The sequence below is a fragment of the Ferrimonas pelagia genome, from assembly GCF_039543565.1.
GTDB classification, from domain to species: domain Bacteria; phylum Pseudomonadota; class Gammaproteobacteria; order Enterobacterales; family Shewanellaceae; genus Ferrimonas; species Ferrimonas pelagia.
On the sequence record NZ_BAABJZ010000089.1, the window covers coordinates 1 to 54,959 of the forward strand.

The 54,959-nt window shown below is 53.7% G+C and carries 60 protein-coding genes and 1 rRNA gene; 45 read left to right on the plus strand and 16 right to left on the minus strand.

All coding sequences use genetic code 11. The annotated features are described in order from the left end of the window. Positions 1-114 (minus strand): 16S ribosomal RNA (locus ABEA08_RS14015); the annotation flags it as partial. 780 nt (positions 115-894) lie between these two features. On the opposite strand from ABEA08_RS14015, the gene metN reads away from it, so the two are divergent. The 7 genes from metN to bamE all read left to right on the plus strand — a co-directional run bounded on the left by metN (position 895) and on the right by bamE (position 6,345). Then, complete coding sequence (metN, locus tag ABEA08_RS14020; protein ID WP_345335960.1) at positions 895-1,929, plus strand: methionine ABC transporter ATP-binding protein MetN; 1,035 nt, start codon at positions 895-897, stop codon at positions 1,927-1,929. Beyond that, a complete protein-coding gene (locus ABEA08_RS14025) occupies positions 1,919-2,572 on the plus strand; it encodes a methionine ABC transporter permease (protein ID WP_345335961.1) in 654 nt (217 codons plus the stop codon). The genes metN and ABEA08_RS14025 overlap by 11 nt, the downstream gene beginning before the upstream one ends. 76 nt (positions 2,573-2,648) lie before the next feature. Next, the gene (gene metQ, locus ABEA08_RS14030; RefSeq protein ID WP_345335962.1) at positions 2,649-3,443 is read left to right on the plus strand and encodes a methionine ABC transporter substrate-binding lipoprotein MetQ; all 795 of its coding nucleotides are present in this window, start codon (positions 2,649-2,651) and stop codon (positions 3,441-3,443) included. A 526-nt stretch (positions 3,444-3,969) separates the two neighbouring features. After that, positions 3,970-4,623, plus strand: coding sequence for an HNH endonuclease (locus ABEA08_RS14035; protein ID WP_345335963.1), 654 nt, complete (start codon positions 3,970-3,972; stop codon positions 4,621-4,623). A 130-nt stretch (positions 4,624-4,753) separates the two neighbouring features. Beyond that, entirely contained in the window at positions 4,754-5,197 is a 444-nt protein-coding gene (locus ABEA08_RS14040; RefSeq protein WP_345335964.1) for a DUF1198 family protein, read from the plus strand. Between the two features lie 86 nt (positions 5,198-5,283). After that, on the plus strand, positions 5,284-5,820 hold the full coding sequence (locus tag ABEA08_RS14045; protein WP_345335965.1) for a hypothetical protein: 537 nt from the start codon (positions 5,284-5,286) through the stop codon (positions 5,818-5,820). Positions 5,821-5,904: 84 nt separating this feature from the next. Continuing rightward, entirely contained in the window at positions 5,905-6,345 is a 441-nt protein-coding gene (bamE, locus tag ABEA08_RS14050; protein ID WP_345335966.1) for an outer membrane protein assembly factor BamE domain-containing protein, read from the plus strand. 312 nt (positions 6,346-6,657) lie between these two features. On the opposite strand, the gene ABEA08_RS14055 is transcribed toward bamE, so the two are convergent. After that, positions 6,658-7,653, minus strand: a complete 996-nt coding sequence (locus ABEA08_RS14055) for a phage integrase (protein WP_345335967.1) — start codon at positions 7,651-7,653, stop codon at positions 6,658-6,660. Between the two features lie 213 nt (positions 7,654-7,866). Here ABEA08_RS14055 and ABEA08_RS14060 point away from each other — a divergent pair, with 213 nt between their 5' ends. Continuing rightward, entirely contained in the window at positions 7,867-8,028 is a 162-nt protein-coding gene (locus tag ABEA08_RS14060; protein ID WP_345335968.1) for a hypothetical protein, read from the plus strand. A gap of 162 nt (positions 8,029-8,190) precedes the next feature. On the opposite strand, the gene ABEA08_RS14065 is transcribed toward ABEA08_RS14060, so the two are convergent. Then, entirely contained in the window at positions 8,191-8,490 is a 300-nt protein-coding gene (locus ABEA08_RS14065) for a helix-turn-helix domain-containing protein (RefSeq protein ID WP_345335969.1), read from the minus strand. 90 nt (positions 8,491-8,580) lie between these two features. Here ABEA08_RS14065 and ABEA08_RS14070 point away from each other — a divergent pair, with 90 nt between their 5' ends. The 10 genes from ABEA08_RS14070 to ABEA08_RS14115 all read left to right on the plus strand — a co-directional run bounded on the left by ABEA08_RS14070 (position 8,581) and on the right by ABEA08_RS14115 (position 14,609). After that, positions 8,581-8,802 (plus strand): DNA-binding protein, encoded by a 222-nt coding sequence (locus tag ABEA08_RS14070; protein WP_345335970.1) that lies wholly within the window; start codon positions 8,581-8,583, stop codon positions 8,800-8,802. 13 nt (positions 8,803-8,815) lie between these two features. Next, complete coding sequence (locus tag ABEA08_RS14075) at positions 8,816-9,019, plus strand: hypothetical protein (protein WP_345335971.1); 204 nt, start codon at positions 8,816-8,818, stop codon at positions 9,017-9,019. Continuing rightward, on the plus strand, positions 9,019-10,281 hold the full coding sequence (locus ABEA08_RS14080) for a replication initiation factor domain-containing protein (protein ID WP_345335972.1): 1,263 nt from the start codon (positions 9,019-9,021) through the stop codon (positions 10,279-10,281). The genes ABEA08_RS14075 and ABEA08_RS14080 overlap by 1 nt, the downstream gene beginning before the upstream one ends. Before the next feature lie 12 nt (positions 10,282-10,293). Then, positions 10,294-10,605 carry a hypothetical protein gene (locus ABEA08_RS14085; protein ID WP_345335973.1) on the plus strand — a complete coding sequence of 104 codons (312 nt, stop codon included), beginning with the start codon at positions 10,294-10,296 and terminating at the stop codon, positions 10,603-10,605. Positions 10,606-10,613: 8 nt separating this feature from the next. After that, entirely contained in the window at positions 10,614-10,829 is a 216-nt protein-coding gene (locus ABEA08_RS14090; RefSeq protein WP_345335974.1) for a hypothetical protein, read from the plus strand. 31 nt (positions 10,830-10,860) lie between these two features. Next, positions 10,861-11,064: a hypothetical protein gene (locus ABEA08_RS14095; RefSeq protein ID WP_345335975.1), complete on the plus strand. Its 204-nt coding sequence runs from the start codon at positions 10,861-10,863 to the stop codon at positions 11,062-11,064. Between the two features lie 147 nt (positions 11,065-11,211). Next, the gene (locus ABEA08_RS14100; protein WP_345335976.1) at positions 11,212-12,402 is read left to right on the plus strand and encodes a hypothetical protein; all 1,191 of its coding nucleotides are present in this window, start codon (positions 11,212-11,214) and stop codon (positions 12,400-12,402) included. A 5-nt stretch (positions 12,403-12,407) separates the two neighbouring features. Beyond that, a complete protein-coding gene (locus tag ABEA08_RS14105) occupies positions 12,408-12,752 on the plus strand; it encodes a DUF2523 family protein (RefSeq protein ID WP_345335977.1) in 345 nt (114 codons plus the stop codon). Between the two features lies 1 nt (position 12,753). Beyond that, entirely contained in the window at positions 12,754-14,133 is a 1,380-nt protein-coding gene (locus tag ABEA08_RS14110; RefSeq protein ID WP_345335978.1) for a zonular occludens toxin domain-containing protein, read from the plus strand. A gap of 242 nt (positions 14,134-14,375) precedes the next feature. Next, a complete protein-coding gene (locus ABEA08_RS14115) occupies positions 14,376-14,609 on the plus strand; it encodes a hypothetical protein (RefSeq protein ID WP_345335979.1) in 234 nt (77 codons plus the stop codon). Between the two features lie 331 nt (positions 14,610-14,940). Here ABEA08_RS14115 and ABEA08_RS14120 read toward each other — a convergent pair whose 3' ends face one another. Next, entirely contained in the window at positions 14,941-15,660 is a 720-nt protein-coding gene (locus ABEA08_RS14120) for a hypothetical protein (protein WP_345335980.1), read from the minus strand. 768 nt (positions 15,661-16,428) lie between these two features. On the opposite strand from ABEA08_RS14120, the gene ABEA08_RS14125 reads away from it, so the two are divergent. The 3 genes from ABEA08_RS14125 to ABEA08_RS14135 all read left to right on the plus strand — a co-directional run bounded on the left by ABEA08_RS14125 (position 16,429) and on the right by ABEA08_RS14135 (position 19,626). Next, a complete protein-coding gene (locus ABEA08_RS14125; RefSeq protein WP_345335981.1) occupies positions 16,429-16,944 on the plus strand; it encodes a GNAT family N-acetyltransferase in 516 nt (171 codons plus the stop codon). Between the two features lie 285 nt (positions 16,945-17,229). After that, positions 17,230-17,820, plus strand: coding sequence for a LemA family protein (locus ABEA08_RS14130; RefSeq protein ID WP_345335982.1), 591 nt, complete (start codon positions 17,230-17,232; stop codon positions 17,818-17,820). Between the two features lie 12 nt (positions 17,821-17,832). Continuing rightward, positions 17,833-19,626 (plus strand): M48 family metallopeptidase, encoded by a 1,794-nt coding sequence (locus ABEA08_RS14135; protein ID WP_345335983.1) that lies wholly within the window; start codon positions 17,833-17,835, stop codon positions 19,624-19,626. Positions 19,627-19,674: 48 nt separating this feature from the next. Here the strand turns inward: ABEA08_RS14135 and ABEA08_RS14140 are convergent, their stop codons facing one another. Beyond that, complete coding sequence (locus tag ABEA08_RS14140) at positions 19,675-19,986, minus strand: hypothetical protein (protein WP_345335984.1); 312 nt, start codon at positions 19,984-19,986, stop codon at positions 19,675-19,677. 273 nt (positions 19,987-20,259) lie between these two features. On the opposite strand from ABEA08_RS14140, the gene ABEA08_RS14145 reads away from it, so the two are divergent. From ABEA08_RS14145 to ABEA08_RS14155, 3 genes are all read left to right on the plus strand, one after another. Then, complete coding sequence (locus tag ABEA08_RS14145; protein WP_345335985.1) at positions 20,260-21,042, plus strand: D-hexose-6-phosphate mutarotase; 783 nt, start codon at positions 20,260-20,262, stop codon at positions 21,040-21,042. 141 nt (positions 21,043-21,183) lie between these two features. After that, positions 21,184-21,864, plus strand: coding sequence for a GntR family transcriptional regulator (locus ABEA08_RS14150; RefSeq protein ID WP_345335986.1), 681 nt, complete (start codon positions 21,184-21,186; stop codon positions 21,862-21,864). A gap of 61 nt (positions 21,865-21,925) precedes the next feature. Continuing rightward, positions 21,926-23,011: a ketoacyl-ACP synthase III gene (locus ABEA08_RS14155; RefSeq protein ID WP_345335988.1), complete on the plus strand. Its 1,086-nt coding sequence runs from the start codon at positions 21,926-21,928 to the stop codon at positions 23,009-23,011. A gap of 65 nt (positions 23,012-23,076) precedes the next feature. Here ABEA08_RS14155 and ABEA08_RS14160 read toward each other — a convergent pair whose 3' ends face one another. Continuing rightward, on the minus strand, positions 23,077-23,658 hold the full coding sequence (locus tag ABEA08_RS14160) for a hypothetical protein (RefSeq protein ID WP_345335989.1): 582 nt from the start codon (positions 23,656-23,658) through the stop codon (positions 23,077-23,079). A gap of 128 nt (positions 23,659-23,786) precedes the next feature. Then, entirely contained in the window at positions 23,787-24,194 is a 408-nt protein-coding gene (gene phaR, locus ABEA08_RS14165; RefSeq protein ID WP_345335990.1) for a polyhydroxyalkanoate synthesis repressor PhaR, read from the minus strand. Between the two features lie 205 nt (positions 24,195-24,399). Between phaR and ABEA08_RS14170 the strand changes: the two genes are divergently transcribed. Continuing rightward, positions 24,400-24,774, plus strand: coding sequence for a phasin family protein (locus ABEA08_RS14170; RefSeq protein ID WP_345335991.1), 375 nt, complete (start codon positions 24,400-24,402; stop codon positions 24,772-24,774). Between the two features lie 56 nt (positions 24,775-24,830). Here ABEA08_RS14170 and ABEA08_RS14175 read toward each other — a convergent pair whose 3' ends face one another. After that, entirely contained in the window at positions 24,831-25,103 is a 273-nt protein-coding gene (locus ABEA08_RS14175) for a YebG family protein (RefSeq protein WP_345335992.1), read from the minus strand. A gap of 200 nt (positions 25,104-25,303) precedes the next feature. Here ABEA08_RS14175 and ABEA08_RS14180 point away from each other — a divergent pair, with 200 nt between their 5' ends. From ABEA08_RS14180 to ABEA08_RS14205, 6 genes are all read left to right on the plus strand, one after another. Beyond that, a complete protein-coding gene (locus ABEA08_RS14180; protein WP_345335993.1) occupies positions 25,304-25,978 on the plus strand; it encodes a response regulator in 675 nt (224 codons plus the stop codon). Between the two features lie 62 nt (positions 25,979-26,040). Next, complete coding sequence (locus ABEA08_RS14185) at positions 26,041-27,360, plus strand: ATP-binding protein (RefSeq protein ID WP_345335994.1); 1,320 nt, start codon at positions 26,041-26,043, stop codon at positions 27,358-27,360. 59 nt (positions 27,361-27,419) lie between these two features. After that, positions 27,420-27,833: a DUF2057 family protein gene (locus ABEA08_RS14190; RefSeq protein ID WP_345335995.1), complete on the plus strand. Its 414-nt coding sequence runs from the start codon at positions 27,420-27,422 to the stop codon at positions 27,831-27,833. A 233-nt stretch (positions 27,834-28,066) separates the two neighbouring features. Continuing rightward, complete coding sequence (locus tag ABEA08_RS14195; protein WP_345335996.1) at positions 28,067-28,399, plus strand: DUF3135 domain-containing protein; 333 nt, start codon at positions 28,067-28,069, stop codon at positions 28,397-28,399. A 205-nt stretch (positions 28,400-28,604) separates the two neighbouring features. Then, positions 28,605-31,376, plus strand: coding sequence for a hypothetical protein (locus tag ABEA08_RS14200; protein WP_345335997.1), 2,772 nt, complete (start codon positions 28,605-28,607; stop codon positions 31,374-31,376). Between the two features lie 99 nt (positions 31,377-31,475). Next, positions 31,476-34,022, plus strand: coding sequence for a TonB-dependent receptor domain-containing protein (locus tag ABEA08_RS14205; RefSeq protein ID WP_345335998.1), 2,547 nt, complete (start codon positions 31,476-31,478; stop codon positions 34,020-34,022). Between the two features lie 128 nt (positions 34,023-34,150). Here ABEA08_RS14205 and ABEA08_RS14210 read toward each other — a convergent pair whose 3' ends face one another. Beyond that, positions 34,151-36,112: an EAL domain-containing protein gene (locus ABEA08_RS14210; RefSeq protein WP_345335999.1), complete on the minus strand. Its 1,962-nt coding sequence runs from the start codon at positions 36,110-36,112 to the stop codon at positions 34,151-34,153. A 400-nt stretch (positions 36,113-36,512) separates the two neighbouring features. Between ABEA08_RS14210 and ypfJ the strand changes: the two genes are divergently transcribed. After that, the gene (gene ypfJ, locus ABEA08_RS14215) at positions 36,513-37,364 is read left to right on the plus strand and encodes a KPN_02809 family neutral zinc metallopeptidase (RefSeq protein WP_345336000.1); all 852 of its coding nucleotides are present in this window, start codon (positions 36,513-36,515) and stop codon (positions 37,362-37,364) included. 54 nt (positions 37,365-37,418) lie between these two features. Here ypfJ and ABEA08_RS14220 read toward each other — a convergent pair whose 3' ends face one another. Further along, the gene (locus ABEA08_RS14220; protein ID WP_345336001.1) at positions 37,419-38,774 is read right to left on the minus strand and encodes an ammonia-forming cytochrome c nitrite reductase subunit c552; all 1,356 of its coding nucleotides are present in this window, start codon (positions 38,772-38,774) and stop codon (positions 37,419-37,421) included. Between the two features lie 217 nt (positions 38,775-38,991). Between ABEA08_RS14220 and ABEA08_RS14225 the strand changes: the two genes are divergently transcribed. Beyond that, on the plus strand, positions 38,992-39,306 hold the full coding sequence (locus ABEA08_RS14225; RefSeq protein ID WP_345336002.1) for a GIY-YIG nuclease family protein: 315 nt from the start codon (positions 38,992-38,994) through the stop codon (positions 39,304-39,306). Here ABEA08_RS14225 and ABEA08_RS14230 read toward each other — a convergent pair. From ABEA08_RS14230 to ABEA08_RS14245, 4 genes are all read right to left on the minus strand, one after another. Continuing rightward, positions 39,284-39,793 (minus strand): GNAT family N-acetyltransferase, encoded by a 510-nt coding sequence (locus tag ABEA08_RS14230; RefSeq protein ID WP_345336003.1) that lies wholly within the window; start codon positions 39,791-39,793, stop codon positions 39,284-39,286. The two genes, ABEA08_RS14225 and ABEA08_RS14230, sit on opposite strands and share 23 nt — an antisense overlap. 74 nt (positions 39,794-39,867) lie before the next feature. Continuing rightward, complete coding sequence (locus ABEA08_RS14235; RefSeq protein ID WP_345336004.1) at positions 39,868-40,803, minus strand: LpxL/LpxP family acyltransferase; 936 nt, start codon at positions 40,801-40,803, stop codon at positions 39,868-39,870. A gap of 145 nt (positions 40,804-40,948) precedes the next feature. Continuing rightward, entirely contained in the window at positions 40,949-41,905 is a 957-nt protein-coding gene (gene lpxM / locus ABEA08_RS14240) for a lauroyl-Kdo(2)-lipid IV(A) myristoyltransferase (protein WP_345336020.1), read from the minus strand. 182 nt (positions 41,906-42,087) lie between these two features. Next, complete coding sequence (locus tag ABEA08_RS14245) at positions 42,088-42,474, minus strand: hypothetical protein (protein ID WP_345336005.1); 387 nt, start codon at positions 42,472-42,474, stop codon at positions 42,088-42,090. 128 nt (positions 42,475-42,602) lie between these two features. Between ABEA08_RS14245 and ABEA08_RS14250 the strand changes: the two genes are divergently transcribed. Continuing rightward, entirely contained in the window at positions 42,603-43,040 is a 438-nt protein-coding gene (locus ABEA08_RS14250) for a nucleotide triphosphate diphosphatase NUDT15 (protein WP_345336006.1), read from the plus strand. Positions 43,041-43,176: 136 nt separating this feature from the next. Here ABEA08_RS14250 and ABEA08_RS14255 read toward each other — a convergent pair whose 3' ends face one another. Next, the gene (locus tag ABEA08_RS14255) at positions 43,177-43,659 is read right to left on the minus strand and encodes a GNAT family N-acetyltransferase (protein WP_345336007.1); all 483 of its coding nucleotides are present in this window, start codon (positions 43,657-43,659) and stop codon (positions 43,177-43,179) included. A gap of 421 nt (positions 43,660-44,080) precedes the next feature. Between ABEA08_RS14255 and ABEA08_RS14260 the strand changes: the two genes are divergently transcribed. From ABEA08_RS14260 to ABEA08_RS14310, 11 genes are all read left to right on the plus strand, one after another. After that, positions 44,081-44,335: a hypothetical protein gene (locus ABEA08_RS14260; protein WP_345336008.1), complete on the plus strand. Its 255-nt coding sequence runs from the start codon at positions 44,081-44,083 to the stop codon at positions 44,333-44,335. A 297-nt stretch (positions 44,336-44,632) separates the two neighbouring features. Then, positions 44,633-45,109: a hypothetical protein gene (locus ABEA08_RS14265; protein WP_345336009.1), complete on the plus strand. Its 477-nt coding sequence runs from the start codon at positions 44,633-44,635 to the stop codon at positions 45,107-45,109. An 18-nt stretch (positions 45,110-45,127) separates the two neighbouring features. Further along, entirely contained in the window at positions 45,128-45,793 is a 666-nt protein-coding gene (locus ABEA08_RS14270) for a PspA/IM30 family protein (RefSeq protein WP_345336010.1), read from the plus strand. After that, positions 45,794-46,456 carry a YqiJ family protein gene (locus ABEA08_RS14275; protein WP_345336011.1) on the plus strand — a complete coding sequence of 221 codons (663 nt, stop codon included), beginning with the start codon at positions 45,794-45,796 and terminating at the stop codon, positions 46,454-46,456. Between the two features lie 8 nt (positions 46,457-46,464). Further along, complete coding sequence (locus ABEA08_RS14280) at positions 46,465-48,147, plus strand: flotillin family protein (RefSeq protein ID WP_345336012.1); 1,683 nt, start codon at positions 46,465-46,467, stop codon at positions 48,145-48,147. A gap of 60 nt (positions 48,148-48,207) precedes the next feature. Beyond that, positions 48,208-48,639: a hypothetical protein gene (locus ABEA08_RS14285; protein ID WP_345336013.1), complete on the plus strand. Its 432-nt coding sequence runs from the start codon at positions 48,208-48,210 to the stop codon at positions 48,637-48,639. A gap of 114 nt (positions 48,640-48,753) precedes the next feature. Next, entirely contained in the window at positions 48,754-50,154 is a 1,401-nt protein-coding gene (locus tag ABEA08_RS14290; RefSeq protein ID WP_345336014.1) for a DEAD/DEAH box helicase family protein, read from the plus strand. Continuing rightward, on the plus strand, positions 50,148-51,359 hold the full coding sequence (locus tag ABEA08_RS14295; RefSeq protein WP_345336015.1) for a DUF790 family protein: 1,212 nt from the start codon (positions 50,148-50,150) through the stop codon (positions 51,357-51,359). The genes ABEA08_RS14290 and ABEA08_RS14295 overlap by 7 nt, the downstream gene beginning before the upstream one ends. A gap of 685 nt (positions 51,360-52,044) precedes the next feature. Then, the gene (locus ABEA08_RS14300) at positions 52,045-52,755 is read left to right on the plus strand and encodes a hypothetical protein (RefSeq protein WP_345336016.1); all 711 of its coding nucleotides are present in this window, start codon (positions 52,045-52,047) and stop codon (positions 52,753-52,755) included. A 32-nt stretch (positions 52,756-52,787) separates the two neighbouring features. Further along, positions 52,788-53,762 carry a hypothetical protein gene (locus ABEA08_RS14305; protein ID WP_345336018.1) on the plus strand — a complete coding sequence of 325 codons (975 nt, stop codon included), beginning with the start codon at positions 52,788-52,790 and terminating at the stop codon, positions 53,760-53,762. Positions 53,763-54,036: 274 nt separating this feature from the next. After that, complete coding sequence (locus ABEA08_RS14310; RefSeq protein ID WP_345336019.1) at positions 54,037-54,522, plus strand: VOC family protein; 486 nt, start codon at positions 54,037-54,039, stop codon at positions 54,520-54,522. 150 nt (positions 54,523-54,672) lie between these two features. On the opposite strand, the gene ABEA08_RS14315 is transcribed toward ABEA08_RS14310, so the two are convergent. Further along, on the minus strand, positions 54,673-54,846 hold the full coding sequence (locus ABEA08_RS14315) for a hypothetical protein (RefSeq protein WP_345336022.1): 174 nt from the start codon (positions 54,844-54,846) through the stop codon (positions 54,673-54,675). Between the last annotated feature and the right edge of the window lie 113 nt (positions 54,847-54,959).

The window sequence follows — 54,959 nt, forward strand, 5'->3', positions numbered from 1 at the left end:
ACCCGTCCGCCGCTCGACGCCAGAGTAGCAAGCTACTCTTCGTTTCCGCTCGACTTGCATGTGTTAGGCCTGCCGCCAGCGTTCAATCTGAGCCATGATCAAACTCTTCAATTAAAGATTTGATTTTGTTCAGCAAGCTGAACTACTCAATGAATACTGATTTTTCGTCTCCACTTTAAAAAGTGGAATCAAATTGACGTGTATAGTCACTCAGTAGGCATTAAGAAATGATGATTTCTCAATCCTGCGTGAGTGCCCACACAGATTGTCTGACAAATTGTTAAAGAGCACACTTCGTTCCCGAAGCGAGATGCGTATTCTACACATCATTTTGTGTCCGTCAACCCTTGATTTCATTAAGGATTAACAGTGTCGTCGGTAAGCGGTGTACCGCTAGCAACGCGAATCTTGTTTCGCATTGCCCCGTCGACAGGGAGCGCATTATAGGGCGTGTATTTTTCCTTGCAACATCAATTTACCGACGCACGAACCGTTTGCGCAGCATTTAACCAATCGCTATCTCTCTTCCTATTACTGTCGTCCGGCATTATGGCACTTCACCGCTCGTTCCTATTGCCTCAACACCCTTTCTTTTACACTCTTCATCAATATCTTACACATGGGCTTTATCCAACTAAGCGCACGCAGTGACACGATGAAACCGCTAAAAACCATCTGCTCTCAAATTCTCATGTCACAGATGAGAAGACTGGAATGGTTACGCGCTAAGGCTCGATCTTCTTTATACCGAGCAAATATGCTCAGCAATTGCGCAAACGCCACATTTGGACGGCTAAATGTCTAAATGTCCATTGACAGACTTCTGGACGTCTAGTTACTCTGCGGTCATCGGGCCACGGCCCACAAGAACAATAATCAAAGGCAACGACCTGTATGATCACTCTACAAGCCATCCACAAGACATTCCGCCAAGGGGATCGAGTGATCCCAGCGCTGAAGCCGACGGATCTGCACGTACCGGCTGGCACCATCTTCGGCATCATCGGCAGTTCGGGCGCAGGTAAAAGTACCCTGATCCGCTGCGTCAACCTGCTGGAGCGTCCGGACGGCGGTGCAGTGATCATCGACGGTACCGATCTGACTCAACTTAAGCCGGCCGAATTGCGCCTGCAGCGACAGCAAACCGCGATGATCTTCCAGCACTTTAATCTGCTGGCCTCCCGCACTGTAGCGCAAAACATTGCCTTACCATTAGAGTTGGCAGGCGCGAGCAAAGCCGACATCGCACAGCGAGTTAATGAGCTGCTCACATTGGTCGGCATTCCGGATAAATCCGACAGCTACCCGGCCAACCTAAGTGGCGGCCAGAAACAGCGGGTCGCCATCGCTCGAGCACTGGCCAATAACCCGAAGGTGCTGTTGTGTGACGAAGCCACCTCCGCGCTGGACCCCGAGACCACCAAGTCCATCCTTAAGCTGCTCAAAGAGATCAATCAAAAGCTGGGCCTGACCATCTTGCTGATCACCCACGAAATGGAAGTGGTTAAGCAGATCTGCGATCGCGTCGCCATTATCGATCAAGGCCATCTGATCGAGCAAGATGAGGTCGGTCCGTTCTTTGCCAACGCAAAAACCGAGCTGGCTCGTCGCTTTATCCGCTCGACGCTGCACCTAGATGTGCCAGACAGCTACCGCGAGGCGCTGCATGATGCGCAATTTGACAACAGCAGACCGGTTGTTCGTCTTAGCTTCAGCGGCGACAGCGTCGATGCACCGGTGATCACCCAAGCGGCAAAGCGCTTCGGCATCGATGTGAACATCCTCAGTGCTCAGATGGAATACGTCGGCGGGACCAAGTTTGGTTTGATGTTGGCTGAATTAGTCGGCCAACCCAACGCCATCAAAGAAACCCAAAGCTACTTAATTGAACACAATATTGACGTTGAGGTACTTGGCCATGTCCAGTGATCTGATCCCCCTGCTGTGGGGCGCCACGCTACAAACACTGCAAATGGTCTTTCTATCTGGCCTCATTGCCGCATTGGCTGGCATTCCGCTGGGCGTGATCCTGCATTTGACCAAGACCGGTCAGTTGATGGAAAACGCCGTGGTGAATCGAACTCTGGGGATCGTTGTGAACGCCGGACGCTCGGTGCCTTTCATTATATTGTTGGTTGCCATCATCCCGTTCACCCGGATTCTGGTTGGTACCAGTATCGGCACCATGGCGGCCGTCGTTCCCTTGACCGTCGGTGCGATCCCATTCATCGCCCGCTTGATTGAAGGGGCTTTGATGGAAGTGCCCGCCGGACTGGTGGAAGCCGCACAAGCCATGGGCGCTAAACCGAGCCAGATCATCGGCAAAGTTCTGTTGCCTGAAGCTCTGCCCGGGATCATCAACAGCATTACCATCACGCTGGTCACGTTAGTGAGCTACTCCGCCATGGCTGGCGCCGTCGGTGGCGGTGGTTTGGGCGACGTGGGAATTCGCTACGGCTACTACCGGTTCGAGCTGGACGTCATGCTCGCCACCATCGTCATCCTGCTGGTGCTGGTGCAAGCCATCCAGTCCGCCGGGGATGCCTTAGTCCGTCGCATAGACCACAGATAGCGCCAGCTCAAGATCCAAACAACACCGAATTCACAATAAAAAGTTCAAGCTCAAAATAACGATAAGGAATACCCTCATGACGAAGACCATTCGCGCACTGTTCGCCGCCGCCACTGCCCTAGCCTTGTCTGCCTGTGGCACCGCCGATACCGACACCCTGAAGCTGGGCGCCATGGCCGGTCCTGAGGCGCAGGTCGCCGAAGTGGCCGCGCAGATCGCCAAAGACAAGTTCGGTCTGAACGTGCAGATCGTGCCTTTCACCGACTACGTTACCCCGAATGCCGCGCTGGACGATGGCAGCATCGATATCAATGCCTTCCAACACACGCCGTACCTCGAAGGTCAGGTGGAAGCCCGCGGTTATGATCTGGTTGCGGTTGCCAACACCTTCGTCTACCCGATCGCCGCCTACTCCAACAGCATCAAGTCGCTGGACGAGCTGGCCGATGGCGCGAAAGTGGCGCTGCCGAACGATCCAACCAACCTGGGCCGCTCTCTGGTACTGCTGGAGCAGCAAGGTCTGCTGACGCTGAAAGAAGGCGCAGGGATCAACGCCACACCACGTGATGTCGTGTCCAACCCGAAAGATCTACAGTTGCTGGAGCTGGAAGCGGCGCAACTGCCACGCGCCCTGCAGGACGTCAGCTTCGCCGTGATCAACAACACCTTTGCCGGGCAAGCTGGCCTGACTCTGGAGGAGAACGGCCTGTTTGTTGAAAGCAAAGAGAGCCCATACGTCAATCTGATCGTGGCCCGCAACAGCAACAAAGACGACGAGCGCATCGCCCAGTTCATTACCGCCTACCAATCCGACGCGGTTTACACCAAAGCGCTGGAGCTGTTTGACGGCAACATCGTCAAAGGCTGGTAATCAAAGGCGGCAAACGCCCTCAGCACCAAAAAAGGAAGCTTCGGCTTCCTTTTTGTTTGCCTGTCTATCGGCAAAGCACTGATTTACTGCACTTCCTGACCTCACCCCTACCCACCGAATCGCACCATTTCACGGCAACGCAGACAGCTTGTAGTCAGAACTCGTGAGGTGTGAAGTAAACCTAAGTAGTGAATCGCCTCTACTTTCGGAGACAAAAGGGTGTTTCGGATGATTGGTTCGGGGCGCTTGCAGCCTGTCAAACTGGTGCGTAGTCGCACTCAAAATTCGTTACGGTGAACGCTCGGTAAGGCGCTAAACCAGCCATTCGTTTTCTCAGGCTCACTTTCACCGGATGGATTCTCTGTTTCGCACAAAAGACAGTCTCAATCGACACCTAAGGGATTGATTGAATAGAGATCTCTTGTTAGCTTGGTCTCACTTTCGCCGGTGTTAAAGCAACGGTAAAGGCGCCAACAGGCGCGATAACACCACTGTTATATTTTTATTCATAGTGTAGGAGATCCCAATGGCTCATATCCCAGAAGAAGCACATGTCGTTGCCTACTATTTGGCAAAATTTCCAGATTCTTATAAAAATCTTGAGCCTAATAAAAATATGACGAATTTACTTATTAGTTACTCTAGATTCTTTTCAATGCCAGACAGTTCATTGAAGAGACTGCGAGATGAATATGATGCCTTTTTCCCACATAGAGCCGGTTATAAAGGCGCAGAGAAGAGATCCTCTCGTGTAAAAGTTAATGATTCTCTTAAAAAATTAAGTGAACCTGAATTGCATGAAAAAGTATTAAATATTGTAAATGAAGAGTCAGCTCTATTACCTGAAATTGAAACCGGCACTCCTTTGTGGGAAGGAAAAAAGGTTCAAATTCAAGTCAATAAATTTGAAAGAAATCGATATGCTCGTGCTGCTTGTATCGAGCACCACGGATTAACATGTCAATGCTGTTTAAATAATATGGGTGAACTTTATGGAGAAATTGCTGAAGGTATTATTGAGGTTCACCATATCAAACCTATTTCTGAAATTGGTGTTGATTATCAAATTGACCCAATCATTGATTTAGTTCCACTGTGCCCTAATTGCCATAGGGTTGTGCATAAAAGAAACCCGCCGTATACAGTAGAAGAAGTGCAGTCAGCCTTTAAAAAAATATAACAAGGCATTTAAACGGACAAAAAACAGTTGGTTTTGTTCGTGCCTCACAAATTATAACCAACTATTTTTTGCCGCTTAATGCGGCGTTATATGAGCTCCGAGCTGTCGGGCAATAGAGAAGGAAAATAGGATGGAATGGATTCTGGTTGCAGTGGCTATTGGGGTTTACTTTATATACCGTGCTCTCTCAGGTGAGATCAGGAAAGCTTCGAAAATCATCGGTTACAGCCTCAATATCAAAGACTCTATGGTTACGGAGTGTATAGGCGCAATGCGAACTGATCCATGTGCGGGGCCAGGGAATACAACGAGGCAGCGCTTTTTTTGCGAATCTGTGGTTCGTTCACATGGCAACTTCGAGAAGATGAGCCCATTAGTTAAGACGTTTTATATTTATCAAATACTGAAGAATCCTCACGATAACAATTTGGGCTGGTGGGCTAATCGGCTTACAGATTGTGGATTCTCAGCCGAAATAACAGCGCAGGAACGTCAGATGTTTGAAACTTTTTTTGAAGTCGACCCTGGTGTTTTTAAAGATTTTGTGTCAGCGCACAACCAAACGCTTATATAACATGTCGCATCAGAAATGCGCACTCCGTACGCGAGATCTCGCTACGCTCGGCCCCTGTTGGGAGTGTTAAGTGACAAAGAGGACAGATGACGAATCATCGCTATTATCATGACCGAATTACAATGGCTTTAGATGACCTTTTACGTTGTCAAAGCTACTGCCGCATGATGTTAAAAAATCCGATGGGGGAATCATTCTCCGATGAACGAGTAGTATATGAGTCTCTCTTTGTAGCTTTCATTATCTCTTATGGAAGGGTGTTCAACTCCTCGAATACGGTTGATGATTCATTTAGGGGGGAAGTTAGTAATAAATTTGGTGAGTTTCGAGCAAGCATCATTCGAAAGCAGGACAGTAGACTTCAGAAACTCCATGAAAGAATAAAAACTAAAAGGAATACTGCTATTGCCCACTCGGATGCTGTATCTCGAAATTACCAACACTACACTAATAGTCCCTTGGCAATAGGAAGAAACCCTTACTACCCCTACGATCATGAAGAAGTGCAATGGGCTCTAGAGCTTACAAGTAACTTAATTGTCTTGGTTGGAGAGGAGCAATCCCGGATTGGTAAAATCGCATTTGAAAGAGACTTGTTTGGAATGCCAAATGAAGGCACTTAACAAGGAAATGAAGTTTGCTTGCAAGCAGGCGGGTTCGGCTACCGCCGGCCCCTTATTTTAGCGTTAGGTTAATCGAGGATAATAATGAAAAAAATTAAATCACTATATGTTTCAGCAGCGCTAAACGTTGCACTCTTGATAGCAATCATAGCAATGACATTGCCTGGAGAAAAACTGCCAGAACCAGTCGATTTAGGTATTTATACACAGCAAGATTTAGCTAAATCTCTATTGGTCGAGCGTGGTATGAATAAAGAACAAGTTACCAATGTATTTGGTAATCCTACACTAAAGGAAATTCTTGATTCGTCTGAAGAGTGGCATTACTGCAAAACTGGTGAGCTCGCAGATGAATACGTAGTAGTTTCATTCAAAGACAATGTTGTATCTACAATGTCTAACTACACAGTGTCGTGGCTTGATGTTGTTTTCCAGCATACGCAAACACCTACCGAAGCAACAGTAGCAGCGGGTGGTTATGGAGACTGTAAGCTAACAGCTAAGATGGGTACCTATAAGAATTAACCTAACGAATAAGGATAGACGGATTCCCAACGCTTGGCATTTTCGGTTTGATTCAGCTTTAGTGTTTACGGCACAAACGGTTTAGGTAGGGTGGTAGCATTGCTCACCACTTAACGCGGCGTTACTCTTAGACAGTTTGAACAGCCGCTGTGGGTGTCCGCTGCCCTTTAGTGTCATAGGCCGTCGTTGCTCAACTTGTACTCAGGATAACGTGTCCAAGCTATTTTTTTTGAAACTATCCAGATACAAAAACGGGATGGTGATTGCGTCGGCATACCATGTGGAAGACAGTTTGGTCGCTATGACTGATCCCTAACCAAGACGGACCAAAGGGTTAAACCTCACTACTTCCTGCAGGTGACAGGGGCTGAAGTGTGAGTACTGCATGGTTTGCTTCAGGTCGGAGTGTCCAAGGATGCTTTTAAGGACAACGATGTTGCCGCCGTTCATCATGAAGTGGCTTGCGAAGGTATGACGCAGTGCGTGGGTAGCCTGCCCTTTTGGGAGGACGATATCGGTTTCGGCTAGCGCGCGATGGAATGCCAAGTGGTGGCAACTAAACAAACGCTCACCAAAGCTGCCGTCCTGGCACTTGTAACTCACCAGCTTTTGGAACAAATCGTCCGACAGTGGCACTGTCCGGTGCTTACCATTCTTGGTCTTGATGAATGTCACCCGTCCGTTGTGTACCTGAGTGCGTCCTAAGTTGGCCGCCTCACTCCAACGACACCCGGTACTCAATGCCAACTCAACAATCGTGTACAGATCTGGGTTATCACTTTTGGCACAAGCATCCAATAGTTTGGGGATTTGCTCACTGGTAAGAAACCCCATCTCCCGCTCTTTCGCTTTCAGCGACTTCATCCCGCGCAAGGGATTATCCAACTTCCACTCTCCAAGCCGGATTAGTTCGTTGAACACCATCGCCAGTAGCTCACGCTCAGTATTTACCGTCCTCACCGCGACTTTCTCAAGACGGCCCTTCCGGTACTCAGCAAAGAGATTACGATTGAAGGTTCTGGCCAACGGGTCGCCCATCGCTTTAGTCATGTTCTCCAGCTTGCGATTCATCGCCTTGCCATCAATGCAGGTCTTGCCGTGCATTTTGTACCAAGTGGCGACCAACTCACTCAAACGCCGGTTATCCCCCTTCGCCACTTCCCAAGGTTTACGCTCTGCATTAGCTATTACCCAGTTTTCAAACCGTCGCGCCTCCCCTGCCGTCGCGAACACCTTACGAATGCGCTTGCCATGCCGCCCATTGGGATACATATCTACCTGATACTTGCCACTATCCAGTTTTTTCATGTTTATTGTGTCAGTCGGTTGTCGATAGGTTTTATCTAGTCGAAGAGCTGAGTAGAGTTAAGGGGGGGAAGGATATTAGCTAAAACATAACGTCGGCCTGAGCAAGCTATTTGATCAAGCTTCATTCAATTTCCCACCCTACTACATTGACCATTCCTTATTAGTGTCACACAAATAAAATGACTAAATAATCTATATGACTCAGGAGGCAACATGGCGGTAAAACATACACCAACAGGGGTTGTACACCAAGGAAATAAAGGCGGTAAAACAGGGTGTGGCGTTGACACGAAAAAGCACGATAGCCACTGGGTTTCATCACACCAAAAAATCACGCGTGAGAAAAACGGATGTAGAAATCAAATAAAAATTTAGTCCTCAGCCAACTGTCTATATACGTTTATGTAGACAGTTGGTGCATAAGGACACAATAGAATAATGCGCAAAGATATGCATTGTCCCGCGCATCAAATTCTCATACGCTGATATAGGTGCCTTAATCCCTTAATAGCCACCTCGTTAGCACTTGATACGCTACTACCCCGCCTTGGATGCTTGATCCGAGGCAATACCTCCTACGCTCTCTATATCAGGCGAGATCTGGCCCGCTTCGGGTGCGACCTTACCGGTCATCAACCACAAAGTGTACTTTTCGTATTCAGGGTGCATCGTCAGCTTCACAAGAGTCTCGCTCCCCACTCCGGTATACCCAGCTTCGATCTTTTTTAGCGAACTTATCGAAATGCCTGTTTTTTCAGCAAAAACTGGCTGTGACACGCCATCGGCCTCACGTATCGCCTTAATTTTTTTACTTAAATCGTTGACATGGTTCGTCACGACGAACTAACCTCTCGTTAACGGCATGGTTCGTTGCAGCGAACCAAGGTGCTTTGGACACTTGTTTTCAAACTTACCGAGGCTATCACTATGGCTACGCCCCTTTCAATTCAATTAGATACGCCCTTCCTCACAGTTGAGGAGTATGCCAAACGTGTTGGCCTGAGTATCCGTGCGGTTCAAGGCCAGATCTATCGCGGCCAACTGCCGATCAAATCCAAAACCAAGCCGAATGAGCGCACCTTCATCAACATGTTAGCTCTGTTTGACGAAGCTGCCTCGCAGATCGGCTACTCAGTGAAAGTCGCGTAGGGCTGGGCTAATCATGCTGACTGTCTACTTCCAAAAGGAACCTTGGGGTGAAGTCTCCGCCATGCTGTATGGCGAAACCCAGATGTACTCCAGCGTTCATGAACTCGAAGCCTATTGCACCGAACTCTACGGCGCAGCGTTCGAGCTTTCCGAAGTGACAGACGAAAACTGGACTGAGCTCTATGAGTCCGGCGCTTTCCACCGGGGGGCTTGCTGATGAAATTACGTCCGACAAAGCAGGTTCTGCCGATAGCCAGTATTGATTACCTCACCTTTACTTGGTGTCCCCAAGAGCTGTACCACATCAAAGAGCTGGCCCGCATTGGCGTCATGGTGCAAAGTCCGAAAGACCGCCGCGAATTTGAAAGCCCCATGTGTCAAAAGCACTGGGATAAGCAGTACCACCAGCAAATCGACGAACTGGCCCATGAAGAGCTGGCGCGAAAACTCAAAGTAGAGAACTTTGCCGCAACAGGCTTGCCCTATTACGAAGCGCTCGATGCCCTGTGCGAACACTTCGGCTATGGCCTTATCGACTCCGTGTGTCGTGGCGCAATCGATGAATTTATCGACCATATCAATCTTGGCCTTTCGACCCGTTACGATGCCCAATGGACGGTGCGCAAGAACGACAAAGGCCGCTTTCAGTATCCCTATTCCGCCAACCTCAAAATCGGTGAAGCCCCAGCCGGTTTGATCTGCTGGGGTGGCAGTAACCTCGGTTGCATGGTGTCACTCACCGGCACCGGCTGTCAGTCCATCGATATGCGCGAGCTGTATCATCTGATCCGCAAGATCCCCGCCGTCAAAATCACGCGGGTCGATATTGCCCACGATGACAAAACCGGCAAACGCTCCATCGACTGGGCCAAGCAACAAGCCGAAAACTCCGGGTTGGGTAAAGGCTTTATGTTGTCCAACAAGCCACCCCGCTACACCTACATCGAATCGGGTCACATGCAGGGCAACGGTAAAGCCGAAGTCGCTGCCGGTTTACCCGCTTACAAGTTCACACCGGATCTCGGTCGTAGCTTCTACGTCGGCGCCCGTTCCTCCGGCAAGTTGTATCGCGCCTATGAGAAAGGCAAACAACTCGGTGATACCGGCTCACCTTGGGTGCGTCATGAACTGGAACTGCGTAACCAAGACCGCATTATCCCGCTCGAAGTGCTGCTCAAGCCCTCGCAGTATTTCGCCGGAGCCTACCCGTGCATGGCCTTCCTTAACGAAGTCCAGCATCGCGTGGAGACCATACGTCGCAACACCAGAATCACCTTTGAAAAAGCGGTGGAGCACGGTGCAAAGCAGATGGGCCGACTCGTTAACTGCATGAAGCAGGTCGGCATGAGTTCAGACCAGATCCTTGAACGTCTAACGCGTCACCTCGACGAACACGAGATCCCCAAACGGCTACTGATGCCGATGCCGCCACCAGAGCCCAGATATAAACCCAATGGATTTACCCCAGTACCAGGTTAAGGAGAAACCAACATGTCCACCATTAAAGCGCTCGTTTCGTCCGTTCGTATCGGTAAAGGTGTGTCCACCAAAACCGGCACGGCCAAGCCCTACGAATTCTCAACCGTGACCTATCTGGTTCCGGCTAAGGACTTCATCCAAGGGGATCACAATATCCAAGCCCATGGCGTCGAAGAGAAGTCGGTCAACATGTACAACGACCCCGCTTTGATGGCGCGCTTCCGGGCGGAAACCAAACTCCCGCAATTGCTGGATTTGGAGATGAACCCCGATCCTGAAAACCCCGCACGCAACATCGTGACCGGCTTTCAGGTTTCCAAATGATCGCTTGCGTGTCCTACAACGCCGAAACCGGCCAGATCGCACTTAACGGCCAAGCCCCGGAGGTTTGCAACGAGTACGTGATTATGGGCGCTGGGGACTTTCTCACTCTGTCAGTGGGACGCGCATTTGATACCGAAGTTTTTACCACCGCTGCGGGGCTGTTGTTGCTCAGCTTCGTGACGGGTCACTTTGCCGGTCGGCTGGTTCGCTGGCTTGGCAAATAAAAGCAACATCCAACCTCAAAAGGAAATTGATATGAAACGCACTCTGAAAAAGCTGGCAACTGGCGCAGTTGCACTGGGTTCCACTTCCGTTGTTATGGCTGCGGATTACACCACCGCGATCTCCGATGCGGCCACTGAGGCAAGTGGCAACCAAAGCGCTGTCGTGGCCGGGGTGATTGGTGTCGCTGTGATCAGCTTCGGCGTCGGCGCCCTGATCCGCTTCTTGGGTCGCTAACCGGCATGGTTTTTACGTTTGCGCCCTACGATGCGCTGCTTCTCGGCTGTGCCTTCTCGATGGTGTTCGTTCAAGGCTTCGTGTCTGGGGTGCAATCGCATTAACCGACAACCAAGTGGAGGGGGCGGCATTTGTCGCCCTTTTTCTATGAAATATAAATGTTTATTTATATTGCTTTTGCTTTCTTTTGATACCCTTGCTACTGCTTATCATAAGTTGAACTTTGGTTCTGGTGATTATACATTTCGCAGCACTAGTAATTTTCGTGTGCCTTCAGAGATTGTTGATAGGGATGAAATTTGTAATTATGTCGTTTCAAATTCCAACCTTAAAAATAGAAATAACGGTCGTGAAGTTCAAGATTTAAAGTTTGATGCAGCTTATTACGTAGAAACCACTAATAAATGCCGCTTTACTTTTTATGACCCTACATATTCAAGAGACCTTTATTCAACAGCTAATATCTATCGTGACAATGGTGCTTGTTCAAGTGGTTTAGTTATTAATCCTCACACTGGCCTTTGTTCTGAGGTCTGTCCCGCTGGGGATTATATCTCTGGTTTGAAGTTGAATAATCCTTTGGGCCACCAATGTGTTGCTATGGGTTATTCGCATTGCCAGGCTATCTGCGGTTCTGTTTGTTCTTCTGTTGATAATGGTCTTACGTGGGGGCCGTTGTCTTATAGTGGTTCGTTTTGCTATGACTCAAATGGTGATGATTATGACCCTGTTGATCCTGACAACCCAACGGATGAACAGTGCTCTAATTCCCCTGATATTCCAGCCTGTAATCCAACTGATCCGGTAGATCCAACTGAGCCCCCAATTTGCGATCCTGAAACGGAAGACTGTGGCGGTGATGGTGGCACGGATGGCGGTGATGGCGGTACGGATGGCGGTGGTGGTGGCACAGATGGCGGTGGTGGCGGCACGGATGGCGGTGATGGTGGCACTGATGGCGGTGACGGTGGCACTGATGGCGGTGATGGTGGCTCTGATGGCGGTGATGGTGATACGGATTACGGTCTGTTTGATGCGCCTCAGTCGCGCTGGTCTTATGAAGATCTCTTTGGTGAAAATGCTGATGAAAAACTCGAAGCTCAGATTGAAGGTGCTCGAATAAAGCTTGATGAAGCTATAGAAGAGGTTCGCTCTATCTTTTATGGCTCGGATTTAGATCTACGTGCTGGCTCAGCGGTGGATGATTCTTTTACCGTTCGAGGTATTCGCGTTAATGGCGGGCTGTCTAACTTTCTGAGTATATCGAACCTGATGTATTCCGTTTTTATCTTCATGGCAACGATGCTTGCTCTGTATATCATTTTTAGAAGGGACTGATTTCTATGGATTGGTTAGTTCAATTTTTTGATTGGTTGGGTAACGGCTTTGTTCAAATAAAAGAGTTTTTTCAGTTCTTACCCGAAATTATCGACGCCTTTTTTATCATGTTGGCGAAATGGGCTGTGCTTGCGTGGATCAACATCCAGATCCACACGGTGCAATTTGGCTATGCCGTCGCGCAAGAGGTGTTGGCGGACTTTGACGCCTATGGCCTTGTCTCTACGGCGTTCAACTCGTTGCCTGAAAACATACTCGTTGTCGCCAATGCCTACGGGGTGCCGCAATGCATTCGCATCATCATGGATGCCATTGCTACGCGGTTCGTTTTGACCTTCATGGGGTGGTGATATGGCTATCTCTTTTCGCTACGGCCCGGCCGGTTCTTACAAGAGCGCCGCGGCTATCTGGTTTGATCTACTCCCGGCATTAAAGGCCGGTCGCCTTTGCTATACCAACGTCGAGGGGATGCAGCCGCTTCACATCATAGAGAAACGGCTCAACACCCGGTTCCCTGAGTCCACCAAGCTAGTGCGGATCAGTTCGCGAAACAGTGAAGGCATTGAGCTTTGGCGTAACTGGTATAACTGGCTCCCCATCGGCGCTTTCGTGCTGCTCGATGAGGCACAGGACATCTTCGGCGCGGCCACCGGCTTTAAGATGGTGAGTTACCCGGCCAAGCCGGTCGAGAACTTTCTTCATCACTTACCGCCTGACCACAAAACGCTGTTCTATAGCCGCTGGGTGCCGGTCGAGTCCATCGATGATGGTGAGCTCGATGACACCGGCCGCACGCAGTTTGATGACAATGGCCGCTTGCTGTATCCGTTCGATTTCAACGGCGCGTGTATGCGTCACCGCAAATACAACTGGGATCTGGTGATGTGTACGCCGGACTTTAAGCAGATCCCAAGTGAAGTGAAGGGTGTGGCCGAGATCGCCAAACAACACCGCTCGAAAGACTCCTTTAGCCTGACACGGCGCAAGCCCCGGATCTTTGAGCATCACCCGACCAAAACCGTTTCTGATCCCGCCAAAGGGGATTTCACATACCGTCAAAAGGTGCCTCTCGATGTCCATCTTCTCTATAGCTCCACAGGTACGGGGCAAGTTACGAAAAGCGGTGCGCAAACCTCGATCCTCAGTTCGCCGCGCGTGGTGCTCTCTCTGGTCGGCGGTGTCGCGGCCATTGCGTACTTTGTTTGGTTTCTTATTGGTGTTTTTACTGACGACAAGAAACCGGCTACTGCCGTTGCTCCGCCCGTGGCTTCATCGATGCAAACGGATGTTAGCCCCCCTGGTCAACGTGTTGACCAAGGGTGGCAAGATCCTATTGGCCTTTCTTATCGGGGTGATAGTGCTCCGGGTGATCCTACGGCTCTTAGGTCTCCTGCTTACTTAGCATCGTTTTACCCGGTTAAGCCATACAAAGAGATCTACTTCACCGGCTATTCCGAAGTCCGGTCATCAAACCGGTTTGAGCGGCTCACATTATTTAATGTGGTAACCGAACACGATGTGTTTCCAGTGACATCAAAAGACTTGGCCTTTTTCGGCGTGTCCGTCATCCAGTATTCGGATTGCGTCATCAAGTTGAAGAAAGGAGAGTTAGAGCGTTTTGTGGGTTGTATGCCTTTTGATGACCGGTTCCCAATAATAGAACAACCGCAAATGGCACAGTTACCCGCACAAATGGTGCCGGTTAATGTGGAAAGCCCGATAAAAATGTAGCAATGCGCCCGTGACGGTGTAGCGCAGGCTCCAAGCGAAACGTCACGGCGCTTTGATGTTGGGTGGTGGGTTGGGATTCGATGGGCTTTTAAATGGCGGTGTATATAACGCTTATTACATTTAGTTCGTTATTGACTCTTTATATTCCAAAAGGTGATCAAAACAAGTCTAAATAAAGTACAATAATAAGTCACGCTCGATTATAATGTATATATAGAAAGTTAACTGACAGGGAATTAATTATGAACGGACAACGTATATTAACTCAAGCCCAAACTGTTACTTCTTTGCCATCCGGTATTATTCGAGACCATGATTCATTTCTTCGTATTTCCAGCGTCGCAGCTAATGACGAAGTCTATTTAACAGGAAAGAACGGTCAATGCTGGGTCGTTCGTGGCAATCGCGCCATACCCGTTAAAACCTCCAAAAACTCCATCTTTGTGGTCTGTCGTCGTCACTTAGAGGCCAAGTAGGGCATTAATGCCCTACGCCACACCCGATGGCCGTAGGCCATGTCAGACCGCCTATTGGTCGTAGTGATACAGTAAGCCCCGCCTCACCCGTCTAAATCGGACGTCACCCGTCCACCACACCCCGTCCTGCCAAGCCTGCTCTTCAGTGACAACTTTCAAGCAAAGCCAGTCAATCCAGGGTCGTTAGACAAAAGAACGTCACAGCAGCGAATTCACGGCTTTTCAGCGCCCTACTCCCATTGGCCGTCAAAGCGTACGCCACCGGCTCACACCATATGACAGGCAGGGTATGCGCCCCCCCTGTACTAATAGGGGGGGAAAGACAACCAACCTATTTAACAAATTTGCTAGCTGGTAAAATAGAGATTACCGATTCGGCGCTCGGTCTGATTTTTTCTTTCGGAACTATTCTTAGGAATGTATTTTCAGCCAGGTCTAACAGTGGTTTTTGGTCTTGTACACTTACTCCCATTTTCACTAGCTGCAACTTGTATATTTGCATGAATGTTGGGAAAGATATTTTGGATAGGTCTACGATGCTTTCGAACATTACGCCAACAACGACACTTTGACATACCTGTGTTAATGCCGAAGTGTTAACTCCATATGTATAGAGGTATGTATCATATCTAGTCATTCCATATTCAGTTGGTACTATGAAGTAGTCTCGCATTTCGGAAGACATTCCATGCCCAGCCCCAAGCATTGTATCAAGTGCTCCATCTACTAATCCAGATATGCCATTTACAAATGTATCACCGTCGTCAGCTATGCCCATGAAGTTTGATATAGATTTTCTCACGGCGGTTCCTATATTTGAACTCTCGCTATGAAATACGTGCTCTTCAGACTTCGACCTAATAATCACATCAACAGGCACTCTTTTTCGCTCATCGTCCCCAGATAGCCTTATACTCTCTTCAATTTGTGTTGTCGCATTTTTTGCCTTCTCGACTGCGTACGCGCGAAGCATTGTTAACTGCTTGATAACTTCATCAGCAGTCTCATCCTGATTATCAATACCGTCTATGATTCCAGTTATGTTACCCATTGTTCACTCCATTGAAACTCAACAAGATATGATTAAAAAGATCCACCACCGGATTCAACATAGCTTGAAAGCTTGTATTGTGGAAGTCTAATCAAATGAGATTTGGACATTGTTAATCGGCAGGTGCCAAATCAAGTAACTGTTTATTAAGAGATAATTATTCTGTCATCCGAGTCTATAACTTCTTCAAGTAGCTTTTACGTACGATGTCCTCGACTATGACGCTTTGACGTTGGCCCGATAAAGTGGACGCTTTATTGCTAAGCAGCATTGCCCCGACACCCTTCAGGTAGGCGGTACCAGTACAACAACTAGAGAGACGTGGTCAAAATGTAGTCCACTGACTTTCATTAACTCTACAAGCTATTGATTCTGATATCATATTTCGTCAGTAAACAAGAAGCTTCGGCTTCCTTTTGTTATATGTGGCCAATGGCGCACTGCACAAGCTCTCTTGAGCCATAGGCCACCATACCGTTTATCCTGCCCTACTGGTGACTGACAATCCTTGCCCGAACAGCTCAGCGAAAAGACGCCCCTTACACCCAACGGATCGCATGAGTGGGCCAAGGGGCGTTCTGGAAAGTTATCAGCAAACATGCTGTCCCCTCATTATCTCAGGGCAGAGTAAAGATCACACTGCCCTCACAATCCACGAAGGCGCCGACAAAGTGCACGCGCAAGTGATGGTGTGCAGCAACGATTCGGAATGATGGGGTACCCTACTAAACAGAGAAAACGGATCAAACGTCACTACGAGGTAGAGATTTGCAGTTTCAACTCGCGCAAGCACAAGACCAAGCGGCGATAGCCCAGCTCCACACCCAAAGCTGGCAGGAGAACTATCGCGCTATCCTGGCTCAGGACTATCTACAGCATCGACTGGCCCAAGAACACCAGACACTGTGGTCACAGCGTTTGGCCTGTGATGATCCCTCGCTGCTGATCCTAATAGCAATGGCGGAGGGTAAGCTGGCCGGTTTTATCTGCGTCCAGGCCGGCCAAGATCCCAAGCTGGGTCATTATGTTGAGAACCTCCATATCCACCCGGATTTTCGCCGACAGGGCTTAGGCAAGGCGCTGCTGCAACAGGCCCAATGCTGGCTTAACGACCAGGATCCTGCTCAGGGGCTCTACCTGCATGTCCTAGCGGGGAACCCCAAAGCCATCGCTTTTTATGCCCGGCTGGGTGCCTACCAAGTTGAAAACGCCATCTGGGATGCGCCCTGTGGTACACAAGTACCCGAGTTCATCTATCGCTGGCACGCCGGTACACAGATCTGATCCTCAGCCCGCGCTATAGCCATTTGGAGCATAGGCAAGCTGCTCGCTAACCCAACCCCACGTGCCCGCTATCGGCCATGTTCCGCTCTGCAGCCGCCCGATTGCCCTGCACCAACGTCCGGTGATAAAGCTGACCGCATCGCCCCCAGTGCACGACCATTAAGCGCCTGATAGATTTAATTTATTTGTGCTTTTTCGGCGGAATTGTGGCTGGCGATGCTTTTCAATGTTCCACAGTGGCGCTACTGTTAGACACAATATTCTTCCCTTAAACAGGACGTTGTCATGTCGACCCTTATTACGTTAGTGGTTCTCGCCGTTATCGCGCTGTTCGTTATCAGTATCTACAACAAGCTGGTGACACTAAAAAACCGCCACCAAAATGCGTTTTCACAGATCGAGGTGCAGTTCAAACGCCGTTACGATCTGATCCCCAATCTGGTGGAAACCGCCAAGGCTTACATGAAGCACGAAAGCGAAACGCTGGAAGCGGTGATCGCCGCGCGTAATCAGGCGATGGCCGGCCTGCAAGCCGCCAGCGCCAACCCCACCGATGCAGCCGCCATCGGCCAGCTGGCCGGCGGCGAATCCGCTTTGATGGGCGCGATGGGCCGGCTGAATGTAGTGATGGAGGCCTATCCGGATCTGAAAGCCAACCAAAATATGATGCAGGTGTCGGAAGAGCTGACCTCGACCGAGAATCGCGTCGCTTTCTCCCGTCAGGCGTTTAACGATGCCGTCACCGCCTACAACAGCTATAAACAGCAATTTCCACCGGTGATCTTCGCTGGCATGTTCGGCCATGGCCAAGATGCCTCCCTACTCGAGTTTGAAGACAGTGCAGAGATCCAGGCCGCTCCTAAGGTTCAATTCTAAAGGCGCCGCACAATGGACTTTTTTGCTCAACAGGATCAGGCCCGTAAACGCACGGGTCAGTTGGTCTTCCTGTTTGCCTGCGCGGTGATTAGCATCGTGGTATTGATCAATGCGCTGATCGCAGGGCTTATGATCGGCTCATCGCCGCAAGCACAACGTGATCCGCTCACAGCCCTGCTCGATAGGATGTTGTCACTGGACGGTGCAATGATCTCACTAGGGATCATTGCGGTGATCGCACTGGTCAGCCTGTTTAAATGGTTAGCTCTGCGCAGCGGCGGCAGCGCCGTTGCCGAATCCCTAGGAGGCCGGCGGATCAGCCCCAATACTGAGGATCCCGACGAGCGTCGCCTGCGCAATGTGGTCGAAGAGATGGCACTGGCGGCAGGCATGCCGGTTCCACAGATCTACCTGCTGGATCATGAGAATGGGATCAACGCCTTCGCCGCAGGACACGGCCCGGCCGATGCGGTGATCGGCGTCACCCGCGGCTGCCTAAAAAAGCTGGATCGCGACCAACTGCAGGGCGTCATGGCCCATGAGTTTAGTCATATCCTTAATGGGGATATGCGACTGAACCTCAGGCTGATGGCCATTTTGGCGGGGATCATCTTCCTCAGTCAGATCGGCGAGTTGATCATGCATGCCGGTCGCGGCAGAAGCAAAGATGCACAGAAGATCGCCATTGTCGGCATCGCACTGCTGATCTTAGGCTGGATCGGCACCCTATTCGGCAAAGCGATCAAAGCCGCGGTCAGCCGCCAGCGAGAGTATCTTGCCGATGCCTCCGCCGTGCAGTTCACCCGCAACCCAAGTGGGATCGCCGATGCCTTAAAGCTTATTGGGGCCGACAGTCACGCCAGCAATATCGAGCACCCGAAGGCATCAGAGTCCAGTCACCTGTTTTTTGGCTCATTCAAATCGCTGTCCAGCGCCTTTGCGACTCACCCTCCGCTGGAAAAACGGATCTACGCGATCCAGCCTCAGTGGGACGGTCAGTACGCGTCCGTAGTCAAACAGATGCAACAACGGACCGAGAGCACGCCCCCAACCCAACCACAGACCAGCAGCACACAGGGGCAGCAAGCGGAGCGTCTCACCCAGCTACTGACCGGCGCCCTGCTTCTCGACCAATTGCCCCAACCCATGCAGCAGCGTGCCCATGAGCCGGAGGATGCCAGAGAGTTGGTATTGGCACTGTTATGGCCGCGCCATGGTGGCGAACACATCGCGGATCTCGACTCCAGCGTGATTGCGGCGATCAACCAGCTCAAGCCCCAACTTGAAGGGCTCACTGAGCAACAGCAATTGTGCCTGGTTCAGTTGGCGATCCCCAGCCTCAATGAGCTGTCTGCCCCGCAAAAAGAGGTTCTCTTGAGTCAGCTCAGTTATTGTTGGCAACTGGACGATCAAGGCTTGCTTCGTTGGTGTGTCTGGCAGGTATTACGCCATTACCTGACCGATCATCACAGCCAGCGCAGCAGCGACAAGCAAATTAAGCAAGCCGCTGCGTGCCTTATGGGGCTGTTGGCCCATGTCGGACACCAAGACATGGTCGCCACCAAGGCCGCCTACCATCGAGGCACCAACAGCTTAGGGGATTATCTCAGTGAATTGCCCGGCTCACCGCAATGGCAGCAAGCCGCGCAGCTGCTGCCACGTCTGAGAGGCGCCAAGCCCGAGCGCAAGCGCCGTTTAATGACGGCATTTAAGCTCTGCGTCGAACACGATGGGCAGATCACCGAGCAAGAAGCGGTGCTGCTCCATTGCCTGGCGCTGCTGATCGATGCCCCGACCGCACAATAACAACCAACATTCTCTATCTCTTTATCTATGTGGGCGGCGCCAGTGTTTTTATTGGGTCAAGCTGGCGCTAGGTCCCTGTAGGGGCAAGACTGACATCTCCCCCTCCGCATTTAGCAGATAGTGGTATTCACAAAACGCCTCACAACTCGGGCATTTCGCCCGAGCATTGAGTACGCACCGATTGCCATCGACGGGCACCAGATCACCATGGATCTCCGGCAATTCGATCGATGCGGCGCAGGCATCGCACTCCGCTCGAAAGCCGTGAAATTTCGCGCCATTGGCAAAGACATGGGGTAACACATCCGTGAGCAGAGGTAACAGAGTCCATTCTATTTGTTTTCGGATCTCCGGTGTCATCTTGGCAACCCTAATATCTGAATGAGAGTCTTCAAGACTAGAAGATCATCGCCTCACTGCCAGTTTTTTCCCGCCCGGACACGACTCTTCGCTTCGCGAAGATCTACGCCTCCTCACCGCAATGCCGGTAAAGCGTACAAACGGTCCGCATTCACTGGCCCGTCACACGTTTCCCATTGTTGAACCGCCATGACTTCGCAATACTAAGCGTTTCACTTATATCAACCAATGGCACGTCGTTAAGCGCGCGCTTTGAAGAAGAAGGAATCCACAGTGAACCCCATTGAGGTGATAGAACTCGAACACGGGCTACACCAACTCCGAGTCAGTCGATTTGGCGCCCACCTCCTTAGCTGGCACTATCAGGGCAAACAGCAGCTGTGGCTGAGCGAGCTCGCCGATCTCAGCGGCACCAAGCCGATCCGCGGCGGCGTCCCCCTCTGCTTCCCTTGGTTTGGCGATCTTCAACCCGGCCCGAGCCACGGCTTTGCCCGAACCAGCCTTTGGCAACTGCACGAACAAGGCTCGGACAAATTGATCTTTCGCCTCACCGAATCCGACGCCACCTTAGCGCTCTGGCCGCACAGATTCGAGGCGTTGCTCTGTATTGAACTCGAGCAACACAGCCTCTCTTTGAGCCTGACCGTGCGCAACACCGATCAACACCCTTGGTCATTCAGCGGCGCACTGCACAGCTATTTCGCCGTCGACGACGTCAATCAATGCCAGCTCCCGGCCATCCAAGGACGTTATCATCACGATAAGCTGAGTGGTCAGCGCCTGCAGTTCGACACCGCGAGGGTCCCGGTTCCGGTCGATTCCGTGGTGCCCGATCTGCATGAAATGACGTTTGACGCATTCACTCTGCGTCACCATGGGGCTGACGCAACCGTGGTTTGGAATCCAGGCCTGGCCGTTGCCGCCAAGATGGCCGATGTCGATCCCGCATCAAGCCATCGCTTCCTCTGTCTCGAAGCCGCCATCGCCATGACCCCGATCCGCTTAGCGCCCGGCCAAACCCATGAGTTACGCCAATGCATCGACATGGGCGCCTGACCATCACGCGGCGCGTTGCCCAGCTCACAAGTCCAGACCTACGATAAACATCGCCGCCTTGGAAACCGCCCCATAACATGGCTTTCTTTCGCACCACAGGATAGGTACTCTTAAGCAACGCGCTTAACAATAACGACAACAATGAGTCAGGCCAGCCCCACCATTCATAAAACTCGAACCCAAGCCGTGGTTGAAGCGCTCAGAGAGCGGATCTTATCTGGTGACATTCGGGCAGGAGAGCCCTTGCGTCAGAGCAACCTCGCCAACGAACTGAATGTCAGCCGGATCCCGATCCGCGAAGCCTTGCTTCAGCTTGAGGCCGAAGGGCTAGTGCGCTTTGAGGCGCACAAAGGCGCAACAGCGACCGAGCTGTCCGTCACTCAACTCGATGAGCTGTTCGAACTGCGCGCGTTGATCGAGCCGGGGCTGTTGATCCGCTCGATCCCCAATCTCACCGAAGATCACCTGAGCCTGGCACAAGACTATCTCGAGCAACTCGAGTCGGCACTGCAACAAGAAAACGCCGTCAACAGCTGGAGTGAGCTGAACTTCTTATTCCATATGAGTCTGTACGCTGGCGCAGACCGTCCCCACACCATCGAGGTTGTCAAAGGGCTCAACACCAACGCAGGCCGCTATATCCGCTTGCAACTATTGTTGGCCGGAGGGATCCCAAAGACCGAGCAAGAGCACCGACAGTTACTCGAGCGTTGCCGCAGCGGCGACAGCACCGGGGCGGCCGATATACTGCATCAACACATTATTGCCTCCGCCGAGGGCGCCAAACGGCTTCTGGCCGGACATGTCGGTAACGTGAACTGAACCACCCACCACCTAAAATAAACATGAGGCAGGAGAAACCTGCCCAGCACTGGAGTAGCCCATGCATTTCGCCGAAATTACCGGATGGGGCAAATGTTTGCCCCCGGCCGTTCTGACCAATCAGGATCTGGCCAGCGTGATGGACACCAGCGACGAATGGATCCGCAGCCGTACCGGCATTGGAGAACGCCGGATCAGCCACGTCGGCACCTCTCAGTTAGCGACTGTCGCCGCCAAGCGCGCGTTGGCCGCGGCGGGCCTTACTGGTGCCGAGCTGGATATGATCATCCTCGCCACCGCCACGCCAGATACCTTAGTGCCCAACATCGCCGCCACCGTACAGGCAGAGATCGGCGCGCAATGTGCGGCGTTTGATATCAACGCCGCCTGCTCGGGATTTCTGTACGGCTTGGGGCTGGCCACCGCCCAGATAAAAAGCGGCCAGCATCGGAAGATCCTGCTGATCGGAGCCGAACGGCTCAGCTTCTACCTCAATTGGACGCTGCGGGACACTGCGGTTCTGTTTGGCGATGGCGCCGGCGCGGTGATCTTGGAAGCAAACGACTCCGAGCAAGCGGTTGGGGTGCTGAGCTACGCCATGCATAACGACCCGGACGGCCGAGAGCACCTTAAGGTCTCAGGCTTTGGCAGTGACATGGACCGCTTCAGCCCCTCAGCTACCCAATTTTACCTGCAGTTTAACGGCCGGGAGATCTTCAAACGCGCGATCGCGGGTATGGGTCGCTTAAGTCAGCAGGTCATGGCCGACGCTGGGTTGGAGCGCGATGCGATCGATCTGGTGATCCCCCATCAAGCCAACGTCCGGATCATCGATACCTTAATCGCCAAGATGGACTTACCCGCCGACAAAGCCTTTATCAATATTGAGCGACACGGTAACACCTCTGCTGCCACCATCCCGATGGCGCTGTGTGATGCCTTAGAGCAAAATCGGATCCAGCCTGGCGATACCCTACTCTCTTGTGCGTTCGGCGCCGGTCTCACCTCTGCCGCCGCCGTGATCAAATGGGGCCAACGCACCACGCCGCTCCAGCGCTCAGACGCCGAATTGCCCCATTGCGATCAGACCGGACTGGAGCTGATCGCCACAGCCGTCGCCCATCAAAGCCAGCAACCCGGCCAATAAAGCGACATGGGGTAAGATCACGACAACAAGGCGCGGTTCCGGCGAGAGCAAGATCTCTCGCCGGATCACTCCATTGGTCCGCCGGAGGCCTCAAGCAACTCGCAGGGATCCCAATATAATCCGGTATCAAACAACTGCGACAGCAGAAGATTGAATTGCGAAAAACTGGTGATCTTCTGCTCCTGTCCAGTAAGACAGTGCCAGATAAAGCGATGACAATTGTTATGCCGCAAATGATAATCGCGATAGGTAAATAACGACGCCACCGCACGTTGAACCGCGTCTTGCTGGATCAACGGGGCATGCAGTCGATCGCAGCAGACAAAGATCCGAGCCCCACTGCGGCCATGCAAAAAACGTTTAGGTGACACCGCCCGCACCAGTCCGCTGCCGTGCAATTCGGCAATGGCATTGCTCCCCAGCCAGATCCCAGTGTGCTCCACCACGCCAAAGACATGACACACCACCACGGCACCTGGTACCGGCACGACCGATCGTTGACCTGGGATCCACTGACTTGGGCCCAACATCAGGCCATTGGCCTGACTGGGTGGACGATACCGCTGAGCCTGCACCTTCTTTCGATACGACCGATATTCCAACGCTGCCGCCGCTCCAGCCAACAACAATAAAGCCGGGACCGCCATACTCTCTCCCCCCAACCGAACTAAAGTACCGAAGCAAACCGCCCCCGTACAATACCGCTGGTGCTGGCACCAAACCTCGCTCAGCCACGCGGACTCAACCCAGCTAATGCACAGGGACCTTATTAAGATTAGTTGTCTTTATCGGTTTTCGATGGCGTAAAAAAAGCACTGAACATATTGGCGGGATTAAGATCCTGCATCCGCTTTAATTCCTGCTGCCAGCGCTGTTGCTGCGACAGCCAACCGACCATCGCCTGCTCCAGCCATTGTCCGGCCATGCCCGTCATCCGCGTGTCATACAAACGGATGATCTCCTCCAAAAACTTATTGGTTAATACCGACTCATGTCCCTCGCTCTCCATGTCCGATAACACCTGAAGCAAGACCTGTCGCGTAATGTCATCGCCACTTTTGGAATCCACCACTTGGAAGGGCTCATAGGATTTGATGTAACCCCTGACATCCAGCAGCGTGATATAGCCTTTGCGGTCGGTATCATAGAGGCGACGATTGGGATAGCGTTTGATCAATTTCATATTGCAGCGCCGAAATAAGTTTCCACCAGTGTAGAGCCTACACTCCGGGCCACCTAGCGCTTTTACACTCACGGCATCGCTTTAAGATGAAGTTTTTTGTGCACCGCACAATTTTGCTTGACGGCTTACCTTCCTGATCATAAATTAGACAGTGAAATTGTGCAGTGCACAATGCCACAACCCAAACCTTCAAGGAGCTATTGCCATGATCAACGATATGAAACAGCAGTTCGACGATGGGCTGCAGCGCACCATTGAGAACCAGGTGAAATTGAGCGAGCTGAACGTACAGTTTGCCAATGAGGTTGCACTGCGCAGCAACTCTTACCTGACCGAGCTCTTCACCGCCGGTGCCGAAACCGGTCGCAGCCTGACCGAGTGCAAAACGCCGATGCAGGTGATTGAAAAGCAGCAGGAGTTTGCCGCCAATTGTCAAAGCAAAGCGGAAAGCTATGTCAAAGCCAATGTAGAAGCATTGACAGCGCTAAACAAAACCGTGACCGAACTGTTCTCCGCCTTTGTACCCACGGCTGCAGCCCCCGCCCCTGCGCCACGCCGCAAAACCAAGGCCGCAGAATAACTGCTCGTCCAGGTAAACCAAAAGGCCCATCGCGTGAGCAATGGGCCTTTTTCGCGTTAAGCGGCCTCGACGGCCTTCGGGGCTTTGCCCGGTGCTCGAACCGCTTTTTTGCCTTTCAGCAACGTCTGTAACTGCTCTTTGTTCTGCGCCATGTGCAGAGAGAGCTGCTCTATCTGTTCATCTGACAAACAACCCGGCAACTCCAAAAAGCCAACCAAGCTCTCCGCCAGATCCAACATTTTATCGTATGCATCGGCTTCTGCTTTACTGGAAAAGGTCATCACTTCCTCACCTTGGCGTTCCACCACGTATTTGACGATTACCGCCATGATCGTGCCCTCAATGTCCTTGAATAGATCCCATGCTAACAAAAGCAACTGTACATAAAAACAGTGTTGTGAGTTAATCTTCGCAGCGAGCCCGATCATCGACCTAAAATTGATTCAGCCCGTATACAGGCACGCTGACAACCTCCTATGGCACAATATCTCATACCCTGAGCCCTTATTAATTAATGGAGCCGACAACCATGCAGATCCTGGTTATCGAAGACGACCCGCTATTATGTCACCACTTAAAAGTCCGCCTCACTGACTTGGGCAATCAAGTGCAAGCGAGTCAAACCGCCGCAGAGGGAGAATATCTGGCCAACAACTATCCGCTGGATGTGGCGGTGATTGATCTGGGCCTGCCCGATGAAAGTGGTTTATCGTTAATCAAGCGACTGCGGGATCAAGGCAAAGCCTTCCCCATCTTGATCCTCACGGCCCGCAATAGCTGGCAGGACAAGGTCGAAGGCCTGAATTCTGGCGCCGATGACTACCTCGTCAAACCCTTTCGGATCGAAGAGCTGGAAGCGCGGATCCATGCACTGGTTCGCCGCAGCTCCGGCTTCATCAAACCCGAACTGCAATGCCACGATCTGACCCTTGATCTGACCGGCCGCCGTGTCACTCTGGCCAATGAGCTGCTGGAACTGACCGCATTCGAATATCAGATCCTCGAATACCTGATGCGTCACCACCAGCAAGTGGTCTCCAAGCAACGTCTGCTCGATGTCCTCTATGAGGATCGCGAGGGCGATCCGAATACTGTCGAGGTCATGATCTCCCGTTTACGTAAAAAACTGGTGAGCGGCGGTATGGACAACCCCATCGCCACCATTCGCGGCCAAGGTTACCGTTTTAACGAATTATGCAGTTAAAAGAGAATTGGCTTACCTATTGCAGCCGCCCAACCATCTTTCGCCGAGTGATCGGCACATCGATGTTGCTGCTCACTCTCGCCTTACTGGCACTGATGGGGGCAGAGCGTTATGACAACCAACGCAACCTCTACAACCAAACCGCCAGCGACCTGTTAACTCAACTGACAGGCATCGGCTATGAGCTGCAGCAAGAGGGGCTCGAGCCACCGAAAAAAGGCGCGATCTTAGCGGAGCAATTTGAACCCGGAGAAAATCTGTTTACGCTATGCGACCAACAACTCAATAGCGTGTTTGTGTCGCAAGCCGTCCGCAAGCGTTCTATCGGCGACCTCTGCGCTCACGTCAAACGTAGCCAATCCAAATGGTCAACCCAAGCCGTCGAGTTAGCGCCCAAACGACATTACTACGTCTACCCGCTTACCATGGAAACGGCGAGCGGTGAAATGCACTTAGTGATCCTTCGCGACGCCAACAAAGCCCAGCGGGAGTTGGCCGCCCGAAATTCATGGATCACCATCAAGAGCTTGATATTGCTACCGGTGATCTTACTGTTACTCATCAGCGGCGCCTTATGGGGCATGAAGCCCCTCAACCGATTAGGCCTCCAACTCCAAGAGATCATCGAAGGCAAGCGCTCTCGTCTGGGCAAACCCGAGGCAACGGAGCTCGTCGGGATCACCCACGCGCTGAATGACATGCTCGAGCAAAGCGAACAGCGGCGGGAGATCTACCAAAATGCCATGAAGGATCTCGCCCACAGCCTCAAGACCCGACTCGCAGCGATCCAGGCGATACTGGATGATCCCAACAGCAACCCCGAGCACTGTCGCTCAGATATGTATGATCAACTCACCCAAATGGACCAGTTGATCCAGTACCAATTGCGCAAAGCCGTCATGGGCCGTCAGGGGCTCTCGACGGAAAAGGTCGCTATCTCCCCCATTGTCCAACAGCTCACCAACATGCTAGACAAGGTGTATCGTGACAAAAGACTCAATTTCATCATTGAGATCGATGATGCAATCCAGTTCCCCATCAATAAAGAAGATCTGATGGAGTTTCTTGGCAACCTCATGGACAACGCCAGTCGCTTCGCGATCACCACAGTCAAGATCCGCGTCGAGCAAGACGCTGAGCAGCAGCTGTTACTGACCGTTGAAGACGATGGTCCCGGCATTGAACCGGCCTTGCGGCAAAAGGTATTAGGTCGCGGTGAACGTGCCGACGAACGCCATCCTGGACAAGGGATCGGGTTAGCGGTTTGCAATGAGCTCAGCCATAGCTACGGCGGACAACTCATCATCGGTGATTCATCACTCGGCGGCGCGGCCATTACCCTCAAGCTGCCCAATAGCCATCATTATGTCGATCGCCCGTGAATAATCTTGCTCCTTAAGCCGGTCTTGATCAGAGTCACGACCGCTTAAGGAGCGCTGTTATGAAGCAATGCATCGCTGTTACGCTATTCCTCGCCAGTTTCAACCTCACCGCTGGCGATCTCATACTGGCCGATAACATTGAGATCCTGACCCTCAACGGCGTACAGGTCGAAAGCTATGACGAACGCCTACCGATCGATCACGGCACCCAAGTGCTCACCATTCGCTATGATGAGCTGTTTATCCCCTCCACCGAGTATCACCAGTTTGTCCGTTCCGGCGTGCAGGTGATTCGATTCGAGGCCCTCGAAACAAAGGACTATTTCCTCTCAACACCGGCGATGACGCTAGAGCAGGCCGTTGACTTTGCAAAAGATCCTGAATTTTTTCTGACGACAGAGCACGACCAAATGATCGACCATCAAGCGTGGAGCCGAGATGAGTTACTGACCTACCTACTCAACCGTAACTAACCGTCACAACTCCTCGGCACCAACCTAGCCTAGCTGTGCGGGTGCTGAGAACTTGGGTCGCTCAACGGCCCCTTGAACGTTTCCCTCCCATCGCCGCCAAAACCCGCTCCGAACGGCTTGGCGTGCCACCGCACACACAAAAGTCGCCGGGCGCGGTTGCGAAATGAGCCATTTCGGTCTTTGCTTCATTCTTAAAGACGCGCACTCATTCAGCCTCAACACTGGAAGCCTTTGTGACCCAATTGCCCGACTTCGACACCCTGATGGCACTGGCGAAACACGATCCGGAGCAGCTCGAAACATTACGTCAACAGCTCATCGCGCAAACCATCCAGCGCTCTTGCACTGATAAGCAGGGACAGCTGCGCGCGCTACAGCATCACGTCGATCAACAGCTCTCCCGCTGCAACACCCCCTATCAACGCATGATCACCGCAGCTTCCTTGATGCACGACCGGCTGCACACCCTAGCCCAAGTCCTGAATGACCCCGATGCTTTTCGTCAGCAGCAGGCCCAAGTGGTCGACATTTCCAGCCTAAAGGCGCGCAAAAACCACGACAAGTAACCCCGCAGTTCGACCATCAACGAACCCAGCTCAAGTCCCATCCTGCCTAACTCTGCTTGATACGCCGCCTTGCAAGAAATTGCATGGCCACAAAACAGCGACATGCAAACGATCATTTTCTGCAACAAATCGATCACGCAAGAAACTTATTGTGTCCGCAATCTCATAACCGGCCATTGGCCCTATCCGTTAGGCGGAGACAATAATGAAGCTAAAACAACTTTTTCCCCTCAGTATTCTATCGTCGGCGCTATTGCTGACCGCCTGTGGAGGCGATATCAATATTCAAGCCGGTGCCGATCAAGCCCCAGATAACGGTAACGGTGGCTCTGGCGATCTCTGTACCGATTATCCCAATGCCTCCGACTGTCAGGATGGCAGCACAGACACAGATTTTGACGCAAAATACCCCTTCTCCACCGATGCTGGCTACACCGTCGCTCAGGATGGCGAGTCCAAGCCGGTACGCCGGATCGAGGGGTTGTTCACCTCGGACACCACCCTGGAGAACGACGTGGTCTGGGAACTGGCCGGTGCGGTGCAGATCGGTGAAGACAACGCCAATTCTGCGGTCTTGACCATCGTTCCCGGCACCCTGCTCCTAGGCGACAGCGAAGGCTACCTGGTGATCAGCCGCGGCTCCAAGATCATGGCCGACGGCACCGCCGATGCGCCCATCGTGTTCACCTCCGTCGAAGGTGGACTGGGTCAGCAAACCGCCCGCGGTCAGTGGGGTGGCCTGGTGCTACTAGGCAACGCCAAGGTCAATACCTGCTCGGATCACACCAACTGTGACATCCCCTTTGAAGTGGGCGATCACCCCTACGGCGGCAACGATGACGATGACAACTCCGGTGTTCTGCGCTATGTGCGCGTTGAAAACGGCGGCTTCAAGGTCAACGCCGAGCAGGAGATGAACGGGATCAGCTTCGGCGCGGTCGGTCGTGGCACCACAGTGGAATACATTCAGGTCGATCTGAATGACGACGATGGCATCGAGTTCTGGGGCGGTACCGTCAATATCAAGCACGTGGTGCTGACCGGCAACAATGACGACTCGTTGGACTGGACCCACGGCTGGCGCGGCTATGGTCAGTACATCTACATCCAAACCGACGACAATAACGCCAACCGCGGGATCGAAGCAGACAGTTCGAAATCCGATCCACTCGGATCTCCCGTTTCCATGCCCTACCTGGCCAACATCACCATGGTACTCGGTGGCGGCACCAATGGTGATGGCGACGACGCCGAAGGGATCCTGTTCCGCGTCGACACCGGCGGTCACCTGTATAACACGCTGGTCAAGGGCGCAGCGGACACCGGCGAGTGTCTGGAGATCAACGATAGCACTACCGTGGCCCGTGCCAATGCCGAAGAGTTGACCCTAAGCTACAGCCTGATCGACTGTGTCGAACCCTACAAAGACACCAAAGACGGCGACGGCAACGTGATCCTGGATGCCGGTCAATGGTTCCTGGGCCAGGATGGCAACATCGAAGGTTCGGCGTTCCTGGACGGCCACCAACCGATGGCAAATTCCCCCGCCCTTGGTGGCGGCCACCCCAACCTGGCGGGTGTGAACACCTTCTTTGACGACACCAACTACATTGGTGCCTTCGACGGCAACCCGGACAATGACTGGACCCGAGGTTGGACCATCGGGATCCACGAAGAGGAGGAAGACGACTCAGCCCTGACCGCACTCGAAGCCTGCCCTGCCGGCACCACCCAGGACGCCACGGATGCCGCCGCCATTGCCGACACCGATCTGGTCTGTGCGCTGGACAGCCTGATCACCAGCAACACCGTGCTCAAGGCCGGAACCAACGTCTGGTACAAACTGAACTCTGCAGTGGTGGTTGGCGGTGACAACACCGACTCCGCCACCCTGGCCATCGAGCCAGGCGTCAAGGTGTTTGGTGAAGACGACGGTTACCTGGTGATCAGCCGCGGCTCCAAGATCAGCGCCGCCGGCAGCGCAGAGCGTCCCATCGTGTTCACCTCCAAGGACCATGCCCTAGGCGACGCCACCATGGCCGGTCAGTGGGGCGGCCTGGTGGTGCTGGGTAACGCCACGGTGAACACCTGTCCCGATGCGAACGCCTGCGACATTCCATTCGAAGTGGGCGATCACCCTTACGGTGGCAACAAAGACGCCGATTCCAGCGGCGAGCTGAGCTACGTCCAGGTGCTGTTTGGTGGCTTTAAAGTCAACGCCGAGCAGGAGATGAACGGGATCAGTTTCGGCGCCGTCGGCTCCGGTACTAAGGTCGACCACATCCATGTCCACATGAATGACGACGATGGCGTCGAGTTCTGGGGCGGTACAGTCAACATCAGCAACGTTTACCTCAGCGGCAACAACGATGACTCGCTGGACTGGACCCATGGCTGGCGCGGCAAAGGGCAATTCATCTACATCACCCAAGTCGACAATGGCGCCAACCGCGGCATTGAAGCGGACAGCTCCAAAAGCGATCCGCTGGGCCTGCCGTACTCCAACCCTTGGCTGTCCAACATCACCATCGAGGTGGCTAATGGCACCAACGGTGACGGCGACGATGCGGAAGGGATCCTGTTCCGGGTCGCCACCCGTGCCAGCTTGCACAACACCTTGGTGAAAGGTCAGGACGATTCCGGTGAATGCCTGGAGATCAACGACAGCACTACCGAAGCCAATGCCGCGGACGGCACTCTGGTGATGACCCACAGCCTGATCGATTGCGTTGAGCCGGTGAAAAACAGCGACACCTTCGACACCCAGGCTTGGTTCCTGGCCCAACAAGGCAACGCCATCGTCGAGTACGGCGCTTTGGCTCTGGCCAATGGCCAGCCCGCGGCGGACTCTGTCGCCATCGGTAGCGGCCTGGATCTGAGCGGCGAAGACGCCTTCTTCCAGAGCACCGACTACATCGGCGCCTTCGACGGCAGCAACGACTGGACCGCTGGCTGGAGCTTCACGCCCGCCCAGTAACACAGCGCGGGGCCCTCGCGCCCCGCTCTCTCCAGTATTTAAGCCGGCCTGGCTGACCCGTTTTCCTAGGCTGGCTTTCGTTGAATAGGACGAACCACTATGAAACCCCAATTTTCCGCCACCCCGATCAGCCGCCATGTGGCGCTAGCCCTGGGTCTGGCTTCACTGTTCGCCCAACCGGCCCTGGCCGAAGACACCAGCAATGACAGCGATCCCATCGAGCGGATCGCCGTGGTCGGCCGCTTACAAAAAGTCGCCTCAGAGGTGATCGAAGAGCGCCGGGAGTTGCCTTTCGTCGCCGATCTAATGGGTGCCGAGCAGATCGGCCGGACCGGTGACAGCGATGCCGCCGCTGCGCTGCGGCGGGTAACCGGCCTGACCTTGCGCGATGGCAAATACATCTACATTCGTGGTCTGGGTGAGCGCTACTCCAGCACCTCGCTCAACGGGGCCCAGGTGCCCTCGCCGGATCCCACCCGCTCGGTGATCCCACTGGATCTGTTCCCCTCCTCCATCATCGAGTCTCTGTCGGTGCAAAAGGCGGCCTCCGCCAGCAAGCCGGCCTCCTTCGGTGGCGGCCATGTGGATATCCGTACTAAGTCCATCCCGTTGGATTTCTTCTTGAAGGCCTCGGTGGCTGGTCAATACAACACCAACAACAGCGACGATCAGCTCAGCTACCGCGGCGGCGACGAAGACTGGCGCGGACGCGATCAGGGCAGTCGCACTGTACCCAGTGATCCCAGCAACGGTCTTCTGTTTAACCGCGACATGACGGTCAACAGCGAAAGCACCAGTCCAGGCTTCAAAGGCGCGATCACCACGGGCAACAAATTTGAGCTCAATGACGAGGGCGACTGGCTGTTTGGTTTTGTGGCGGGTGCCGCGTACAAGAACGAGACCAATAATTTTCAGCGCGAGACCTTCCGCCTGCAACGCACCGACGGCTCGCTGGACACCAGTGACATCATCTTCGGCACCGAAACCGAGCTGCAAACCTCGGGCATGTTCAACATGGGGCTGGAGATGGGCGACGATCATAAGCTCGAAACCTTCACCACCTACCTAAGCGACACCAGCGATGAAGTGCGCCGGGCCTATCGGGAAAACGAAAACTCCATCAATGATCCCAGCCGGGATTTTGAACGCTACAGTATCGACTACGAAGAGCGTTCGCTGATCGCCAACCAGATCCGTGGCCAGCACTTCTTCAGCTATTTGTGGGATCTCGAGGCCAACTGGCAGTACACCGACGCCAAGGCCCGCCGCAAGGCCCCCAACCAGGTGCAATACGACTACATCCGCCGTTATGAGGACGATGGCAGCCTGCGCTCGCGCACCCTGCGCTCGACCCAGGATTCGGTGGAATACGCCTACCGGGATCTGATCGACGACACCGAAAACTACAGCTGGGATCTGGGCCGCACGTTCGTGCTGGGCGATCTGGAGATCACCGCCCGCGGCGGCTACGACTATTTTGAACGGGTACGGAATGCCAGCGGCGATCGCTACACCTTCGATAACCGTGGCTTTAGCAGTGATCAGCTGACTCAGGATTTTGACCGGATCTTCAGCGACGCCAACATCAGTAACCCGGATAACAACTTCCGGGTGGTGAAACAGTCCGTTGAAACCGACGACTACACGGCGGCGCAAACCATCGAAGCCGGATCCGGCGAGTTGGATCTGCACTGGTTCGACAGCGTCCGGCTGACCGCCGGCTTGCGCTACGAAGAGTACCGTCAGGTGGTGCTGGCCTTTAACGAAGACGGCTCCATCTACGACGGTGGCGGTCGCTACGCTCAGGAAGACTTCGTGGTGCTGGAAGACGACTGGTACCCCTCCCTATCCGCTGTCTGGTTTATGAACGACGAGATGCAGGTGCGGGCCGCTGTCAGTAAAACCGTGGTACGCCCGGACATTCGGGAAGTGGCACCGGTCCGGTTCCAAGATCCGCTGACCGGGATCTCAATGATCGGCGATCCCTCCCTGGTCAGCTCCGATATCCTCAATCTGGATCTGCGCTGGGAATGGTACATGGAGTCCGGCAGCAACCTGAGCCTCGGGGCCTTCTATAAAGATCTGGACGCGCCCATCGAGGCGGTGGACAAAACCACGGAAACCGACAGGATCCTGACCTTTAAGAACGCCGAGGAAGGGATGATCTACGGGGTGGAGTTGGAGTTTCATCAGAACTTCGGCTTTATCGATGAGAGCTCCGACATTTGGAACGGCTTCTTCGTGGCCGGTAACCTGACTCTGAGTGACTCGGAGATCACCATTGCCGGTTCCGGCGACATCAACCTGACCAACCCGACCCGGCGCATGATGGGCCACTCGGAATGGGTGGCCAACCTGCAGCTGAGCTACGATTCGCCGAACAACCTGCACAGCGCCACGCTGGTGTACAACGTGTTTGGGGATCGGATCGCCTACGCCGGTACTCAAGGCTTCGATGACGCCATCGAGCAGCCGTTCCACTCGCTGGACTTCACCTACACCGTATATCCCCTGGATTTCATGTCCGCCAAGTTCAAGGCCAAGAACATGCTGGGCGAAACCACCGAATACCAGCAAAACGGTCTTCGGGTGTTCTGGCACGATCCCGGTACCGAATTCAGCATGGAGTTTGGCTTCGAGTTCTGACCGCAACTTCAGGCTCTCAGCCTAGCCTGAGAGCCAACCCTTTTACCCATTCCCGCAGTGCTCAGTTGCAACAACGAACACTGCTCCCTTTCCCTTGTTTGGGGAGTCAGCGCCTACCAACTGAGGGTTCACGCTTGCGGGAATGGCTTTTCTAACGGTTCAACCAGAACCAATCGCTTATCGTCACTTCCGGCATAACCGCCGAGCGCTTTCGGTCGCTGGCTCAGATCCTGATAGCCATTGAACGGCATCGCCTCGAATCGCTCCAACTGTTGTGACTGCTCCACGCCGGATAGGTAGATCGCCACATTTAAGGTTTGCAACGCGGCACAGAGCGTTCGGCAAACATCCTGCTGCAACGAGGAAGGCTGTCCATGAACAAAAGCCTGATCAAGCTTGACGTAATCCGGTCGAAGCGACGTCACGTAACTGAGCTCAACCAGATGCAGCCCAAAATGATTGATGCCAACACGGTAGCCCAGATTTTTCAATTCTCGCCGGAGCTTCTGTACCTTATCCGGCAATGACAACACCGTACGTTCACCAAACTCAAAGGCATAAGCAAACCCTTTGCCCTCCAAATAGCCGGTAAGCCAATGGCCAAAATTTTCATCCTGAAGCGAGCTGGGCATTAACGCAAAGACGATGGGCGTATACCGTACATTCAACGTCTGCGCGTGCAATACTCGCCCACGCTCAAACTGGCTAACTAATCCCAACATTTTGAGATAAGGCATCAGCTCCGCCTCGGACATCCGTCGTTCACCCACCACCAACTGCGTACTGATCTCCAATTGGATCTTATCGCCAGCTGAGTCCAGCACCGAGTACGTCGAATACTCGTATCGCCCGTCATCAATGGCCTGCGACAAAGAAGAGCGCCACTGCTGGCGGAACAATGGCACATCCGTCGGTTGATGGAACCAGGCAAAGTGTCCCGGCTCTGCCAGTGCTTGCACCAATGCATTGTCCGCTTGTGCCAACAGCTCATCCGCGTGCTTCTGCATCATTTTTCGGACCGCACCGATGCCATAAGCCGTTGCGGGATCCGCATCGCTGTCACGATACACCTGAGCGCAATGAGACTTGATCAACTCAACCAGCCGCTGTTGCTCGGCTTCCTGCTCCCGCGTTTGAACAATCAGAAAGTCTTCAGCGCTGATCCGAGCGACCAGCAAGCCGGGATCCATCTCGGCCGCATGACGCAATGCCCGAGAGAACGTCGAGATCAGCTCATCACGGCACTCATAGCCAAACTTAAGCCGGACCGGCTCAAGGAACTTCAGACTGATCAGCATCAACATGCCGCCGGAATTCTCCGTTAACCAAGAGTCGACCCGCTCCATAATGAAGGTTCGGTTGGGTAACTCAGACACGGGATCGGTCAGCAAAGCGCGCTTGAGGCTATCAACCTGTTGGTTATACCCCTCCAACTCCCATCGTAACTTATTGGACAAGGTATTGATGGCATCGGCTATCGCACTGAACTCCTGGCCCCCTAGCAGTCTCAACGGCGTGCCGAAATTTAGGCTACTGAGATCCTCTGCACGTTGTGCGATCAGCTGCAGCGGCTTTAACGAACGACGAAGCACCAGCCCGATCCCCGCCGCAAATACCGCGCCCAGCAGCAAAGCGCCGGCCAATGACGACAACATGCGCTGCCAAAGCGTCTGATAAAGCGGGCTCGCGGTTAGCTCCGCTTCAAGCCACAGCTTGGACGAACTCGCCGTCGCGATCGACAGGCGTACCGGCTCTAACTCAAATAGGCCAAGGTGTTCCAGCAAAGAGGGAAACGCGTTTGAGCTTGGCAGATTATGGATCTGCCCTTGATTAGCGCCGACCACGCGCAATTGTCGCAATATCGGCGACAGTGCCGTGCCAGCCAACAAAGGCTCTAATTGCAGTTGGTTCGAGTGCTGCGCCTGCTGCTGCAATTGGCTCTGCATCCAACGCAATTGCGCTGAAACCAGGGCTTTTTGCTGCGTCTCATCCGCCTTGGACGACAAGACCAAAACCAGCGACAACACCATCAGCGTCGCCGCTCCGTACAACAAAACGCCACGCCACATCAGTTGACGATACAGTGTCATTCCTTTGACTCCTGAAAAACCCACCAGAGTGGTCGTCCCTAATCCACGACCATTTTACTGCTTACTCCGTTACTTAAGCAGTGAGTATACAACACCCGCGCCCGCGTGTTGCGCTTAGGTTAAAGCCTAACTGACGGATCTCACTCAATCCTTTCCGCCAGTTTGCGGTCTAAGCAGGCGCCCACTGCGCGCACCGTTCTTTGTTATTGCCCCACAATGACCGCTCCCATCTAAGCCTCGCCACAACGTAATCAATGCCATAAATGTGACGCGGCCACCGGCTGGCTAAACCAAGCGCGACCCGTTTCATCGTTGCCGCTCCCAGCTCATCGAAGGACGCGCAGCGCGGTTGTCATCAGGCGCTACACTGACACCATCACCCAATGAACGAGTGCAACGTATGCGCTGGCGCAATCGAAGAGCAAGCCAAAATGTTGAGGATCGTCGAACCCGTTCCCAACGAAAACCCCTCGCCAAAGGGGGGATCGTCGGCGTACTGATCCTCTTAGCCGCCTGGTACTTTGGCATCGATCCCAATCTCATCAATCAAGTCGCTGGGCCACTCCTTGACGTCCCATCCGGTAACACGCACTCCGACTTAAGCCCAGACAGCGACCCACTCGCCCAATTCACTTCCGTCGTGTTAGCCGATACCGAAACCTTCTGGCAGCGAGCGTTTGCCGAGCAACAACAAGAGTATCAAGAGCCGACCTTGGTGCTGTATCGAGGGGCGACTCAAACCCATTGCGGTACCGGACAAGCCGCGATGGGGCCGTTTTACTGCCCCGCCGATCAGACCATCTACATCGATCTGAGTTTCTACGAGGATCTCCGCCAGCAACTGGGTGCGCCCGGCGACTTCGCCCAGGCCTATGTTATTGCCCACGAAGTCGGTCATCACATCCAAACCCTGACCGGGATAAGCCAAGCGATGCATCAACGTCAACAGCGGATGTCCGAGGCAGCCGCCAACCAGGAATCGGTCAAACTCGAGCTGCAAGCCGATTGCCTTGCGGGCGTCTGGGCCAGCTACATCGATCAGCAACAATGGCTTGAGTCTGGAGATATCGAAGAGGCGATGCAAGCCGCTGAAGCCATCGGAGACGATCGCCTGCAAATGCAAAGCCAAGGCCGGATCGTACCCGACAGTTTCACCCACGGTACATCGGCACAACGACTCCGCTGGTTCCAGCTCGGTTTCACCACACACGATCCCAGCGCCTGCGATACCTTCAACGCCAGCGAACTTTAAAACAAAAGAGGCTTCCCGAAGGAAGCCTCTTTGTCTGTGCTGGCAGAGCGTCACTTACAGACGGGCAGGCCACTCTTTATCGGCGCGCTCTTGCAGGAAGGTCGCTTTTTCCGCTTCGAATCCATCCATATCCATACCCAGCGCTTTCTGCGCCGCAGACTTGCTGGACAGATCAGGCAGGGCAACCGGTTGCTCAACACCCTGCTTACTCAGTACGGTATCGAGCTCAGCTTGGGCCTGCTTAGCAACGTCCATTGCCTTATCCAACAAACGGATCGCTTCACCCGGGTTGTGCGCGTGGATGGCGTGAGAAGCGGTGGCAAAGTCCCAGAACCACTGCGCGTGACGGATGTGGGTCAAGGCTTGCTTCATCTGCGCTTCGTCCGCGCCGGCATCCCAAGCCGCTTTCGCCTGGTAATGCGCCTTGATCACTTCGGCTTCCACCAACAGCTTAGACTCGGTGATCTCGGCTTTGTTGGCCTTCAACACCGCTTCCATATCAGCTTGGCTGTCATGACAAGAGGAGCAAGACTGGTCGAAGTTGTCCAGTGCGCTGCCCATGTTGTGCTTGGAGTATTCACGGCCTTGCTCGTTCTTCATCTTCGGCATGTGACAGTCGATACAGGTCACTTCCATCTCACCGTGAACACTGGTCGCCCAGGTTTCAAACTCCGGATGCTGCGCTTTGAGCATCGGTGCCTTGGACACGGAGTGGGTCCAGTCAGCGAAGCCAATGCCATCGAAGTACGCCAGCGCGTCTTCCGCCGTCAGGCCATTATCCCAAGGGAACTTAACCGTGTTGTTATTGGTGGCGTCAAAGTAGTACTCAACGTGACACTGACCACAGGTCTGCGCTGCCTGAATGTTGGCAGGCTGATCGTCAAACGTCATGTCGACCGCCGCCATCGCGCGCTCGGCATAAGGACGGGACAGAGCAACCGCAGAGGACTCGCTGTCGTGACAATCGGCACAACCGATAGCGTTGCCGACTTCGTCGCCCCAGGCGCCCCACTTTTTACTGGCAAACGCACCTTCACCTTCGGACTCGATCAAGCGTGCCACATCCGGAGTCTTACAGGACCAGCAGGACGCAGGCATCGGCCCATCCATGTCGCCCATTGGGCCAGCGGTACGCAGCGTCTGTGTCACATCCGCCACCGCATAGTAGTGGCCACGAGCCTTGTTGTAGTCCTTGGCAAACCCATAGCCGCCCCACAGCACGACCAAGTTCGGATTGGATTCGAGCAGATCAACAATGTCACTGGTTTCAGCGGCTGTCGCCCAGGAGGCGTACTGATCCGGGAACTCAGCTTTCCAGGCTTCGTTATCGGATTTCACCGGTTTCGCCATGGCGACGCCGGTCATACCTGCCATCACCATGGACAGCATCAACGCGTTCATTTTTTTCATCATCATCCTCAGAGTTCGCATTTAATCAGCAAGCGAATTGAGACTGAGCATAAAAAACTCGTTAACTCAGAGGCATACCCCTAAAGGGATAGTTGACGTAAAATCATGGTGAGATCACACTTCTTGGGCTCTTGGCTGGGCCCGAAGCCCAGCCAAGAGCCCATTATCACGCCTAGGGCATGCAATGCATCACGCCCGCTTCAGAGAAGACCTGGTTATGTCCGCAACACCGTCTCCCCCCAGCGCCGCATCAAGCGCCAGCACGAACTGGTCACTGTATCTGGTCCGCACCCGCACCGGTGCACTCTACACCGGGATCAGCACCGACGTTCAACGTCGCTTTAATGAGCACCAACAAGGGGGCGCCAAGGCTGCGCGAGCCTTGCGGGGCAAAGGTCCGCTGCAACTGGTCTACCAACAGCACATTGGCAGCCACAGTGAGGCGTTAAAGAAGGAATACCGGCTAAAACAATGGAATAAAAAACAGAAGGAAGCGTTGATTAGCGGGATCAGAACGCTTGACGAGCTATAACATCGAGATCAAACATCTCCGTGTCACACCACCCCTGAGCCAACTGAACGCTGTGCTCAAATCGGGCAACAGAGCGAAACCCTAAGCGGGTCAGCAAACGCCGACTGCCGTCATTATCGACCCCGATCAACGCCACCAGACGGACAAAGCCTAACGGCACTAAGCTTTGCTGGATCAAAGCCCTCACGGCCTGCAGCGCCAAGCCCTTACCCTCCTGCTCAGGCAACAGCATAAAGCCGATCTCTGCGGTCGCCTGAGTCATCGGCAACTGGCGCCAGCCGACGATCCCTGCGCAGCCGCCATCCGCTTCAATAACCCAGCAGCGCCATTGAGGATCCCCTCGGTGCCACTGAGTCAGCCGCTCAGCCAGCAGAGCGCGCACCTGCTCCGCCGTCATAACAGCACCTATATGACGCATTCGCGCAGGATCTTGATACAAATCACGCAGCAAAGGAAGATCATCGGCTTGCAGTGGACGAAGGGACATAACTTACACATCAATCAACGGGGCTGCTGCGGCAAGGCGACCACGGTTCATAGCAACTTAACCCAAAGGACGACTTAATAGAGTGCGGCCTCCCCCTCCGGTCGACTCTTTAAGATCTTTAGAAACCACATGTATTGATCCGGATGGCGGCTGATCAATCGCTCCATCTGCCGATTGAGTAAATGGGCCTCAGCCAGCTTATCCATCCCTTCCATCTGCAGGGGGGCGTCCAACTGCAGTTGCACCTTATTACCCACGAACCCGACGCTCAGCGGTACCACTTCGGCCCCAGAGCATCGTGCGATCCGACTGATCACCGGTAGGGTGGCTTTTTGGCAGGAGAAAAAGGGCGCAAACTCACTTTGCTCTTTGCCATGATCCTGATCCGGAAGATAGAACAAGCTGTTGCCCTGCTTCAACGAACGCACAATAGCGCCGATCCCCATATTCCGGTGGTAGAGTGTCCCACCAAAACGCAGCCTTTGCCGACAGGCAAACCAATTGAATACCGGGCTGCGGTGGTGCTTCACCATACCGATCATCGGCAGCCCGGTCATCGCCAACCCCGCCGCCGCGTACTCCAATGCAAACATATGCGGCACCAAAAACACCACTGGTTTGCGGGCATGTCGCAACGCATCCAGATGCTCGATCCCCTGGATCTCGATCCGCTGCGCGAGGTACTCACGACGACGCAAAGCCAACTCGCCCATACCCACCACGGTGCAAGCAAAGCAGTGCAACAGCCGGTGTAGGATCTGCTCACGCGCCTTCTCGCTCAAATGGGGATAACACGCGGACAAATTTCGCCTAGAGATCCGGATCGGTTTACGACACAGCCACTTGAGCGGCCGAACCAACCCATAAGCGAGCCACTGACGCACCGGCAAAGGCATAAAGGCCAGCACTGCCAACACCGCTACGGCAAGCCAGGCCGGCCAGTGTACCGGCGCCAGCATCTTTAACGTGAAATTAACGTGATAACTTTGTGCAGAATGAGGTGAGGTCATCCCTGGCCGTCCTGGCTATATTTTTGCTTTTATTACCCTTACCTTAACGCAATCCTAACAACTGCAACAGCCATCCTCTCTGCCACGAATACAACTCGGCCCGCACAACGGCGGGCCGATAATTCGATATTTATCCGGTTTACGCTTACGACTGAGCGCGCTTGGCCAAAGTGTAGGGATCGATCTCTCCCTCCGGCCGGCTACGCAGGATCTTCAAGATCCACATATACTGCTCCGGGTGGGGGGCGATCATCGCTTCGAGCTCCTCATTCATGCGCCGGGCATCAACCGCAGGATCGCCACTGGGCAGATCCAACATCGCCGGGCGGATATGACCCTCATACAAGCCGGTTTCCGGGTTATAGGTTGCAAACAGAGGCACCACAACCGCCCCGGTCGCCTCGATCATCCGACCCAAACCCGGCAGCGTGGCCTTGTATGTAGCAAAGAACGGGACATATTCGCTCTTGGCCATGCCATGATCTTGATCCGGCAAATAATACGCCGTATGGCCGTCGCGCAAGGCCGCAAGCATCGCTTTTATGCCATGCTTGCGGGTATACATTTTGCCTTGAAAACGGTTGCGGCCCAACAACATCATCCAATCCAACATCGGGTTCGGATTGGGGTTCATCATGGTCGTCCAGCGATGGCCCCGAGACGCGATCAGCACACCGGGAAACTCAATGGCCCAACTGTGCGGCACCATTAATACCACCGGCTTGCCCGCATCCAATAACGGCTGCAGATGCTCCTCACCACGCAACTTTATTCGCCGCTCCAGATAACGCGGGCTGCGTACCGCCAGCGTTCCCGTCGACAACATCACTTGCGCGGCCCGTTCAAACATCCGATCCAAGGTCTGCTCGACCGTTTGTTCGTCCCAATCAGGGAAACAGGTTTTCAGGTTAACCCGTGCGCGAAAGCGCGCGCCACGCGAACGACGTCCAACGCTGCGACCCAGCCAGGCCGCAAACCGATCGCGTAATCGAGATGGCCAAAAAGCCAGAAACAGCGCGAACAACAAGCCCAACCACAACCCCCAATAGCGGGGATGCAGAAAAGACCATTGAAAGTGGGGTTGATGGTGATCAGAGGTCACAGACGCCAAATCAGCTCTCCTACTGCACCTGCTGCAGGTCTAAAACACCAAACACAGCAGAAAAAACAACGTCATTAAGGCGCAGTAGTCTAGCCACTCAAGACCCGAACGCAAGCGTAAAGCCGCTAGCCTGTGATCTATCAGGTCGGACGAGGTTTGCACCGAGGCGCCCATCGGCCCCCCTAATAACCGAGCGCAGATCCATAAGCAAACACGCGGCGGTGGCTGCGATAGCGGATCCGCATCAACCAAGTGTAGAGTCCTCGCCCCCCCAGCAGCACCGCAACAAACAGCCAAAACAGGGGCGGATGCCACGACACCATCCCAGCGGCCGACGCAACGTGAACAAAGGGGAGAAATTCATAAACGCTCTCAGGCCATATCCCACCGCGGGCGTCACTATCTTGCCGACGGTATTCAGAGCGCATAACCCAAATCGTCGCACCGCAAAAAAACAGCAACAACGAGAACAATTGGCCCATACTGCCCAGTGGGAACCAAGTGATCAAAAAGATCCCTACGGACAACAGTGCGAAAGGCTTCGCCTCATAAAAATGTTTAGCCAACATTCACTTCGCCTCCTTGCTCGGTGATGATTGCAAAACGATTGACAATTTTATCTTGCCACCGTAAACAGAGTACCACTGAACCGTTCGAATTCAACTCAATGCGGCGACTCGCCCATAACGGATCCCAAATGCGCACTCATCGTCCCCGTGTCGGCATCGGCATCATCCTACGCCGCCATGATGGCAAGATCTTACTAGGCCAACGGCGCGGCAGTCACGCCCCCTATTGGTCTATCCCCGGCGGCCACCTAGAGCTGGGCGAGACATTTGAGCAGTGTGCCATTCGTGAAATGGCTGAAGAAACCGGGTTACAGATAGAAGCACCGCAAGTTATCGCCGTCACCAATAACCTAGAGACGTATCAACAAGAAGGGGTGCACTCCATCTCGGTATGCCTGCTGGCACACCATAATGGTGCGCAGCCCAGCAATCTGGAGCCCGATAAGTGTGCCGGCTGGCATTGGTTCGATCCCCACAGCCCACTGCCGCAGCCGCATTTTGACGCCAGTCGTCAATCCATCGAGTGTTACCTTTCCCAACAATTTTATCGGCCATTGGACACGTAAAGGTGTGCGGTTCTGCCCGCTCTATCGAGCGTATCGCCATGCGTGAGTCAGTGAAAAAGGAGCCGCCAGCAGACACGGTGAAACCCACCAACGCTATCCGCCCTTAGCGCCCGCTCGCTACCGCCCGCACCGGCGCTCACAAACGCATGGCATACCAGCGATCACACCCACTGTGCCCGCTGCATCCCCAAGGCGCGTCCAGTTCGCGAAACCCCAAGCTGCGATACAGTTGCTGGGCTTGCGTCATCGGTCCGTAGGTCTCCAAGTAGCAATACGCGTAACCGCTTTGACGTGCGTAGTGGATCAACCTAGCCACCAGTGATCGACCCGCGCCCAGCCCCCTTGCCCCGGGCGACAAGTACATCTTTTGCAACTCGCAAACCGACTCCAAATGGCATGGATAAGGTGCCACGCCACCGCCGCCCAGCAGTTTGCCCTTGCGCTCAACCACTAAGTAATGGCTGCCTTCCTGACAATACACTTCACTTAACGCGTCTAATTCTGGGTCGGCCCAAGCAAAGCCCGGTTGATTGGCGCCAAATTCGGTCAAAGCCAAACGGATGATCTTCGCGATCTCAACGTTATCCACCACCTCAATAGGACGTAACTCAAAGCTCATAAATCCCCTTGCTTAATCGATCACCACCCACACCAATCAAACACAATAGCACGAAGTATCTCAAACATTTTCGTCACACCAAGGCGCCAATGTGAGGTGTCGCACCCACACCTGCCCCCCACTTGCGACCAATGCCACAAAAATCAAACAAACCCTACCTAACGTAAGGAAAATCAATTCAAACCGACAAGATATTCCGAAGCCATTGACCACATTATTCAAAACCGATACTTTCCGCGCGTCGACGCAAAAAACAAACGATAAAAAGATAAAACAACGACCAGTGGACAGCTCAATCCTGGCCGCAGCGTGATCCAGATCACGCTGCGCGCAACTTGCGGGTAACCAGAGCTCACAAACTGGTACCATTTGGCCACAACAATACCCCCCCTTAGGGCGCACTCACTTCGGATCTCAGCGCATGGAATATGACATTGCTTTTCTTGCCTTTATTCTGACCATGGTGCTACCAGTCAAAGTACTGCCTTGGTTATTCATCGCCATGATGGCCTATAAAGGCTACATCCAGATGAAAGAGAAACGCTCCGAACGTGATCGCCAGCGCCGAATGGCGCAGTTGGCTGAACGCCGCAACCCGCCCAAGCCGACAACAGAGAGCCAAATGATCCCTATCTCAGCCGACCACATTTTGCGGTCGCGACTGGGCAGGCGATAAACGCGCCTCAGAGATCCTGGCCGCAATAGCCAGAGGCGATCCAAGCCAGCTTGGATCGCCCAAGCGCAAACAATCTCCCACCGCACAGCCCATAAATTAACCTGGCATCACCCCTCGCTTTCGATCCCGCACGCTCGCCCCCACGCTGCAGCTTCCTGCAGGAGCTCGGCAACCCCTTCAAGCCTTGCCCGCATCCGCTCACTGCAACAAACATGGTTTCTTATTAACCAAACCACTTGCCCACTTGCTAAAAGTATGTCTACATATGTATACAGCCTGTTAAGCAAGGAGCGACTTATGCGGAAACATCCGGTTAGTGCTCGGCTCGATGACGCCGACTACGACTTCCTGATGGGGATCGAATGGAACGGCGCCACCACCCAAAGCGAAAAGCTGCGTGAACTAATCAGCTTTGCCAAACTCTACGCCGAAGGCCAACGCAACAAGGAACAAGCGCTGGCGCTGGCCGATCAGCTAATGGCGCCTCTGCGGCAACACCTCGCCGCGCAAACCACACCGACGCCACTGCTGCAACAACTGTCCGTGCATCTGCCCGCCCTCATCGCGCCGGCACTGCTCCCGCAGCAAGACAGCGCAGACAGCGAAGCTCAGATCCTCCGCGCCAGCGAAGCCTGGCTGGATACCCTACTGCGCCTGACGTTGACCGATCCCTGCCCGGGCTCGGAGTCGCTCAGCCAAGCCCGGGCCAGCCTTGCCGGCTTGGCACAACACTACCTCAAGCACGTCGCGTCAGACGCGCCCGTACCGCAATAATCGATAAGGAGCATCATCATGAATGAAGGGATCTTCAGCCGGATCTCACGCCTGGTTTCCGCCTCGGCAAACTCATTGGTGGACAGCGTAGAGAACGCCGCCCCGGAGTTGGCCATGGAAGGCGCGATCCGTGAGATGGAACAAGCCACCGACGAGCTGCGCCTGGAGCTGGGTAAACTGGAAGCCGGAAAACACCTAGCCGCCAAACAATATCAGTCCGCCTCTAACGAGCACGATGATCTGGCCGAGAAACTGGCGGTTGCCTTGAGCGCAGGCCGGGATGATCTGGCCGAGGCCGCCATCGCCCGTCAGATGGACATCGAAGCGCAGCTGCCGGTGCTGCAAAAAGTGCTGGATGAGAAGAATGCCGATCTGAAAGAGACCGAAGGCTATATCGAGGCGCTGCAGGCCAAGCGGCGCGAGATGCAAGACGCCCTTAAGGCATTCCGACAAGCTCAGCAACAAAGCTCGACAACCGCCCACACCGAGCCCACCGGCAGCGCCGAGCACGCCGCCAATAAAGCGGAAGCCGCGTTTGATCGGATCATGGCGCGCCAGACCGGGATCGAGCCCAACGCGCAACCCAAGGATCACGCCAAACTGCAAGAGCTCGAATCCCTGGCCCGACAGTCGGCAATCGCCCAGCGGCTGGCGCGCGCCAAGCTGGACACCCAGGAGTCCTAAATGCTCGAGTTTCTGTTTGCCGAGCAAAACACCCCCTTTATCGTCGCCCTGTCGCTGATGGGGCTGATCGCGCTGTTTGAAGGGGTGGCGAGCGTACTCGGGTTTGGGATCTCCTCCGCCATCGATGCGCTTTTACCGGAGATCGATCTCGCCCCGGATGGGCTGGAGGTTTCCGGCGGTGTCCTCACCAGCGTGTTGGGCTGGTTGATGATCGGCAAGGTGCCGGTGCTGATGATCTTGGTGCTGTTTCTGACCCTGTTTGGGATCTGCGGCTACATCCTGCAATACAGCCTGTGGCAGCTCACCGGCTGGCTCGCACCGGGCAGTTTGGTGGCCATACCCGCCACGTTGGCCTCACTGCCGCTGCTGCGCGCCGCCAACAAGCAGATCGCCCGCGTGTTCATCAACGACCGCTCCGAGGCGATCAGCCTAGAGCAGCTCATCGGCAGCGTCGGCGTGATCACCGTCGGCATTGCCGAAGTCCGCTCCCCGGCCCAAGCCCGGGTCAAAGACAAATTCGGCACCCAGCATTACATCATGATCGAACCAGACAACGAGCAATGGGCCTTCCACCAAGGCGAATCCGTGCTGCTGACTGAGTTTGACGGTCAAAATTTCAAGGGAATACCCCCAAAAAGTAATCACTTACAATCAATGGAGTAAATGGACTTATGAGCGCAGATCTGCAGTTTGTTCTCGTCATCGTCGGCAGTGCCTTCGTCGCCCTGCTGGTATCGGGACTGATCTTTTCCCGTCTCTACACCCGTGCCTCGAAAGAGCTCTCCTTCGTCCGGACCGGCTTTGGCGGTCAGAAGGTGATCATGAACAGCGGCGCCGTGGTTCTGCCGGTGCTGCACGAGGTGATCCCGGTCAACATGAACACCCTGCGTCTGGAAGTATCCCGCAAGGAGATCCAGGCGTTGATCACCAAAGACCGCATGCGGGTCGACGTGCTGGCGGAATTCTATCTGCGGGTAAAGCCCGATCTCGACGCCATCGCCAATGCCGCCCAAACACTGGGCCGCCGTACGCTCGATCCAGACGCCCTAAAGGACATGATCGAAGGTAAGTTTGTCGACGCACTGCGCTCGGTGGCTGCCGAAATGAACATGGATGAATTGCATGAGCAGCGCGCCCAGTTTGTGCAGAAGGTACAACAGGTCGTCAGTGAGGACTTGCTTAAAAACGGCCTGGAGTTGGAGTCGGTATCCCTTACCGGGTTGGACCAGACCAAGAAAGAGTTCTTTACCTCAGACAACGTGTTCGATGCCGAAGGTCTGGCCAAGATGACCCGCTCAACCGAAGCGCGGCGCAAAGAGATCAACGACATCGAGCAGGAAACCGCGGTTGAGATCGAGCGTAAGAACCTAGGCGCCACCCAGGACAAGCTCGAGATCGACAAACAAAAACGCTACTCCCAGCTGGAGCAAGAACGCGAGCTGGCCATCCGTGAAGCGGAGCAAAAAGCCCTGATCGCCGAGCAGCAACACAATCGCGAGCGCGAGGCACAAGAGGCAGCGATCACCGCCGAGCGTCAGGTCGAACAGGCCCGCATTGCCGCCGAGCAGCAGACCAAATCCGCCGAGATCGCCAAAGAGCAGGACATTCAGACCAAGGAGATCGAGCGGGATCGCCTGCTCAAAGAGCAAGACATTCAGCGCCTGAAAGCGGTCGAGTTAGCCGAGCAGGAACGCGCCATTGCCGTTGCCGAGAAATCGCAGCAGCAATCCTTGGCCGACAAAGAGGCCAACCAAGCGCGCGCCCAAGCCGTGCGTGCGGAAGAGGAGGTTGTCACCGCCCGAGAAGTCGAAAAAGCCGAGCGGGATAAACAGATCGAGATCATCGCCGCGCAGAAAGAGGCCGAACGTCAGGCCACCGGCATCAAGGTTTCCGCCGAGGCCGACAAAGCCGCCGCCGAGGATCGTGCCGAAGCCCGCAAGATCGAAGCCGACGCAGAGGCCACCGCCATCAAGATCCAAGCCGAGGCCAACCAGGAGCAATACCGCATCGACGCCGAAGGCACCCGCTTGATGAACGAAGCCCTCAACGCCCTGTCCGAGAGCCAAGTGGCCCTCAAACGAGTATTGAGCCTGCATGGCGCCCTGCCGAACATCATCCGCGAGAGCGTTAAGCCGATGGAGCGGATCGACGGCATGAAGATCATCAACATCGAAGGGCTGAACCCCAGCACGCCGGCCGCGCCCGGCAACAGCACAGGCGAAAGCGCCAGCTTGCCCGAAGCCCTGGTCAACAGCGCCCTCAAGCATCGCGCCCAAGCGCCGTTGGTCGATAGCCTGCTCAAAGAGTGTGGCCTAGAGAATGGGATCGAAGGGTTGACCGACACCAAGCAATAAACGCCGCGGGGCATCGCTCGGGTGCCCCGCTTTTCAATGACCGACAGCAAGGAGAGCTTCATGAGCTATCGTCATCGACAACCCGGCTACCTGATCGTCGCCGTACTCGGGCTCGCCATCGCCGCCATCGCCTTCAAGGTGCCCAGCTCGACCGGGCTGGCAGGCGCCGTCATCGCCTTCCTGGCGTTAGTACTCCTGCTGTTTTCCAGTCTCACGGTGACCCTAACCTCAACCTCCTTAACCTGGCACTTCAGCTTCGGCTTCTGGACCAAGCGGCTCGCCCTCAGCGAGATCGTACAGGTAGAAACGCGCCAAACCCCATGGTGGTATGGCTGGGGGATCCGTCTAACCCCTCATGGCTGGCTCTACAATGTCTCCGGTCGCCACGCGGTCAAACTGCACCTTAAGGATGGTCGCACCCTGCTGCTGGGCACCGATCAACCCGAACAACTCCAGCGCAGGTTGCAACAGGGCCTGACGCACCATACCTAGCCCGGTGCCGACAGCACCACGCGCAGGCTTATCTGACACCAGCGCACCTCAATGCGCTGTAAAATCACTTAAAAAACCACTACTATCGGCCCTTTTCGGTTGGCATAAGCGACGATGAAACTGAACTTCGATGCGGGCTCACTGCTGCTCAGCGGCGATACGTCCGCCCTGCTCCACCAGCACGTAGAACATCTGGTGTTCGACAGCCGGGTCGATGCGTGGCGCGCGCCCGCCTGGACCTACCCTGCGGTGAAAGCGCAGTTGGCGTCGTTGGGCGAACTCGACGATCAGGTGTTTGATCTCGAACCGCTTACCGTACCGGCGCAACTCGACGTCACCCTACGCGACTATCAGCAGCAAGCCGTCGAGCGCTGGCAAGCCAACCAGCACCGAGGATTGGTGATCCTGCCCACCGGCGTTGGCAAATCCATCGTCGCCGTCGAAGCGATCCGTCGCTGCCGTCAACCCGCGCTGATCGTCCTGCCCACCATCGATCTCATGGTGCAGTGGGCCAGCCAACTGGAGCAACATTTCCAGCAGCCCATTGGCGTCTACGGCGGCGGCAGCAAGGAGCTGCAGCCGATCACCGTCATCACCTACGACTCCGCCGTGTTGATGATGGAATACATCGGCGATAAGTTTGGCCTGATCGTGTTCGACGAATGCCATCACCTGCCCGGCGCTATCTACCGCCAAGCCGCCGAGCTCAGTCCGGCGCCCTACCGCCTCGGGCTGACCGCCACGCCCGAGCGCACCGACAACGGCGAGCACCATCTGTACCGGCTGATCGGCGAGGAGATCTACCGACGCGACATCCACGACTTCGATGACGGCGTCCTGGCCCAATACCAGACCTTAGTGATCGACGTCCCCATGACCACCGAAGAATCCGCCGCCTACCAGCAAAACCGCCAGCGCTATCTGGACTTCGTCCGCAGCCACCGGATCAGCTTCGCCTCCCCCTATGGCTGGGCCAATTTCCTGCGCTGCTGCACCCAAGCCCCGGATGGCCGCGAGGTGCTGCAAGCGTATCGGACCCAAAAGGAGATCGCCGCCGCCAGCGCCGCCAAATTCGACAAACTGTGGGAGCTGATCAACCAGCATAGGGGCGAGCGGATCATCATCTTTACCGCCTTGAATAAGCTGGCCTATGAGATCGGCGAACGCTTCCTATTACCGGTGATCACCCACCACACCAAAGCCGCCGAGCGAAAAAGCTTTCTGGAGCACTTTCGTCAGGGCGAATTGACCGTACTGGTCACCAGTAAGGTGCTCAACGAAGGGATCGACGTACCCGAAGCCAGCGTCGGGATCATCGTCTCAGGCTCCGGCTCGGTACGCGAGCACGTCCAGCGCTTAGGCCGGATCCTACGGCCCTCCGCCGACAAACAGGCGCGCCTGTATGAGCTGGTCAGCGCCGGCACCTCAGAGATGAACATCTCCGAGCGCCGTCGCCAACATCAAGCCTACGAGGCCGCACCGAACCAACCCACAGAGCAGGGGCGCCAATGCTGACCAAAGATCTGCTGTCCTACAGCCTCAAATCCACCCGGATCATCCCCCACTTTATCGACGTGGATGCGCCGCCCTTATTGCAGTTCGCCGAACAACTTCTGGCTATCTTCGACGCCGATAGCGGCAAGACCCGCGAAGCGATAGAAACCGAAGCCGAGCTCTACCTGCAGGGCCAAGCCGATCTGAAGTTTGCCAAAGGCCTGTATAAGATCCTGCTCGATCACGCCAACTTCACCTTGGCCGAAGACAACGCCGGCCCGCGCCGCAGCGCTATCCTCACCGCAGCCGCGGCACAATTGAAAGGCACCGCGCCACAAACGCTGCAGCAATATCGCGATGCCGTCGCCGCCCAGAGTCAACAAGTGATCGACACCCCGCTCTATCCCGATCTGCCCGCCTTTGAACAGCTCACCCGGATCAAAAGCTTCACACCGCGACAGTTGCTGCAGCGCTACAACATGGCACAAGTCCAGGCGCTGCTACTCTCCACCCAATCGCTAACCCTCACCACCAATGACATGTCAGCCGCCAATCTGCGCCGGATATTTAAATGCCTGAAGTTCTTTCGCCTATTGGCCGAGATCAAACAAAGCAAAGACAAAACCACGGTGGTGATCGACGGTCCACTGTCTCTGCTGGAAGGTTCGCGCAAATACGGCCTGCAGATCGCCTCCTTCTTCCCCATCATCTGCCTGCTGGAGCAGTGGCAGATCAGCGCCAAGGTGCAGCCCAAGCGGGCGGTCAAAACCCTCAAACTGGACGAAAGCGCGCAGTTGATCAGCCACTACCGCCATATGTCCGCCTACGTCCCGGAAGAAGTGAAGCTGTTTGCCAAACACTTTGCCGACACCGTCGAAGACTGGCACTTTGTGGCCGAATCTCCGTTTCTGAAACGGCCCAAAGGCCGACTGATCTTTCCCGACTTTACCCTGCAGCACCGCTCAGGCGTCATCGTCTACCTAGAGATCTTTCATCGCTGGCACCGCGGGCCGCTGACTCAACGCCTTGAAGAGCTCGAGAAAATGAAGGAGCCGCTGATCCTCGCTATCGACCGCTTCCTACTCAAAGGCGACTGGCAAGACTCCATCGACAGCCTCGATAACAACCGCCACTTCCTGTTCAGCGAATACCCGACCGTCAGCCGTCTCAAGAAAACACTGGACGGCTACTTAGCACGTGAGTCTGATCAATCAGTAGGCTTTTGATATCCATTACCGCGCCAAAGGCAACATTGTTCCCAATTCGGTTGCCGGTTCGTTCCGGCAATCATGGGCTTTTACAAAAAGTAAGCCATCACCAACATGACGCTCCCTCGGCAACACCTATAACAACCTACATCTCAGTTTCCGCAGGGGAAAGACACAATTACCCTGCTCGAACCGAACGCCGACACTCCTATTTACCACTGCCTGCTTCGAAAATAGTCTAATTATAATAAATTTTTATGAATGTGTTTTCCTTCAGTCACACTGTCATATTTTACATTGGAAAATATGTGTAATTGCGCATCCGTTAAAATCGCCAACAACAAGTTTAAAGTTTGAGTGAAATTGGGGTTAAGCATTCACTCGTTCGCAATGAGCAAAAAATTTCAAATGTCCTGTTTTATACGGAAAATCACTCTTAACATGACTATGAAAAACAAGTAGTTAAAACACATAGGATTATGACTGCGGGAAAACCACAGAGATTTGTGTTTTTAATAAGCCATTGATTAGCCAGTTATTACAAATCACTCCATGATAACTTTACAAATCTCATGCTGACCTCTAACTTTGCTGTGCATCGACTAACGATGTTGAGATGCACGTAAGGCTTCCTTGCAACAGTAATACTTGAGCGGAGCTCTACAGTGCTATGGAATTAATTTGGTTAGAAGGGAATTTAGCTATGAGCACAATTGATTGGAACGGTGGCCAAAGCATTAGCTTATCTGGTGGTGATACGGCGGTTTGTGAGACACTAAAACAAGGTCAACTCTACGCAGTATTTCTATATAATGGTGCGGGTGAAGATGCCGACATTATCGTCAACGTAAATATCGGTAACAATTATGCGCCCAAGAAAGTAACGGTACCTGGTACGACTGGTAACAAGGGGCTCGCTGCATTAGCATTGATCTCAGGAAGCAACTCTCAGACTGTTTCTATTTCTATAACTAGCCAGCAATCGGGTTCAAAAGTAGATGCTTGGTTGGGTAGCGTCGGAATGCCAACAAATACTTCTGGCATTGAGAACATGGAATTGCCAATCGATGGTCAAACTCAAGCTTACGGTACGCGTGATCGCTACTATGCAGTTCCGGAAAGCCGTTGGTATCAATTGACTTTAAATAGCCCGCAAAACCAGTTTATTTCCGTACAATTTACCGAATCATTTGCTACCGTATTTATCAATAATCCTGTAGCCGATCCCGGCAATACGATCGTGCCTGTCGGTACCGTAAAAATCGATACCGACTACAAAATTGTAAAGGCAGACAGTGGGCAGCCTCAAACAATTATGTATGAAGATCAAGGTAATGGTCGTCAGAAAGTTTGGATGAATGCTGACAGTCAGCAAAACTCATCCAGCTCAACCATCGTGGCGCAGTATTTGTAATTCCGCTTTAATACAGCAACCATGATTAGATAATGTCAAAGCTTGTCATGCAGACGAAGCAACGACCAGTCAGTCACGTTCGAAGAAAGCTGATAAAAACCAGTATCGGCTTTCTTCTTTGTGGTGTGTCTACCGGACGTTTGCCCATTGACGCTTATGCTGAGAATTCGGATCTTGAGGCTGGTATCATAGGATGGGATGATGGCCGCTTGTTAGAGTTAAACTATGGTCAAACCGCTACTTGTACGTCGTTGAAGCAAGGGCAACTCTACGCGGTCATTATTTATAACGCCTCTGCATCAGATCACGACATACCGATATCATTGGTCTGGAGTAATTCTCAACTTCCAGAGAACATGACGATTCCAGGCACTAAAAATGCTCAAGGACCCGCTTCTGTGGTGCTCGTTTCAGGGAATGATACAGCGACAGTATCTATCTCAATATCAACAGCTTCAAATGCAACCGTTCAAATGTGGATTTTAAGTGTCAGTATGCCATCAACCCCAAGGCAAAACTTAGATTACAGACAGGTTAAAGAGGGGGTGGAACTCCCGTTATTAAAAGCCAAAAACTACTTCGCTGTGGCCAAGAGCAACTGGCACCAAGTAACAATAGAAAACAAGTACAATCAAGCATTTATTCTACAGATCCAAAATCACCAAGCTATCATATACATTATTAACCCTACGAAAAATCCGCAAGTAAACGTTATTCCTGTTGGAACAGTGAAAGAGGGAAAACACTATCAAATTAAGCGCCCAAACAAATTGGAACAACCCCAGCGCCTGCAGATCTTATATCAAGGCAACGGCAGCCAAGTCATATGGACGAGTTTATCCAGCGAACAGAACTCCAAACACACAAAGCTTATACTACAGGCACTGCAAAGCAATAATGGCTCCCTGCCCGCTTTGCCATTTAACAATACCCACGATTACATCGTATGTAGCAAAGTAAACGAAGACACAAGTATCCAGCTGTCTGAACGTTTCGATATTTACTAAGAAGACATGCCATGAGCACCACGTGAGGCTTTCGCGGCGGCGTTCACATCACCTGAGACTGATAGCCGCACATCCCATGAACGCAAGAGAGGTGCTGTGTGTCCTCGCCCCATGACGGTCATGCATATCTGTTGACCGCTGCATCGCCGCAACGACGATAACGTCGAATTATCAAATTAATTCCAAATGATAATTTCAAACAATGCTGGCGCCTCCATATACTCTCCTCATCAACAACGCATCACGTATTACGGATCGAGATCAGGAGTAAATTATGAAGATGAGCCACGTAGGTATCATGGTCGGCGACATGGACAAAGCGGTTGAGTTTTATACCCAAGCGCTGGGCCTCAAAGTTGTTATGGGCAAGAGCGAAGTCATCGAAGAGCGTGAGAGCGCGATCGGTCGTATGTGCATCGCCGTCTTTGGCGAAGGTTTCAAAGGGTTTAATATCGCCCACCTGCTGACCACAGATGGGATCGGCGTTGAGCTGTTCGAGATGAAAGATCGTCAAGAGCGCCACGAAGTGGATTTTTCACGCATCGGGATCTTCCACTTCTGCCTGGAAACCGACGACTTTGAAGGCGTGATCGAAAAGACCAAACAGTTTGGTGGCAAGGTCCGTATGGACATCATGCGCTACCATCCCGAAGACGACAGCAAACCCGCGAAGATGGTGTACCTGGAAGACCCGTTCGGTAACCTGTTCGAGCTGTACTCCCACTCCTACGCAGAAACCTATTCCTCTGAGTACGAGTGAGCGAAACGGCGGGCGCTTCTGTCCACTCGCTCAATAGCCGTCGGTTCAGATCTCGCACCAGCCAAGTGCCCCAGACAGAAAAGGCTGCTTACCCATGGGTAAGCAGCCTTTTTTACATTCAACTGAACTAGCTCATAACAGCGAGCGCCGTTAGTACGCGCCGATCTCCCACACGGTCACAGAGCCGCTGATCTCATTCCCCACCAACAGCAGCGGGTTGCCCGTCGCGCTGTCTGCGCCATCAACAAACACTAGGCTTTCCGGCGCCAGATCGCCTATCCCATCCTCGGCGCTGAGGCCCTCAGTCAGATCGTAACCGTTCACCCGCGCGCTGTTGACAGCGAGATCAGCGATCGATTGATGATCGACAAATTTTGCTCAATTTAGGCTTGAACGATCTCGCAATACCGTCAATCTGATGGCATGAAAACAAACAA

Excerpts from the sequence above, each read along its gene's own strand:
- metN (WP_345335960.1), top strand. The coding sequence starts at position 895 with ATGATCACTCTACAAGCCATCCACAAGACATTCCGCCAAGGGGATCGA.
- ABEA08_RS14025 (WP_345335961.1), top strand. The coding sequence starts at position 1,919 with ATGTCCAGTGATCTGATCCCCCTGCTGTGGGGCGCCACGCTACAAACA.
- metQ (WP_345335962.1), top strand. The coding sequence starts at position 2,649 with ATGACGAAGACCATTCGCGCACTGTTCGCCGCCGCCACTGCCCTAGCC.
- ABEA08_RS14035 (WP_345335963.1), top strand. The coding sequence starts at position 3,970 with ATGGCTCATATCCCAGAAGAAGCACATGTCGTTGCCTACTATTTGGCA.
- ABEA08_RS14040 (WP_345335964.1), top strand. The coding sequence starts at position 4,754 with ATGGAATGGATTCTGGTTGCAGTGGCTATTGGGGTTTACTTTATATAC.
- ABEA08_RS14045 (WP_345335965.1), top strand. The coding sequence starts at position 5,284 with ATGACGAATCATCGCTATTATCATGACCGAATTACAATGGCTTTAGAT.
- bamE (WP_345335966.1), top strand. The coding sequence starts at position 5,905 with ATGAAAAAAATTAAATCACTATATGTTTCAGCAGCGCTAAACGTTGCA.
- ABEA08_RS14055 (WP_345335967.1), bottom strand. The coding sequence starts at position 7,653 with ATGAAAAAACTGGATAGTGGCAAGTATCAGGTAGATATGTATCCCAAT.
- ABEA08_RS14060 (WP_345335968.1), top strand. The coding sequence starts at position 7,867 with ATGGCGGTAAAACATACACCAACAGGGGTTGTACACCAAGGAAATAAA.
- ABEA08_RS14070 (WP_345335970.1), top strand. The coding sequence starts at position 8,581 with ATGGCTACGCCCCTTTCAATTCAATTAGATACGCCCTTCCTCACAGTT.
- ABEA08_RS14075 (WP_345335971.1), top strand. The coding sequence starts at position 8,816 with ATGCTGACTGTCTACTTCCAAAAGGAACCTTGGGGTGAAGTCTCCGCC.
- ABEA08_RS14080 (WP_345335972.1), top strand. The coding sequence starts at position 9,019 with ATGAAATTACGTCCGACAAAGCAGGTTCTGCCGATAGCCAGTATTGAT.
- ABEA08_RS14085 (WP_345335973.1), top strand. The coding sequence starts at position 10,294 with ATGTCCACCATTAAAGCGCTCGTTTCGTCCGTTCGTATCGGTAAAGGT.
- ABEA08_RS14095 (WP_345335975.1), top strand. The coding sequence starts at position 10,861 with ATGAAACGCACTCTGAAAAAGCTGGCAACTGGCGCAGTTGCACTGGGT.
- ABEA08_RS14100 (WP_345335976.1), top strand. The coding sequence starts at position 11,212 with ATGAAATATAAATGTTTATTTATATTGCTTTTGCTTTCTTTTGATACC.
- ABEA08_RS14105 (WP_345335977.1), top strand. The coding sequence starts at position 12,408 with ATGGATTGGTTAGTTCAATTTTTTGATTGGTTGGGTAACGGCTTTGTT.
- ABEA08_RS14110 (WP_345335978.1), top strand. The coding sequence starts at position 12,754 with ATGGCTATCTCTTTTCGCTACGGCCCGGCCGGTTCTTACAAGAGCGCC.
- ABEA08_RS14115 (WP_345335979.1), top strand. The coding sequence starts at position 14,376 with ATGAACGGACAACGTATATTAACTCAAGCCCAAACTGTTACTTCTTTG.
- ABEA08_RS14120 (WP_345335980.1), bottom strand. The coding sequence starts at position 15,660 with ATGGGTAACATAACTGGAATCATAGACGGTATTGATAATCAGGATGAG.
- ABEA08_RS14130 (WP_345335982.1), top strand. The coding sequence starts at position 17,230 with ATGTCGACCCTTATTACGTTAGTGGTTCTCGCCGTTATCGCGCTGTTC.
- ABEA08_RS14135 (WP_345335983.1), top strand. The coding sequence starts at position 17,833 with ATGGACTTTTTTGCTCAACAGGATCAGGCCCGTAAACGCACGGGTCAG.
- ABEA08_RS14140 (WP_345335984.1), bottom strand. The coding sequence starts at position 19,986 with ATGACACCGGAGATCCGAAAACAAATAGAATGGACTCTGTTACCTCTG.
- ABEA08_RS14150 (WP_345335986.1), top strand. The coding sequence starts at position 21,184 with ATGAGTCAGGCCAGCCCCACCATTCATAAAACTCGAACCCAAGCCGTG.
- ABEA08_RS14155 (WP_345335988.1), top strand. The coding sequence starts at position 21,926 with ATGCATTTCGCCGAAATTACCGGATGGGGCAAATGTTTGCCCCCGGCC.
- ABEA08_RS14160 (WP_345335989.1), bottom strand. The coding sequence starts at position 23,658 with ATGGCGGTCCCGGCTTTATTGTTGTTGGCTGGAGCGGCGGCAGCGTTG.
- phaR (WP_345335990.1), bottom strand. The coding sequence starts at position 24,194 with ATGAAATTGATCAAACGCTATCCCAATCGTCGCCTCTATGATACCGAC.
- ABEA08_RS14170 (WP_345335991.1), top strand. The coding sequence starts at position 24,400 with ATGATCAACGATATGAAACAGCAGTTCGACGATGGGCTGCAGCGCACC.
- ABEA08_RS14175 (WP_345335992.1), bottom strand. The coding sequence starts at position 25,103 with ATGGCGGTAATCGTCAAATACGTGGTGGAACGCCAAGGTGAGGAAGTG.
- ABEA08_RS14180 (WP_345335993.1), top strand. The coding sequence starts at position 25,304 with ATGCAGATCCTGGTTATCGAAGACGACCCGCTATTATGTCACCACTTA.
- ABEA08_RS14185 (WP_345335994.1), top strand. The coding sequence starts at position 26,041 with ATGTTGCTGCTCACTCTCGCCTTACTGGCACTGATGGGGGCAGAGCGT.
- ABEA08_RS14190 (WP_345335995.1), top strand. The coding sequence starts at position 27,420 with ATGAAGCAATGCATCGCTGTTACGCTATTCCTCGCCAGTTTCAACCTC.
- ABEA08_RS14200 (WP_345335997.1), top strand. The coding sequence starts at position 28,605 with ATGAAGCTAAAACAACTTTTTCCCCTCAGTATTCTATCGTCGGCGCTA.
- ABEA08_RS14205 (WP_345335998.1), top strand. The coding sequence starts at position 31,476 with ATGAAACCCCAATTTTCCGCCACCCCGATCAGCCGCCATGTGGCGCTA.
- ABEA08_RS14210 (WP_345335999.1), bottom strand. The coding sequence starts at position 36,112 with ATGACACTGTATCGTCAACTGATGTGGCGTGGCGTTTTGTTGTACGGA.
- ypfJ (WP_345336000.1), top strand. The coding sequence starts at position 36,513 with ATGCGCTGGCGCAATCGAAGAGCAAGCCAAAATGTTGAGGATCGTCGA.
- ABEA08_RS14220 (WP_345336001.1), bottom strand. The coding sequence starts at position 38,774 with ATGAAAAAAATGAACGCGTTGATGCTGTCCATGGTGATGGCAGGTATG.
- ABEA08_RS14225 (WP_345336002.1), top strand. The coding sequence starts at position 38,992 with ATGTCCGCAACACCGTCTCCCCCCAGCGCCGCATCAAGCGCCAGCACG.
- ABEA08_RS14230 (WP_345336003.1), bottom strand. The coding sequence starts at position 39,793 with ATGTCCCTTCGTCCACTGCAAGCCGATGATCTTCCTTTGCTGCGTGAT.
- ABEA08_RS14235 (WP_345336004.1), bottom strand. The coding sequence starts at position 40,803 with ATGACCTCACCTCATTCTGCACAAAGTTATCACGTTAATTTCACGTTA.
- ABEA08_RS14245 (WP_345336005.1), bottom strand. The coding sequence starts at position 42,474 with ATGTTGGCTAAACATTTTTATGAGGCGAAGCCTTTCGCACTGTTGTCC.
- ABEA08_RS14250 (WP_345336006.1), top strand. The coding sequence starts at position 42,603 with ATGCGCACTCATCGTCCCCGTGTCGGCATCGGCATCATCCTACGCCGC.
- ABEA08_RS14255 (WP_345336007.1), bottom strand. The coding sequence starts at position 43,659 with ATGAGCTTTGAGTTACGTCCTATTGAGGTGGTGGATAACGTTGAGATC.
- ABEA08_RS14260 (WP_345336008.1), top strand. The coding sequence starts at position 44,081 with ATGGAATATGACATTGCTTTTCTTGCCTTTATTCTGACCATGGTGCTA.
- ABEA08_RS14265 (WP_345336009.1), top strand. The coding sequence starts at position 44,633 with ATGCGGAAACATCCGGTTAGTGCTCGGCTCGATGACGCCGACTACGAC.
- ABEA08_RS14270 (WP_345336010.1), top strand. The coding sequence starts at position 45,128 with ATGAATGAAGGGATCTTCAGCCGGATCTCACGCCTGGTTTCCGCCTCG.
- ABEA08_RS14275 (WP_345336011.1), top strand. The coding sequence starts at position 45,794 with ATGCTCGAGTTTCTGTTTGCCGAGCAAAACACCCCCTTTATCGTCGCC.
- ABEA08_RS14280 (WP_345336012.1), top strand. The coding sequence starts at position 46,465 with ATGAGCGCAGATCTGCAGTTTGTTCTCGTCATCGTCGGCAGTGCCTTC.
- ABEA08_RS14285 (WP_345336013.1), top strand. The coding sequence starts at position 48,208 with ATGAGCTATCGTCATCGACAACCCGGCTACCTGATCGTCGCCGTACTC.
- ABEA08_RS14290 (WP_345336014.1), top strand. The coding sequence starts at position 48,754 with ATGAAACTGAACTTCGATGCGGGCTCACTGCTGCTCAGCGGCGATACG.
- ABEA08_RS14295 (WP_345336015.1), top strand. The coding sequence starts at position 50,148 with ATGCTGACCAAAGATCTGCTGTCCTACAGCCTCAAATCCACCCGGATC.
- ABEA08_RS14300 (WP_345336016.1), top strand. The coding sequence starts at position 52,045 with ATGAGCACAATTGATTGGAACGGTGGCCAAAGCATTAGCTTATCTGGT.
- ABEA08_RS14305 (WP_345336018.1), top strand. The coding sequence starts at position 52,788 with ATGTCAAAGCTTGTCATGCAGACGAAGCAACGACCAGTCAGTCACGTT.
- ABEA08_RS14310 (WP_345336019.1), top strand. The coding sequence starts at position 54,037 with ATGAAGATGAGCCACGTAGGTATCATGGTCGGCGACATGGACAAAGCG.